The sequence below is a fragment of the Bacillus sp. Medicinal_06 genome (assembly GCF_056711665.1).
In genome coordinates, this window is sequence record NZ_JBWYHD010000004.1 from 461,374 (window position 1) to 519,044 (window position 57,671).

A 57,671-nucleotide genomic window follows, 5' to 3' on the forward strand; every position below is an offset into this window, starting at 1 on the left:
CAATCAAAATGATGGAGAAAACAAAAGAAATTAAAGTTAAATTCGAAGATATCGTTCACATTAAAATGATGGGTTTATAGAAACAAATAAATATAGAAAGGTGACAGACACTCTGCCACCTCATAGTTTTTGGGGTTTACAATAAAATTACACTCTACTAACGAAAGTGTCACGGAAACATTGAATTGCACAGAAGCATCGTAAGTCAACTGTAATACAGAAGTTAGTAGATGCTAGACCAAAGAATTCTGTTGTTAGTCTAGGAGCAACTCCTGAACCTCCTCCAGTATCTCGGAAAGTAATACCGTTTTGATATTTACAAATTAAAGCTCTTGCGATTGCTTGGAAATCAGCCTGTGTTGATGGAAGCCCTGCCACTGGTAAGAATAGTGATAATTCTCTAACGAGATCATCTAAAGCAGCAGCGGTAAGATTGGATACATCTGGTATTAATACTCTAAGAACCGCACAACAATCGCCATCTACACTTTCAACGCGTAAAAATGGAGATGGAATAGGAATAGGCAACTCAAAAGCATCAGCTGTTACAGACGCTGTATTAATAACGTTAAAGCAGCCTGCTGGTAAGAAAATGCCTCCTTTTTTATCAAATATTGCGAAAGGGCGGGTATTAGCGATTGGAGAAGTACCACCACAGTTTGCACCTAGAATCGGATTTTCGCAACCAGTCGGGCAACTATCAAGTTGTACGTCTTGTAGTTCGTTGATAAAATTCACGACGTCGCATACACAATTGACATCGGAACAGTGCTTTTTGTCATCATGGCAACTCATTCTATACACTCCTTATCATTAAGTTTTGATTTACATTAATAGAATATTGAAGAGGGGGTAAATCGGTTACTCCTCTTACAGAGTTTTTTTTATCTGGGTAGAAGTAATGAAAAGGTAGGAGAGGGAAATGTTATTTACAAGTTGGCTTGTGTTCTTTATTTTTGCATGTGCTGCCTTCCGGTTAACGCGGCTTATTGTATTTGATAAAATTACATCATTTTTACGGGCACCTTTTATTGAAGAGGTACAAATTACAGAACCTGATGGAAATATTTCTACCTATATGAAAATTAAAGGAACAGGATTGAGAAAATGGATAGGGGAATTGTTAAGTTGTTATTGGTGTACAGGGATATGGGCGAGTGCATTTTTATTGTTATGTCATAAGTGGATTCCAAAAGTAATGGAGCCGATTATATTATTATTAGCGGTTGCGGGTGTCGCAGCAATTATTGAGACGATTGTTAGTCGATTGATAGAAGAATAAGAAATAAGGGAACGAAACAGAGGGATTGTTCATATAGTAAATCGAGCGTAAAAAATAGAGGAGATGTTTGCGATGACAAATTATCAGCAACCGAATCCGAATAATAACCTTCAATATTGGTATCAAGTGCAGCAACAGATGAAGAATCAACAAGCACAACAACAACTGCAGCAGCATCAGCTATTAGAACAACAAGGATATGTGAAAAAGAAAAACTGTAATTGTAGCGGAAAGAAACAAATCTTGTCAGATCAGCAAGGTCAAGGTTAAGTAAACACTCATGTTATCGTGAGTGTTTTTGTTTTGTGCACAGCTAGTTAATGATAACTGTACTAGCAAAATTTTTTATTCTTCACATATGATGTGATGTAGTTGGAAGAGAATGAGTGAAGGAGATGAAGTTGAAAAGAGTGTTAACAACATTTTAAACGCTAAGGGACATTTGTAATGTTGTTTTTATAGGATATTCATGGAGAAGAGATTTGTACTTAAATCTTAAATATTTGGAACATGTGTCCGTGGAAGATTGTGAGTGATTAGAGAGTAGGAAATCTCAATCAGCAGTTTGGAATATATACATCACGTAAACATTGAATACCGCAGAAACAAGTTAAATCAAGAGTGATGTAAGAAGAGGTTGCATGTAATACAGCATCTGGTCTAGTTAAATATGTACAAATAGGGTTTAAATTAGCGTCTTCTCCCCGATTTGTGACAACAATCAATGGTTGAAGTACAGCGTAGCAAGAGTCGTCTATATTTTCGACGCGAAAAATGGCTGATTTACAGTTTGTAGTTATACTAGGTACATATGCTTCGAAAGGATTTCCGGATTTTGTGAACAAAACGAAAGGGCGTGTGTTTGCGGTTTTTGCCTCATAATGGGGATCGAGGAAGGGAATGTCATAATATAAGGAAGGAGTAGTTGATGCACATTCTTGTAATTCATGTATAAATGAAACAACGTTACATACACAACCTGCATCATAATCTGAATTATGTGTATTGTTACAGTTACAGCCCATATGATTCACTCCTTACTTTTTAAGTTTATTCTATATAGAATATGAGTCGAGAAGAGTCGATATTACGAGAGACAAAGCTGATTTCTTTTAGCTGGGCCCCGGTATTGTTTGGGAAAGATACAAAAAAACAGCGCCATATGATGTTAAGGCGCTGACTTCTTCGGCAAATCTTTTCGAGCAATATATAAAAATCTCGATATATCTAATTTTTTTCCTCTAAAAAATTGCGGGGAGGAAATATACAGTTCTTCTTTTGCGCGTGTGATGGCGACATACATTAACCGTCTTTCCTCTTCTAATGCTTCAGAAGTATCTGTCACACGGTCATTTGCATCTTTTAAAGAAGAAGAATGAGGCAGTATGCCATCACTTGCTCCGAGTAAAAAGACACATGGAAACTCAAGGCCCTTTGCATTATGGATAGACATAAGGGAAACAGCATCTTTCTCTTGCATTGTTTTTAATGCTTCCATTTCTTTTTGGCTTTGAATCGCCGTACTAACAAATTCTAAATAAGCAGGGATATCAGTAAATCGAGTTGCTGATTCCATAAGTTCTTCGAGCATTTCTTCTTGTATATCTTTATGCATCGTAAAGGAAGAACGATCATTACTTTGTAAGTATTCTAAGTATTTACCTTTACCCTTAATAATTTCTTTTAATGCTTTCTTTGGTTCCAATTCTTTAATAAATTTAATGAAGTCAATCCGGTCGTTTATTTTTTTGACTTGAAATGGTTTTAAACTTGGGTTGAGCAATAAAAAATGCAGGAGGGAAGGGAATCTTCCTTCGCCGTATTTCCACTGTTCACGTTCAATAAATGAAATGCATTCATCGCGGCCAATATACATGGTTGGTAATATGCTTGAGAGCGATTCGATTCGAAACGGTTCATATGCGAGGCGCAGATGATCGAGTACGGGTTTAATTAAAGAATGTTCATAGAACGATTGACTTGCGCCGTGTTTAATAAATGGAACTTTATGAATCGTCAGTTGGTCAAGTAAAGAACGGCTGACAGAATGTGTACGGTATAATAAGCAAAAGTCTTTGTATGATCGTTCGCCGCTCGCTACTTTATCTTGAATGAGTTGCAGGATTTGATTTGCCTCATCAAGAGTAGTTGCAGGCCGTGCGTAAAATGGCTGCACTCCTTCTTCATGAACAGAATATAATTCTTTTTTAAAACGTTCTTGATTCAGTTTAATGACTTCATTTCCAAGTCCAACGATAAATGGATTCGAACGATAATTTGTATTTAAAGCAATTATGGTTGTATCTTCAAACTCTTTTGGGAATGATAAGATAATTTGATGGCTTGCGCCGCGCCAGCCATAGATTGCTTGATCGTCATCGCCCGCGATAAATAAATTATTTCGCGGCGAAGCTAACAGTTTTACAATCTCATATTGTGCATAAGACGTATCTTGAAATTCATCGACTTCAATGTAGTGGAACCTATTTTGTAATTGCGTTAATAAAGGTGCGTTATTTTCAAGCATGTAGAATGTTTCTAGTAAGATATCATCAAAGTCTATATACCCATATCTTTTTTTTACATCTTCATAGCGTTCATATACTTCGCGGAACTCTTGTTCAATGGGTGTTTTTGCTTGTACATCTTTTGGTCGATTTAATTTGTTTTTTTCGAGCGAAATCATGGCGAGCATTGTTTCTGCATCGTAATCGTCTTTTAAACGCAATTCTTTCAAGATTTTCTTTATCATAATTTGTTTATGTTTTTCATTTGCTAAAATCTGCTGGTTGTATCCTTGGCTACGAAGTAATTTTAAAAAGACAGAATGGAATGTGCCTGCGACAACATATTGGCTTGCCACGCGGTTCATACCAGGTAAGCTTGCTACGCGGCTTCGAATTTCTTCAGCAGCTTTTTGTGTAAACGTAAGCAGTAAAATATTGCGTGGATGAACATTTTTTACATTGATTAAATAGCCAACACGCGTTGTTAAAACAGATGTTTTTCCGCTACCAGCTCCGGCTAGTGTAAGAACGGGACCTTCTGTTGTTCGCACTGCTTCTAATTGTTTTTCATTTAAATAAACGCCTTGCCGCTCTAAAGCACGAAAATAATTGACATCGTTATCCTTCTCTACAATTAAATTGACAGAGGTTTTCGGAATATGATAGGTTGCCTGCGGAACGCTAGCGTGTGTTAATGATTTTTGCGAAAATTTTTCTTGAGTCATACATTCACCTTCAAAACTATAGCATCAACTTTTAACTTTAGCGGAAGAAAAAGAAAATAGCAATGTAAAAAACAGGAGGGGGTTACCTCCTGTTTTGAAAATCATAACTCTTTTATCATCACAACATGCGGTATATCCGCCTCCATAAATACATCAGAAACAGTTTCATATCCGAGTTTTTTATAGAAGGATTCCGCATGTGTTTGCGCATGAAGTTTCAATTTTGGTAGCGACTCTTCTTTTGCATATGCTTCGAGCGCGTCCATAATGATTTTTCCGACTCCCTTTTTGCGATGAGAAGCGAGAACACATATACGTTCCATTTTCCCAATGCCATCCACGATGCGAAAGCGACCTGCTCCGACTGGAATATCCTCATCATATATAACAACGTGTTTGGAGATTTCTTCAAATTGATCGTATTCTTCTTCAGCGGACACATGCTGTTCTTCAACAAAGACTTGTTTACGTACAGAGAATGCATCTCTTAGTTGTTCGTCTGTTTGTACGATTTGTGCTTGCAAATTAGTTGTTCCCCTTTCCAAGATGGAATGTTTCATGTACTGTCCATGTTTCATTTTCTAATTGATATAGAAGGTGGAAACGGTCGATTGGTTGTTCATAATAAAAGTCTTTCATACGTAAGCGACCTAATACATCCGCATGCTCTGCATCTGATAAGTTTTGTCCAATTGTTAAATGTGGTACGAAAGCATACTCACGCTCTTGTGTGAAGAGTCCTTTATGCATTTCTTCGTTTAAGAATGTAAGTTCAGGTGTTTTTTCTACTTTGAAATAAATAACATTATTAACAGGTGCAAATGAGCTTACCTTTCCAACATGAAGGGTAAACGGATTTGTTTTGTTTGCGATTGTATGTAGTTCTTGTACAATCGATTCTAATTGTTCATCTGGTGCCTCAAAGGGTGTTTTTAATGTAATATGTGGTGGAACTAATGCATAATGCGGATCATAACGCTTACGCAATCCGTTCGCTTTATCTTGAATCATTTTTGATGGAAAAATTACAATGCCTAGTTTCATCTTTATATTCCTCCCTTTGTAAGTCTAGTTAGATTTTGAGAAAATAAATCTCTTTTTTTATTATATCAAAGAATTCTGAATACTGCTTCCTATTATTTCATTGATAGAATATACGAGAATGCTTTTGGTAAATCTGTTTGCCAATATTTCCACGTATGATTTCCTTCAAATTCTTCGTAATGTGTGATGAATTTTCTTTCTGTAAGTAATGCATGCAGTTCACGATTTGGCTCTACAAAGTCAGAAACTTGTCCATCCGTTCTTTTTACAGCAGTTTCTTCTGTCCCAATTACATGATAAATTTCCAATGCTTGCGGTTCTGTAAAATCTTTTGCAAGGCTAAGTACGGTTTCATCGACAAATGGAGATTGCATAACAACTTTGCCAAATGTATGCGGATACATAAGTGCTGTCATAAAGGACACTGTACCGCCTAGAGAATCACCGATTAATACACGACCTTTGCCCATTTGGTATGTTGGATAATTTTCATCGATATATGGAACGAGTTCGTGGGCAAGGAAACGAATATAGGCGCTGTTTTTCACATCGTTTGGAAAGTATTTTTCTTTACGATCATGTACATTTTTATATGGAATACCGACAATAATTGTTCGGTCAATTTCTTCATTTTCACGAAGACGTTCAATTACACGGTGCGCTTTACCAAGTTGAAAATAGTCTCTTCCGTCTTGTGCAATGACAACTGTGTGCTTATGAAGCGGCGTATAATTAACTGGTAAATAGACGAGAAGTGTAACCTCTTCTTGAAGCGATGTACTGTAAAATGAAAGTTCTTCGATTCTCCCGATTGCTTGATTCATGTGTGATCCCCCTAATAAAAATATGCTGTAGTTGCTCTGTGAGGGTGGCGCAAATAGCAAAAATGAACGGACATATCTACTACCCGTGCTTCTCATTTTATATTTTACCATAATGGTAGGAAGAATCTAAAAAATTAGTATTTATAAACCTTTCTTTTTAGGTAGGAGAAGAACTGCCAGTAAACGTCCGAGTGGTGGGGGCTAATAATCAGTGGGGGTGGGGAAAAACTATTGATTAAAGTTTTACTTTATATGTTGAAAGATTAAATTGGGTTTATATATAATGAAGTGGGGATTTTTACAGGGAGAGGGGTAAAACAACTTTGAAACAAGAAAAATCAATTGCACTACCGTTAGCAGTTTCCATTATAGCCATTTCATTTGCAGCTGTTTTTGTAAAGATGTCCTCAGCGCCATCTTCAATTTTAAGTATGTATCGGTTATGGATTATTGTAATCTTGATGCTTCCAATCGTTTGGAAAAAACGTAAAGAGTTTCGCAGAATTCAAACGCGAGATTGGTATTTTCTAATAGGATCAGGATTCTTTTTAGCACTGCATTTTCTCTTATGGTTTGCATCTTTAAAGTTTACAACTGTTGCTAGCTCCACCATTATTTTAGCGCTCCAGCCAATTGTATCGTTAGTTGGAGGTTTTTTTCTGTTTAAAGAAAGAACGACTTATTCAGCGATTGCCACAATGGGGATTGCCATCCTTGGCGTAATGTGTATTGGATGGGGAGATTTAGGGTTAAGTAAGCAGGCAGTAATTGGAGATATCTTATCCTTTTTAAGTGTAATTGCAGTTGTTGGCTATTTATTCATTGGGCAAACAACTGTAAAAAAAGTTTCGCACTGGATTTATAGTTTTACCGTGTTTGCGTTTGCGGGAATATTTATCGCTATTTATAACGTAGTCATGAGTGTGCCGTTTACAGGATATTCTACATGGGACTGGTGGATTTTTATTTTGCTTGCGATTGTACCAACTGCTTCACATATGATTAATAACTGGCTATTAAATTATGTGAATGCGACAACAATTTCAATGAGTATTTTAGGAGAGCCTGTTGGAGCGTCAATATTGGCATTCTTCTTACTAGGTGAAAAGCTGAATGGTATGCAAGTTATTGGCAGCGTTCTCGTATTATGCGGTGTGTTTATTTTCTTGTTGCAGCAGCAAAAACGTGTGCAGAAAGAACCAGTTCAAAGTGCAGCATGTACGCAAGAACTGTAGTGTGTTTATAGATGATTAGTAGGCTGTTAGGGGGAATCCTAACAGCTTTTTTCGATATAAAAACCTTTCTTTTTGGGTGGGAGAGAGGATCTGTCCGTGTATAGAAGCGGTCAGCGCCTTTTTTAGCCCCATGTCAAGTGGAATCAAAGAGAGAAAACGAGTGGAAATCTCCTTTTTGTTGAGTACAAATAAAATTGTTACATTTACAATCAAGATGTTTAAAAACGTCAGTCATGCTATTCCATTAAAGGGCCAGATTGTGGAAAATCAATTTGAAGATGATGAAAATATTTTGTTTGAATGGGAAGTATTACACTTAAACCAATAGTGCAGATTAATTGAGGAAGAATGGATTCCAGAAGATCGTCCATTAGAGTCGATTTTTTTCTTTGTCACTGTTTTAGATAAAAGAGTTACTATTTGAAGCACGTTGGAACCACATTTATAGTGATAATATTTTATGAATTGGAAAACAATAGTGCTTAGGAAAGGAAGGATTGCGAATGTCTGTGAAAAAGTGGTTAACTGGATTGGTCGTTTTGCTTGCGATGATTGTGGGTGTGACAACTTCAGGCTCACCCAGTGTATTTGCCGAATCCGGCGTCGTAACACAGTCTATTGAGTCAGAGAAAGTGATTGAGGTCGAGTTGAACGATGATTACTTTAATCCGAGAGTCATCAATATTCCGATTGGAAAAACGACAACGTTGATATTGAAGAACCAAGGTAAGAAAGAGCACACCTTCACAGTGGAAAAGCTCAGAATTGACGTCGAAGTCCAGCCGGGAAAAGAAAAAACCATTACCGTGAACCCTAAAAAACCCGGTACATATGAATTGATATGTCGGTACCATTTCCAGAAAGGAATGGATGGAAAAGTAATAGTCAAATAACAAGCAGGGCCAATCGGGCCTTGCTTGTTTAATAAGCAACGGTAGCTTACTTATTATTACTCAGACATCATTATAACATCTAACTTTCCTCAGCAAACAGAAGTTCTTATGAAAACGTAAATGCTTACTTTTTGTAAAGAAAAGAGGTAGATTTGTTCAATAAGACATAGGAATTAAGATCTTGCACAATCGGGCGCGATTGTGCAAGAACACTTAGATTTAAACAAATGTATTGTTATATTTTTAAGTGAAGTATTTCACATCAAAAATGAAATAACTTTATCATGTTACACTTTTGTTTTCATAGCATCGATTTATATGGTTTCGAAAGTTTTTATAAATTGGTATATAATGGATGTGGAGGTGGCTTTATATGTACTTTCCATCAAAAAAAGATGTGTGGTTATATCCAATTTATTTGGCGGGAGTCGCTGCTTGTTTTGCTCCATTTCTTGCAGGAAGGGATTATTTCCTTCTATTTTTCACCATTCCTATTGCCGTTCTTCTTATTTGGAGCTGGTTCACAACGGGTTACAGAATAAAAGATGAACAGCTTATCATTCGATACGGACCGAGGAAAAAAAGAATTTCAATCAAAGATATAAGAAAAATTTCAAAAACTAAAAACCCGTTAGCGGCTCCTGCACTATCTTTTGATAGACTAGAAATCCTTTACGGTTCTCAATTTGAAACAGAATTGGTTTCACCGAAAGATGAGCAACAATTTGTTTGTGTTTTAAAAAATATTCATCCACAAATTGAAGTGGAAAACCATTTAATAAATGAGTGAGAAGAGTGGTCTCTCAAGGGCCACTCTTATTTTTTGATTAGGCAAGGAAATACATAAACTGAACAAAGGAAGAAATTTTATTTCGGATTTGTGATAAAAGGTTGAACATGAACAACACATAAATCTCGAAATTTCCCTTCGGCAGTAGTGACGATGACGACAGCTCGTCCGGCGTTCTTTCCAGTTATGATTGCTTTGTTTTGATCTGTATGAATTGTTATGACGTTAGGATTCATATTTGTCCAAATGAGTTCTTGATTTGTTGCTTGAATTGGGAGAACAGAGGCTGATAATTCAGCGCTTTTCCCTACTTTTATTTTTAATTTGTCTTTTTGTATATGCACACCAATTACAGATACGACAGAAGGAGCGATTGAAATGTGAGGTGAATTTGATTGTATGTTTGGACAAGAAGCATTTGTAATAAGTGATAGTTTTTTTGAGCTTTGGTGTTGTAGTGATGCCATCATTTTAAAGTCTCCTTTCTGTATAAGTGTTGATACTAATACTATAACGAAGTAGTGTTATGATAAATTTAACGAAACATAAAGAAATTGTTAATTTCAAAGAGAAAAATGTCGAAAGGTACATAAAAAGAAAGGAACCCCCGCTTTTATGATGAAAGCGAAGGTTCCTTATTTTAAAAATATTACGCAGTTTTTTCAAATTCCTCAAACTGCTTTTCAACCTCTTTTGAAGGTTTTGTTAATAAACTAATGATAATAATTGCAAGTAAGCTTGCAGCAAATCCTGGGATCATTTCGTATAAAAAGTCTTTTAAAAACTTAAATTGTGTCCACGTAATAACAGTTACAGCCCCAGCGATCATTCCAGCTAGTGCGCCCCATTTTGTCATACGTTTCCAGTATAAGCTTAGTAAAATGACCGGGCCGAATGAAGAACCGAAGCCAGCCCAAGCGTAGCCAACAAGCGCTAGGATTGTGTCATTTTGTTTAAATGCTAATCCACAACCAATAAGTGCGATAACAAGAACAGCCATACGACCAACAAATACAAGCTCACGATCAGATGCAGAACGTTTAAAGAATGTTCTATATATGTCTTCCGTTACTGCACTTGAAGTAACAAGAAGCTGAGAAGAGATTGTACTCATAATAGCCGCTAAAATAGCTGCTAATAAAAATCCAGTAATTAATGGGTGGAATAAAATGTTACCTAGTTCAACGAAAATTGTTTCTGGGTCAGAGAGCTTTAATCCCGCTTTTGAATAGTAAGCGATACCGATAAGGCCAGTAAACATAGCTCCTACTACAGAGAAAATCATCCAGCCCATACCAATTCGACGTGCGCTTTTAATTTCTTTTACAGATGAGATAGCCATAAAGCGTACGATAATATGAGGTTGCCCAGCATAACCAAGACCCCATGCAAATAATGAAATAATACCTAATACGGATGTACCTTTAAAAATATCTAATAGTGCTGGGTCAATAGATTTAATTGTATCAAATGCTGGTCCAAGGCCGTTTACATTCATAATTGTTACGACCGGAACAAGGATAAGAGCAACTACCATGATGATACCTTGAACGAAGTCTGTCCAACTTACAGCTAAGAAGCCGCCGAATAATGTGTAAGCTACAACAACGCCTCCAACAATAAGTAGTCCAACATGATAATTCATGCCAAATGAATTTTCAAATAATACAGCACCCGAAACGAATCCTGAAGCTACATAAAATGTGAAAAAGATCATAATAACAAGTCCAGAAACGAGACGTAGCATATGAGATGCATCATGGAAACGATGCTCTAAAAATTCTGGAATAGTAATAGAGTTGTTTGCAATTTCTGAGTAGGTACGTAAGCGAGGAGCGACATAGATCCAGTTTGCGTATGCGCCAAGTGTTAGGCCAATCGCAATCCAGCTACTACTTAATCCAACGCTAAACATTGCACCGGGTAATCCCATTAACAGCCAGCCGCTCATATCGGCTGCTCCAGCACTTAATGCTGTTACTGCGGGGCCTAGTGTACGCCCGCCAAGCATATAATCTGTTAAGTTGGATGTTTGTTTATAGGCAAAATAGCCGATAATTAACATCCCGAGCATGTAAATAGAGATAGAAATTAAAATTAACATCTGCGTACTCATGTAGTTCCCCTTCCTTTTGTAATATCTTTTGATGAATTTTGCATATTTATAATCTATCATGATTATTTCAGAAAATCCATATACAAATACGAATTTTCTGAAATGTAAGCGTTTTTTGACATAGATTTATTTTTAGAATATATAATTTTCTGACAAAAAAGCTTAATTTAAATAGAGTATTTATTATATTTACATAAAAACAGGTTGTTTTGTCAATATAATATTGAATGAAGAAAAAAATAAAATTTTTAAAAAAGTATTGACTTATGAAAAAAGTAGGGACTATAATGAGTGCAACTTAAAAAAATGCAAGCGTTGATGAAGAAGAGTACATATTTTGAACATGTCAGAGAGCTGGTGGTTGGTGCGAATCAGTATGGGATTAATATGGAATGGCCTTCGGAGCTTCCAAACCGAACCGAAAGAAGTAGGCTTTGGCGACATGATCTCATCGATACAAGAGACACGTATTAACTTTTGATACGGCAAAGTGCGTTACATTTGTAACGAATTAAGGTGGCACCACGGGAGTACCCGTCCTTTCTATAGGATGAGTACTCCCTTTTTGTGTATAAAAATAAATAAATTAAATCGTTTAAGTAAGAAGAGTACGTATATTGGAGACGTTCCAGAGAGCCGGGGATAGGTGGGAGCCCGGTGCGGTGCCATATGCGGAATGGGCTTACGAGAGGTATGCTGAACCGAAAGAAGTAGGCAACCCGGGTTCCGCCGTTACAAGGATAAGGTATATATTTGTACCTGAATAAAGCGGGATGCTTCTTGCATCCAAACGAGGTGGTACCACGGTAAATTTATCGTCCTCTACATATTTCGATATGTAGGGGACTTTTTTTATTTTAAATAGTGAGGTGGCAATCATGATAACGAAAGAACAATTTAACATGCAACAAGGGAAAACATTTTTGGTCATCGATGAAGAAGAAGGAGATAGTGTGACGCCGATTGCTTTATATCGTCGTATGAAAGGTAAAAAGAAATTCTTACTCGAAAGCTCGCAGCTTCATCAAGATAAAGGACGTTATTCTTATTTAGGATGCGATCCATACGGAGAAGTCAAAAGTAATGGCGCAGCAGTAGGGATTACGATAAATGGTAGAACAGAGCAGGTAGAAGAAAATGTATTACAAGCATTGAAAAAAATCATTGCCCCAACGGGTGTCGAAAGTCCATTTCCGTTTTGCGGGGGAGCAGTTGGATATATTGGTTATGATGTGATTCGGCAATATGAAGATATTGGGGAAGAACTGTTTGACCCGGTCGATATTCCAGAAGTTCATGTATTACTGTACCGAGAATTTATGGTATACGACCATTTACGCCAAAAATTATCGTTTGTATATGTATGCAGGGAAGAGGATACGGACTCTTTTGAAGAAGTTCACGAGAGATTGCAGGCATATAAACAAAATGTCTTACAGGCAGAGGAAAAGTACGTAACAGAAATACAATCTTCTCTACCCTTTACTTCTTCTATAACAGAAGAAAAGTTTTGCGAAATGGTAGAGAAAGCAAAAGAATATATTCGAAATGGTGATATTTTTCAAGTTGTATTATCTCAGCGATTACAAAGTGAATTTATAGGCGATTCATTTGCACTTTATCGCAAACTTCGGATTGCGAATCCATCGCCATACATGTTTTATATTGATTTCCAAGATTATGTTGTACTCGGTTCTTCACCAGAAAGCTTACTTTCTGTACGAGACGATAAGGTGATGACGAATCCGATTGCAGGAACAAGACCACGCGGAAAAACAAAGCAGGAAGATGAAGAAATTGCGAAGGAGCTCTTAGCCAATGAGAAAGAGCGTGCCGAACATATGATGCTTGTAGATTTAGGGCGAAATGATATCGGCCGGGTGAGTGAAGTCAGTTCAGTTAAGTTAGATAAGTATATGAAAGTCGAAAAGTATTCACATGTGATGCATATTGTATCCGAAGTTTCCGGAACATTGCGAAAACAAACGGATTGTTTTGATGCATTAGCGTATTGTCTGCCGGCTGGTACTGTATCTGGAGCACCGAAAATTAGGTCGATGCAAATTATCAATAGATTAGAAACGGAAAAAAGAAATGTATATGCCGGAGCAGTTGGATATATAGCTTTTTCTGGAAACCTTGATATGGCGCTTGCGATTCGCACAATGGTTGTCAAAGACGAGAAAGCATATGTGCAGGCAGGAGCTGGTATCGTCTATGATTCAGATCCAACCTCTGAGTATGAGGAGACGTTAAATAAAGCGAGAGCGCTTTTGGAGGTAATGAAATGATTGTACTCATCGATAACTATGATTCATTCACTTATAACTTGTATCAATTGTTAGGGGCATATGAAGAAGAGATTGTTGTCCTGCGAAATGATAAAGTGACGATTCAAGAACTGGAAGAAATGAAACCAAAAGCAATTATTCTTTCACCAGGACCTGGAAAACCAGAAGATGCAGGAATTTGCATCCAGGTGATTCAGCATTTTTATAAACAAATTCCGATTCTTGGCATTTGTCTTGGACATCAAGCGATCGTTTCAGCGTTTGGCGGTGAAATTGTAAGAGCAGAGAATATAAAACATGGGAAAACATCACGTGTAAAACATAATGGCACATCGATATTTTCCTATGTCACGCAACCGTTAACTGCAATGCGCTATCATTCACTTGTAGCAGCGAAGCAGACGATTCCAAAGTGTTTTGATGTATTAGCAACAGCGATGGATGATGGGGAGATCATGGCAGTTCGCCATAATTATTACCCACTTTTCGGACTTCAGTTTCATCCGGAGTCCATTGCGACGGAAGAGGGCGGAAAATTAATACGTGCATTTTTATCCAATGTGAAAGAGGAGGAGCGAGTATGAACAGTTATCTTCGGAAATTAGTAGATGGACAAAACTTAACGGAACAGGAAATGTATAAAGCAGGTCTTGCACTCTTAAGTGAAGATATATTAGAAAGTGAAATTGCTGCGTTTTTAGCATTGTTAAAGGCAAAGGGTGAAACAGCCGATGAAATATATGGCCTCGTTCGTGCTCTTCGGGAAAAGGCGTTACCATTTGCAAGTCATATAAAAGGAGCGATGGATAATTGCGGAACAGGCGGAGACGGAGCCCAAACATTTAACATTAGTACAACATCTGCTTTCGTACTTGCCGGAGCTGGTGTGAAGGTAGCGAAACATGGGAATCGCGCTGTGTCTAGTAAAACGGGGAGTGCGGATCTATTAGAAGAACTTGGTGTAAATATTGCATGTACCCCAAGAGAGATTGACTATTTATTAGAAAAAGTAGGCATAGCTTTTCTATTTGCACCAGCGATGCATCCGGCACTTAAACGCATTATGAAAATAAGAAAAGAGCTGAATGTACCGACCATTTTTAATCTTATTGGTCCACTTACAAATCCGATTGATTTAGAAACGCAGTTTGTTGGTATATACAAACGAGATATGCTAATGCCAGTAGCAAAGGTATTGCAAAAGCTTGGTCGAAAACAAGCGCTCGTTGTAAATGGAAGTGGATTTTTAGATGAAGCCTCTTTGCAAGGAGAAAATCATGTGGTGATTTTAAAAGACAACAAAATTATAGAAGAGAGCATTACTCCAGAAACATATGGATTTTCTCGGGTGAGTAATGAAGAAATCCGAGGCGGAAATGCAAAAGAAAATGCGCATATTACACTGCAAATACTAGAGGGGAAAAAGAGTGTATACCGTGATACGGTTCTACTCAATGCAGGTCTTGCACTTTTTGCGAATGGAAAAGTAGAGACAATTGAAGAAGGAATTCACTTAGCAGCACATAGTATTGACTCTGGAAAGGCATTAGAGAAACTGAATGTATTAATTGCAGCTAGTAATCAAAGATTGGAGAGGGTGAACTAAATGGAAACTATTTTAGACAAGATTGTTGAGCAGAAGAAAAAAGAAGTAGAAGAGTTATACCAAACATATACACCAGTGAAAGAAAAAAGACAGGTTTACTCACTTGTGGAAGCACTGAAACAATTTACAGTTATTGCAGAAATGAAACGAGCGTCCCCATCTAAAGGCGACATCAATTTACATGTAGATGTAGCAAAACAAGTAAAGACGTATGAACAGTGCGAGGCAGGAGCTGTTTCCGTTTTAACGGATGGGAAGTTTTTTAAAGGATCCTTTCAAGATTTAGAAACGGCGAGAGCACAAAGTAATATTCCGCTTTTATGTAAAGATTTCATCATTGATACCATTCAAATTGATCGGGCGTATGAAGCGGGAGCGGATCTCATTTTACTTATCGTTGCGGCATTATCAGAAGAAAAGCTACGAAAGTTATATGCATACGTACAAAAAGTAGGATTAGAAGCAATTGTAGAAGTACACAATGAGGCAGAATTAGAGGTGGCATTAGCATTAACTCCTCATGTGATTGGAATAAACAATCGTAATTTGAAAACATTTGAAGTGGACTTAGGTACGACAGAAAAACTCGGGAAACGATTAAATGAAAAGAATATGCTTTGGATTAGTGAAAGTGGAATTCATACGAAAGAAGATATCATGCGTGTCAAGCAGGCTGGTGCAAAAGGAATTCTTGTTGGGGAAGCGCTGATGACTGCACCTTCTGTCGGAGACTTTTTTCAATCGCTGAAGGTGACAACATGAAAGTAAAGATTTGTGGCATTACTGATTTCGAGACAGCAAAACTTGCCTGTGAATATGGCGCAGATGCCATTGGATTTGTTTTTGCGAAAAGTAAAAGGAAAATTACACCTAAAAAGGCAAAACAGATTATTAGTGAGCTTCCAACTGATGTAATGAAGGTTGGCGTGTTTGTAAATGAATCGGTAGAAGTCATCCAGAAAATCGTAAATGATTGTGGTTTAACGCATGTACAACTGCATGGGGATGAGAGGAATCATCATATTAGAAGATTGAATATTCCGTCTATAAAAGCGGTTGGTGTACATTCGAGTGAAGATATCGAACAATCAACAGGCTATGAAGCAGATTTTCTCTTATTTGATAGCCCGAAAGAAAAGTTTCATGGTGGAAATGGTAAAACATTTTCATGGCAGTTACTAGAGCATATGCCAAATGAAATTCGAAAAAAGTGCATGTTAGCTGGTGGATTACACATTGAAAACATTAAAGAAGCGATTGAAATTGTTAAGCCGTATATGGTGGATGTCAGCAGTGGCGTAGAAACAGATGGCAAGAAAGATAGAGAAAAAATAAAACAATTTATTAGAAAAGCGAAGGAGTGTTAAACATGCAATATGCATATCCAGATGAAAAAGGTCACTACGGTATATACGGAGGACGTTACGTTCCAGAAACACTTATGCAGTCCGTTTTAGAATTAGAAGAGGCATATAAAGAAGCGATGCAAGATGAAGCATTTCAACAAGAATTAGAGCATTATTTACAAACGTATGTCGGAAGAGAAACACCTCTTTATTTTGCAGAGAATCTAACAAAGTATTGCGGAGGGGCAAAGATTTACTTAAAACGCGAAGATTTAAATCATACAGGAGCTCATAAAATTAACAATACAATTGGGCAAGCGCTTCTTGCGGTGCGAATGGGTAAGAAAAAGATTGTAGCTGAAACAGGAGCTGGACAACACGGAGTAGCAACAGCGACGGTATGTGCTTTACTCGGTTTAGAATGCGTCATTTTCATGGGAGAAGAGGATGTGAAACGTCAAAAGTTAAACGTCTTCAGAATGGAACTATTAGGAGCGAAAGTGGAAAGTGTTGCAGCAGGTAGTGGGACGTTAAAAGATGCAGTAAACGAAGCGCTTCGTTACTGGGTTGCACATGTGCATGATACGCACTATGTAATGGGATCTGTTCTTGGACCGCATCCATTCCCGCAAATGGTACGTGATTTTCAAAGTGTAATTGGGAAAGAAACGAAGAAGCAATATGAAGCGTTAGAAGGGAAATTGCCAGAAGCAGTTGTTGCTTGCATTGGCGGCGGGAGTAACGCGATGGGGATGTTTTATCCGTTTGTACACGATGAAGAAGTTGCTCTTTATGGCGTGGAAGCAGCAGGAAAAGGGGTTCATACAGAGAAGCACGCAGCAACATTAACACAAGGAAGCGTGGGCGTCCTTCATGGTTCAATGATGTATCTCCTTCAAAATGAAGAAGGACAAATTCAGGAAGCACACTCTATTTCAGCAGGTCTAGATTATCCGGGGGTTGGGCCAGAGCATAGTCTGCTAAAAGATATTGGCCGTGTTTCTTATCACGCAATTACAGATGAAGAAGCGTTGGCTGCATTCCAGTTATTAACGAAAAAAGAAGGAATTATCCCAGCATTAGAAAGCTCACATGCAGTGGCATATGCATTAAAACTCGCGCCTACAATGAAGCAAGATGAAGGACTTGTCATTTGTTTATCGGGCCGCGGTGATAAAGATGTTGAAAGTATAAAACGTTATATGGAAGAGGTGTAAACGATGGGGGTAGAAAGAATTACAGCAGCGTTTCAAAATGGAAAAAAAGCATTTATCCCGTATGTAATGGGAGGAGATGGCGGTTTACAAAAGTTACAAGAGCAAATTCGTTTTCTAGATGAAGCAGGAGCGAGCATTGTTGAAATTGGTATTCCTTTTTCTGACCCAGTTGCAGATGGACCTACAATTCAAAGGGCGGGAAAACGAGCATTAGACAGTGGAACAACGCTCGGGGGAATCTTTCAGGCATTAGCGGAAGTAAGACAAGAAGTAAATATTCCATTTGTACTTATGACCTATTTAAACCCGATTTTAGTATTTGGAAAAGAACGCTTTATCGGAAGTTGTCTAGAGGCTGGTGTAGATGGTATTATCGTTCCAGACTTGCCTTATGAAGAACAAGATATCATTGCGCCACTTCTTCGTGATGTGAATATCGCCTTGATTCCACTTGTTACAGTAACGAGCCCAGTTGAACGGATTGAAAAGATTACGAGGGAATCACAAGGTTTCGTTTATGCGGTAACAGTAGCAGGTGTTACGGGAGCTAGACAGAACTTTAAACAAGAGATTCATAGCTACTTAGAAAAAGTAAAAGCACATGTCCATCTCCCGGTAGTTGCTGGATTTGGAATCTCAACGACTGAGCACATTGAGGAAATGATTACTGTGTGTGATGGGGTTGTTGTGGGGAGTAAAGTAATTGAGTTATTAGAAACAGGAAAACAGAATGAAATTTGTGAGTTAATTGCTGTGGTGAAATAATAAATGTGGGCGATAGGAGATAGTAAGCGAAATTATATCGGCGTAAATTAAAATATATCGGCGATTCGACAAGGGATATCGACTAACAGACAAATAACGACAAAAGAGGCTACCTGTAAAGGAGCCTCTTTTATTATTAACCTAATGGATTTTCACCAAATCGTTTCCAAAGTTTTGGAAAACGTTTTGCTAATCCTTCTTCATCATCTTCATCCCAATCGAATTCAATATCAGGAATAGATGAATCATGTCCCTTTTCATCTAATAAAGAATCAAGTTTATCCCAAATATCATCGTCCCATTCTATATCTCCCGTTTCTTTTAAAGAAAAAGCTTCAAGGCCTATATTTAACATTTCTTCAAATTCTGGAATAATTTCTTCCTCTTCATAAAAAGAAGGAATTAAGTTTGCTAGATTATCAGGATTTTGCAGAGCGGCTTCAAACACTTCTTGTCCGCATGCAATGAGCCAGCCTCTGAAATAATCAAATGAATCATCAGAGCATCCACCTAGAATAATATACGCAGCTGCCCATAGAGAAGATGTATAAGATTCTTTGAAAGCAGTCTGAAAGTGGATTTCATAATCGGCAATTTCACTTGCGGATCGTGAAGCTAATTGTTCAACTAGCCATTCGCTCGTTTCGTCTTTTGTGTTCATTTCAGAAATGAGTTGCCAAAATTGTTCTTTATTCATTGTTAGCACTCCTTTTAAAACGGTATTTGTTTGTAGTGTAACATTTTTTCAATCCTTCACTTGATAAAGAATAGGAAAAAACTGTTGTGAAATGAATTGAATATTATGACATCTGTTATATAATAGTTACAATTGTATCTTATAAGAAATGAGATGATGGTATGGCTGTACTGTTAGCCCTTATTCCAATCATGATGATTTTTATTTGTTTATTTATTTTTAAACAAACATCGCTGAAAGCATCGCTAATTTCCTATGCAGTATGCGGTGGAATCGTTTTACTAACACCAATGTTTCGACTGCAAATAGGAGAGATCATGCATGCAACTATTAAGGGCTGGTTAATTTGTTTTATTGTTGGCTATGTTCTGTTTTTTGGTATTCTTTTATTTCACCTCATGAACAAAATGGGGTATATCGACCAAGTTGCACGTTTTATCGAACAAGTTACACATGATCGATTATTACAAATGCTCTTAATGTGTTTTGGGATTTGTCCACTTATTGAATCCGTGAGCGGATTCGGAATTGGTTTTATGGTTGCTGCCCCTATTTTTCTCTCGCTTGGCTATAAACCGTTTCAAGCAGTTTTATTATCGTTTATCGGTTTATTGGCAAGTTCATGGGGGGCAATGGCTACAGGAACGATTATCGGTTCACAACTTATCAATATGCCATTAGTAAACTTAGGAACTAGTACAGCGTTACTCAGTATTCCTTTTTTTGCATACTTTATTTTCCTTTCTTTGTATGTAGTTGGAGGTGGGCAAGCAATTAAGCAAAAGTGGAAAGAAGGAATGGGCTTTTTTCTTTTATTTTCTATATCAATCTACCTTTCTAACGCATACGTAAGTGTTGAGTTAGCAGGGATTTTAAGTTCCATTGTAACAATTACATTTGGTTTTCTTATCATTAAAATGACAACGAAACAAGGGGAGGAGTTTGTATCAGAGCATGCTGCAACGACGCAGCGAGAAGTTTCTATCGTGAAAATTATAAGCCCGTATTTATTTTTAACTGTTTGTATCTTGCTTTCTCGTCTCATTCCATCGCTACATAATATGCTTGGGTCTTATGCTGTTCTTGATTTGCCAGCGTACTCTTACAAACTAGCATTATTATATTCACCTGGATTTTGGCTTGGGGTTACATGTTTATTTACTATCATTTTTTTTCGCATTCCTTCTACTATTATAAAACAATCTTTATCGCAAACGATCAAACAATGGATACCGTTTGCGATTACAACGACAATGTTCATTGCCATTTCAGAACTAATGGGCGCCGCTGGTATGCACACATTGTTAGCAGAAGCAGCGGGAAATACATTTGGAACGTTATTTGTCTTTGTTGCTCCGTTCATTGGTGCAATTGGTGGTTTTTTAACGGGAAGTAACGCAGGATCAAATGCAATGTTTATTAAACTACAAATGCAAACAGCACAGAATGTAGGGCTTCCGTGGCAATATGTGACAACGCTGCAAAATACAGCATCATCGGTAGCGACAATCGCATGTCCATCACGGATTACACTCGGGGCCTATTTATGTAATATCCCGTTTCGTGAGAATGAACTACTAAAGAAGACAACGCTTATAATCTTTGGAGCGGTGTTGATTGTAGTAGTGGAAGTTGCCGGATGGTATGTATTGCAATGAAATCCTCTGTTTAAGGAGGATTTTTGTTTGTCAGTGGATAATGTATAAAAGAACAAACGTTTCTATTATGTGAAGAGGAGATGATCCCCGTGCCCTTAAAAAACTACGGTGTTCTAAAAGGTATAGCAGTACAATCTATGAGTGGAAAAGGGAAAACCCCTCATTACCAAGTCCGTTTACAAGACGAAGATAGAGTGGACTATCGCATTGCTATTAATGTGAAATCACAAAGTTATCCATCTGAGGTTTTATATTTTGCAAGTAAAAATATAAAATCAGAGGCGATTACGATTTTACCAACAATACCTTTTGGTTTTACTGAAATTAAAAATAATAAGCCGGAGATTGCACTAGATTACGTGAGGGGAAATTTATTTGATTCAAACCAGATGATTCCATTGCCACCTGAAAAGCCAGGCCAAAATAATGATTTAAATGAAAAAATCGAACATTATATAAAGCGTGCAATAGAGGAAAAGGCAATTATTTATGCATTTGGAGAACGATGGGGTCCAGAACATAATACACCTGATCGATATTTTCATTTTAAACCTGGTAACGGCATACATGATATTCATATGAACCAAGGAAATGTGGAGAACTGGAAGAATGATGATGGCGTGTGGCAAGATGGCGGCATATTCATCCACTTTGAGAAAGAGGAAAAGTGGATTGGAATTTTCCTTGCATTTCAGTCGCAGTCTTGGTGTACGGATGAAGAGGGGCATGCACGGGTTCCTGTGGAGCAGTGTAATTATAAAGGGGGAAATTAAGCAAAACAGCTAGTTCATCTCGAACTAGCTGTTTTAATTTTGTAGAAAATAAAACTGATGAATGCAGCGATACATGAAAATAGTATCGCTATGCTCGAAAAAGCAAGTACATACATATTATATTTCACTACACTACCTATCAACTGATTACTATCATAATGAAACAACGCTGCTACCGTATTGAATAAGAATAAGACGATAAATATCGTAATCACACCATCTAATGAACCTTCTATATCTGGTTTACTTAATGCGATGTGTGCAGAAATGCAAATCGCGATAAAAAGAAAAATCCAAAAGGAAGGAGTAGAAAGGTTACTAATCGTAAAAAGACTTTTTAATAGGAGGATCGATGATACAAAAATATTTTGCAGCATATCGATATTAATAGAAGTAACTTGCGTATTTGTTTCAAGAGCACGCATAAAGACCGAATAAGATTGTGGTACAAAATAATACATCAAAAGGATTAAGACGGTCATTCCTGAAAAAATAGGAGCAATTCCGATGAAGAAATTTCCTATTCTTTGATAGATACTTCTTTGATTATATTGGTGTCTTACATAACCTAAATAACCGTTACTTGTATCGGTTGGAAAGAGCTGCATTGCGACAATTTGATGTCTGAATACGACACACATAACAGCATGACCAAGTTCATGGATAGGGACACCAATCCAAGCTGATAAAAGGAAGCCTTTCTTGCCAAAAGCTCTCGTCCAATACGCCCGTGTAAGAGATTCTAAATACCCTAATAAAAAACCAACTAAAATGATGACACCTAGTAATGAGAATAATTGTATCAAGCTTGTAAGGAATATATGAAAAATTGAGTATGCTAATTCCATATTCTTCATCCAATCTATGTATTTTATGAAATTCTTTTTAATATTGTTTATCATACCACTTTGTTAGTAGATTACTAGAATAAATACGATGGAAATGTATAGAATAGATAGCTTTTTCTTGTAGGCATGTTTTCTCTCCTTATACATATATTGAATTTGTAGCAACTTAGAAGATACATGCTAAGGGGGAGATGATAGGATGACGTGTCCAAAATGTAACACCGAGCATACAAGCGAAGCTAAATTTTGTGGGAATTGCGGGCATGCACTGACAGAACAAGCCGCGGGACATCGTGCAGAACAGGGAGAACAGCAGTTGCCCCAGTCAGCAGGCACGAATGAAAAGGTAGAGCAAGCAAAGCAATTTGCGAGTGGCTATTTCCAGTTTTTTAAGAATGCATTGAAAGCTCCGTCAGCAATTATGAAAAGTGGACATATTGAGGTAAGGAATGGGATCACAAGTCTTGTTCTTATTTGTTTTTTATTTGCTTGTCTGTTTTATCGAATGATGAGTCAGGCTACGTCGGTGGCGACGAGATTCGCACCTGAAGTGCCTGCGCCTTCATTTTTTGGAGAATCTGTTAAAGTCTTTCTCTTTTTATTAATTTTAGTTCTTTTTGCTGGGTTTATTGTTTTTGTAAGTGGAAAGTTGATGAAATCATCTTTTTCTTTTTTGGAAACATTAGGTATTTGGGGAACAGTATCGACACCAGTTGTCGCTGTGCTTGTTATCGCACTTTTATTTAGCTTTTTAACAATTTTTCTAGCAGCTTTCTTTTTAGGGATTGCTATATCGTGGATGAGCGTATGTATGATTGTTTCAATCGTAAAGTTAGACCGAGGTGGATTAGATCCAGTGTACACACTAATCATTGCAAATATTTTGATTTCAATTGCGATCTGGATTATCCTTTGGTCTTATATCCAAACAATCATTAATACCTTAACAGGAAGTTTCTCGGGCTTCTATTAAAAAGATGGCTGAACGGATGAGCGTGTGTACAAAATGCGGTTCGCAATTAATGGATGGCGTGCAATTTTGTCAAAGCTGTGGAACGAGAAGAGCTGAATATGAACGGAGAGGAAACGAAGAGGCATCCCATATGCGAAGGAAGATGAGTACAGGAAAGAAAATATGGATTGGGGTTATCATTCTTGTTATTCTCAGCTTTGGCGGGGTATACATGTATGGGGCAAAGTATTATTCTGCAGAAGCGCAAATTGATAGAATGGTTACGATCTTACAAGAAAGAAATGCAGAGAAATTCATTGATATTGTGATAACAGATGATCCGCAATTTGTAGTCGATAAAGAGAGCATAGCCCCGTTGTTTTCTTATATAAAAGAATCCCCTTCTTATGTGAATGATTTAAAAGCTTCTATACAACAGCAAAGGAAGAAGCAAAGTGATGTAGAAAAAGTAGACTTTGTATTAACGAAGGATGGAAAATACTTGTTTCTATTTGATCGATATAAATTGAAAGCAAAAACGTATTACGCATCGCTTCTTACAAATGAAAAAGATGCGTTGTTAAAAATAAATGGAAAAGAGTTAGATAAGGCGACTGATAAAATGTTTGAAAAGCAATATGGACCATTTTTTCCAGGGATTCAAACGTTTCAATCAGAGTTTAAAAATGATTATGTGAAGTTAAAGCGTGAAGAAAAGGTCGTACTTATGAAGCAAAATCAAAATAATATAACAGTTGATCTTTCATTAAAAGGCCATTACATCACGATTCAAACAAATGTAGCGGGAGCGACATTATATGCCAATCAGAAACCAATTACGACTCTCACAGGGGAAGAATTTAAGTGGGGACCAGTAGCTACGGATGGGAGCGTCTCGATTTATTTAGAAAAAGAGAGCGCAAGCGGAAAAGAGAGAACAAAGGTGGAACCTATATCAACAAATCAATACTATACATTATCGTTTCAAAAAAAATCTGAAGAACAACCGAAATCTTCTTATTCACCATCAGTAACAACGAAGTATGTATATAACGGATTTTTCTTTCCTGATAGTCATATTCGGAAGTTAACAAGTGCAGAGTTAAATTTCTTAACAAAAGAACAATTACGGATTGCGAGAAATGAAATATACGCTCGGCATGGGTATATTTTTCAAACGAAAGATATGCAGGCATACTTTTTAAGGCAGTCTTGGTATCGGGAAAATCCGTATTATACAGGAGAGTTGAATGATGTCGAGACGTATAATGTTGAGCTTATAAAGTCAAAGGAATAGGTAGAAGAATTCACTTTCTATGTTGTAAAAATGAAAGGTACATCATCAATAATGGTGATGTACCTTTTATTTATCTATTATGGTAATTATGACATGATTCCTATTGGGAAATACGGAGTAATTGAGTAGTAAGGTACCTTTTTTGTTATTTTTGTAGTGGGATAAGGGCAGCTTTAGCTGGTTCGCGTGAAAAATAGAGATGAAAGAGAAAGTTGACCCTACTCGATTTTCCAGTTGTACTAGCTTGGACATCGGATAAAGCACTGGAAGAAAGTATGGCTTCTGAATTCGGTGGAACTGTAATCTCGAGTCTACTGTTTAATCCTTCTGATGCGACAACTTTTACTGCATCGTAAGAGAGGTTGATAATCTTAAGAATACCGAGTGGATAGACCGCCTCATTAGGCTGTGAGGTAGATGCAAATAGGGTGGATTTCCAAATTTCTTGAAAAAAGGTATCGCTATCAACTGCCCAAGCCTCTGCATCGTAGATTGTTGCACTAATACTGAATTCTTGTTCAAGTGGTTGAGCAATTTTGGATTCAGCAGGAGTAGAAATAAAATTACTACACATTGAGTCTGTTCACCTACTTTCCATTGTGACTGTTATAGCATATTAATAATCAGATTTATGAGACACGACGTTTTACCTATAATGTTCAAAGGATGTTTAAGGTATAAAATCATCCTTTTGAGTGGGAGAGAGCATCCAGCCATGCATAGAAGTGGTCAGGTCCTTTTTTATTATTTTAACCGAGAAGACCCCCTTCTCTAAACGAAGTGAAGGTGGAGGATGAATCGGTTTTTTCTTTTTAAAGAAAACGTCTCTTTTTTTCAGAACGTATGTTTGTTTTGGCGTATAATGATCTTATCAAATAAAAAGAGGTGAGAACAGGTGAAGAAAGCGTATTTTTCGAAACGGATCTACAAGATAGATTTACCGCATGAAATGGTAGATGCATTGGCAGAGACAGTCGAAACATTTAATCATGCAAAACGTTTTGCATTTCAAACGATTGTTCGTGAAAAGCGTTGGAACCGTAAGTTGTATAGGGACAGTCTTCATCTTGTTCTCAAGCGGAAATATCAATTGAATGACTATTATGCAAACAGTGCGGGGCAAGAAGCAAAGGCGTTGTTTACAGGTTTAATGGCGTTACAAAAACGATATGAGAAGCAAACGCAAGAGAAGCTTAAGAAAAAGTTGAAACAAGAACGGACAAAACTAACAAATCTTCGTAAAATTAAACAAAGTTGTGTGAAAGGAAAGCTAACGTTTCCGAAAAACACTCGCTTCGCGAAGCACAACAACCTCATCTCCTTATCTCGTAAAAAAGACACCTTAATTTGGCTGAGTGAATATCTGTTTGAACACCAATACTTAGATGTTCAAATCAAAAGAATTCAGGCGAAAATCGGTCATCTCACTTACAGAGAATCCCGTTTAACGCAAAAACTTTCATCTGATCAAACGAATATTCCAAGCGTAGTATTTGGAAGCAAAAAACTGTTTCGGTCGCAATTTACCATCCGTGAGTTTGTACGTAACCATGACAAATGGAGAACATTATTTTCTCGTGCTCGAAATAAACAACTGATCCTATCTAGACGGAAAGATGCCAAACATGGCAATTTTGTATTTCAGTATGTGCCTGAGACAAAAGAATTGTGGATGACGACAAGTTCTGGGAAAACACTTATATTTCCAGCTGTTACGTTCCCGTATGGGCAAGAAATGATTGAAGAAGTAATCACAACTCAATTACAGTGTAAGAATAAGAAAAAGGATGGCAAACCGATTGCGTGGTCTGTGGAAGACTATGGTTTTTATTATATTGTGAAATGTTTAGTCGATGTACCGGAAAATCCACACACGAATTACAGCACATCAGATGGTGTGATCGGTGTAGATTGTAATCTTGAGCATGTTGCTTGGGCAAATGTAACGAAGGATGGGAATTATAAAGGAAGTGGCTCCCTTCATTTTTCTATTATGGGTAAATCTACAGGACAAATCACAAAAATCATCGAAGTGGAAGTGATTCGCTTAGTGGACTTAGCGGAGCGGTATAACAAACCAATTGTACTAGAGAAATTAGATACGACCCAATCGAAAACAGGAGATCGATACGGAAATAAACAAGCAAATCGAATGAAGAGTATGTTTGCGTATGAGAAGATGACAAGTGCGATCCGCAGTCGTGCAGATAAAAGAGGTGTGGCTGTCTTTCAAGTGAATCCCGCTTACACTTCAATCTCTGGAAAAATGAAATACATGCGGAAATTCGGTATCTCTATTCATCAATCCGCGGCCTTTACAATTGGTCGCCGGGGATTAGGATATAAAGAAAAAGTACCTCGGGTGCTTCAGCTTTATATTCCAAAGAAAGGCGTACACCACTGGAGTCATTGGCATCAATTAAACAATCAATTGGATATTCGCACGCATCATTTCTATCAGTTATACGATGTGAATCAGCCGCAAGAGGCATTACAAATCGAGCGATTACACTTGTTTGAAAATGAAAAGAAAAAACTAGCAAAACTATCTGTATGATAAAGAAGAACACTTTGTCCCAGATTTTTACGCTTATTACCAGAGCAGATAACAAGTCTAGGAACTGGATGCATGACAAAGTGTTCTAGCCTCGATATAAGAAAAAGTAGTTGTACCTATTTTGTTTGCCTTACGTCGGAAGATAGAATAGGTCGTCTTACATTACATACAGACACTACCGAACTCTATATCGTTGTATTCTCTTTGTTGAACGAGAGGAACTGTTTTTGTGAGTACAGAGACAGGAGAATCCCCCACCTCAAGCTCTTGTAGAGGTAGGTGGGGGTAGTTCAATCCTATGTTATATGAAATCAGAAGAAGAAAATGAGCGTAAGATTCTTTTTGTTTTCGAAGTCGAGATTAGCATGTTGGAAAACCAAAATGGATATATATGAAATGGTGTACGTTGTTATGTTTGGACGGAAGGGGATTCAGTTGTAAACAAAAGGAAGAAGGTATTATACTTTGTATATGATATTTATAGAGTATTTATGGGGAATTTGGAAAATGTAAACGATAGAGACTGTCAAAGGAGTGGTTTGGTGAACTATGTAATTATTGGCGGGGATGCAGCTGGCATGAGTGCTGCTATGCAAATTGTTAGAAACGATAAAGAAGCAAAAGTCGTTACGTTAGAAAAAGGTGAGATATATTCATATGCACAGTGTGGACTTCCATATGTGATTAGCGGCGTGATTCCTTCTACTGAAAAATTAATTGCCAGAGATGTGAAGACATTTCGTGATAAGTATGGAATTAATGCGAAAACAAATCATGAAGTAACAAAAATTGATATTGAAAATAAAACTGTACATGGTATACATACAAAGGAAAAAACAGAATTTCAATATAAATATGATCGCTTGTTAATTGCGACGGGAGTTAGACCTGTTATGCCGGATTGGGAAGGTAAGGATTTGAAAGGGATTCATCTTCTAAAAACAATTCCGGATGCTCATAAAATATTGGAGACACTGCAGCAACAAAATGTTGAGCAAGTAACAATTATCGGCGGCGGTGCAATTGGTCTTGAAATGGCTGAAACATTTGTGGAACTTGGGAAGCGTGTACGAATGATTGAAAGAAATGATCACATTGGAACAATTTATGATGCTGATATGGCAGCGTATATACATGAAGAAGCGGCGAAACATCATATTGAAATTTTAACAAATGAAAATGTAAAAGCATTTAAGGGAAATGAGAAAGTAGAATATATTGAAACAGATAAGGGAACGTATAAAACGGATCTTGTCTTAGTCTCAGTTGGCGTGCAACCAAATACGGAATTTTTGAATGGAACTGAAATCCGGACAAACAACAAAGGAGCAATAGAAGTAAATGCTTATATGCAAACGAGTGTGGAAGATATTTATGCAGCAGGAGACTGCGCAACCCATTACCATATCATAAAAGAAACGCATGATCATATTCCAATTGGTACAACTGCAAACAAACAAGGTCGTCTTGCGGGACTAAATATGATTGATAAACGAAGAGCTTTTAAAGGAACTCTCGGTACGGGTATTATTAAATTTATGGGACTTACATTAGCTAGAACAGGTTTAAATGAAAAAGAAGCGGGCGGATTAAAGCTCCCATATAAAACAGTAACGGTAGATTCAACAAGTATGGCTGGTTATTATCCAAGTGCCACACCACTTTATGTGAAATTGTTGTATCGAGCTGATACAAAACAATTACTTGGTGGACAAGTAATCGGAGAAGAAGGCGTGGATAAACGAATTGATGTCATTGCGATGGCCTTATTTCATAAAATGAGTATCCACGATTTAGAGGATGTCGATTTAAGCTATGCTCCGCCATACAACAGTGTTTGGGATCCGATTCAACAAGCAGCGAGGCGAGCAGAATAGCACTTCTTATAGGGGTGCTATTTTTTATACTGAAAAATTTATGATATAATATTCACTCTTGAAAAATAGATGCCGCAAATATCGGAAGACAAATCTTATTATGATGTAAATACATATGAGCTAGTAATGAACGACGCTGGAGGATAAGAAATGGCAATAAATATGAGAACAGTAGAAGAGTGGATTGCAGAGTCAAATGCAAGGTATGAAGAGGACTTTGGAGAAATTGTCCAAGAAGTAAAGGAACTATGCGTTGCGATTGATAATGCTACTTTAATTTACCCGAAGCATGTATTTTTTGCAAAGCCCAATTTGTTAGTCTAGTATGTACTGTATTCATAATGCATAGCATCGATGATCCGATAGAACCTCTAGGGTTTTTAGCTTGTTCGATTAATTTTTGTAATACACTCAACTGTATCGCTCCTTATATATCAGTTTCCTAAATTTGTATATTCTCTTCAGACAGTTTACATCCCTTTAAAAAAATTCGCCCTTTGCTAGACGCAGAGGGCGGATCTTTTAGCTATGCAAATATCCTTTAAGCCAAGTGCGAGGTCGATAGAAACCAATCGGAATTTGAATGAGGGACGTTTTTTGCGTCCTATCAATTCCATACAGTTTGTCACATGAGTTTGCATCAAAACCTAAGAGTGGATGTCCACCCATATCCATAGCTGAGGCTGCTAAGACGAGCCTTTGTACGAGTATGCCAGCTTCCATTTGTTGAATCCGGTATCCCCTATAACCGAAATGTTTTTTTAAATAATCCTTATTTCCGATTACGTGTAAACAGAGTGGGACTTGAAAGAGGTTTACATTGTCCATTGTCATACCGGATTGTAAAGAATGGCGTAGGTCCCCAGATTGAATTTCTTCTAATGCATGAGCAGTGCTGTCATAGGAATATGCCCCATTTGCCAAACCTTCTACGTTATAAAAGCATCCGCAGAGTGAGACGCGTGCTTTAGGGTTGATATGTTCTCCGTCTAAATCATTTTGATAAGGAAAGGAAAGAGTTGCCTCTTGAAGTAAGGTAGCGAGCTGCGTTTCATTTATTTTTTTTAAGACAAAGTCTAGATCTGGTGAATAGCGTTTTTGACAAACGGATGCAAAATCGTACGATAATCGCTGCGCTTCTGGGAGCGTTAAAGTTTGCGTGTGATGTGAAGCAGCTGCGTCTTCTCGTACAGTTTGAAATTGATCGGTTGATTCTAGCATAGAAGCTCTGTTCATTTTGGTTATCATCGGATACTCTATCACATTTTGTGAGCGAATAAAGTAATCATGCTGCAGAAGAGGGAGTTCTTGAGATAGTTCATGAGATGAGATGTTTTTTTCTAATGTATCCTCATGGCAAAACCATTCTGCTGTAGGTTTACTAGATAATGGAATAACCGCGTATACACTTTCTTCTTGCTCAGATAATCCGAGTAAGTGATTCATGGCTCGATCAAGAAATTGAAAATATACACCAGACGTATAGCCGAATTGTTTCGTAACTTCTAGTAATTGACCGATGAGTACGCCGGTATCTAGACCTTGGAGCCGATAAGAAAAATTATTATATTTAAAGAAATTTTTCCAAAACATAGTTGATACGAAAGTAGTGCCGAAACAAGCAGATATATCACAGCGATTCCCGAGTGCCTGCGTCAAATAAGAGTCAAAATTTCCTTCCCGTAGCAAAATCAAACGATGATGGGCTACGTCGTAATGGTAGATGCCATATGGGATCGTTTCTATTCTCAAATATACATACAATTCATTTGGGTACAAAGCTCCTCCTGAAGGAATAAACCTTCGATATATATTCCTTGTTTTCTCTTGATCGAAATGGAAAGAGGGTTGGCAAATTTGGGTCAGGCCGAATGTATACCAAAGAAAATGTCCTATTTTTTCTAGATTGGGTTCAATAGGTACATTTTGATTTCGAAATGTTAGCGGCACCTCAAGAGAAAGAGGGATAATAGGTAAACCACGATATAGTTTATAAGGAAGCGGTGCATCTTCCCAGTTAACATTCTCATTTGTGGGCATAATTTCATCGATAGAAAAATGTAAATTGTGTAGAAATGCCTCTAATTCCATGAAATTTCCTCCTTACAAAGCGGATTACGGAAATGGATGGGGATGCGGATTTAGTTCTTCAAACGCTAGCGGATTAGCCATATAACCAAGTTCCATCGGTACGTTTCGTACTCTTTGTAGCCCTGATGTGCGAGTAAGATGGTGACCAAATGTCATTGGTAGCATGCCAGGAATGAAGACTTTTACACAATGTAAGCCGTTTTTTCGGATAGCAGGAGCCGTTTGATCAACAACGATTACTTCAAGTCCTAAGTGAGCAAATCTGTCTAGAAGGTGCTTGAGGTCTACAGTTAAGTCGGTATCATTAGATGGAAGGTGATTCATTTGGTCAAATGTTTGTAAAGGATGATCATTATTTAATAAAAATTGAAGACGCTCTTCTGCTTCTGGTAAACCGTATAACATACTATGATCTTCCATTTGTGTTACAAGATATGGATCATGTAAAAATTGTTCATATTTTTGCCGGTTTTCTTCAAATTTTTCATCCATTATAAGGAGCATACCAGCTAGCTCATGAATGGCATTTTTTACAGCTCGCACTGGTTCCATATGAGCTCCCCCAGCGCAGATAAGGTTCATTCCGGTCTGTTTTGTATTTTTAGCAATTGCCCACACACTCGGAATTCCATGTTCCATCGTTGCATCAAAAACATGTAAATCATAGCCTGTAATGGTGCGCATTCGTTCAATCATTAATTGTAATTCTGTATCGCACGCAGAAGCTAAATCAAGGCGAGAGAGTGGTAATTGTGCATACCAAGTTAGTAAAAAGGCATCGCGTTCTACTATTTCTAAAATCCCATGAAAAATCGCTTCTTCTAAACTTCCTCCAATGGCGCAGCCGTTAGAAGTTTCATAGACAAATCCGTCTTTATGCCCTAAGCTGTAATAGGCAACGGATTCTGGTATTAATACTGGGCGATTTTGTAATAAAGAATAGCCCCATACCCAATTTTGCGGATCATCAGGATGAAATGGCTTAAACGGGAAATTAGGCTGGTTATAATGTTCACTCGTATGTAAACCAAGTGTAACGGGATTAATCGCCTTGTCTTCTAACTCGTGATAACTCCCATGAATTTTTGTCCGTTTCCCGCGAGGAGCAATTCCGCAATATCGTTCCAATCCTTCTAAAATCGCTGTCGATTCGCTAATTGTATAAGAATGTGTTCGGCCTGCAACTCCTTCGTTTCCCATAAGTAAGGGCATATTTACAATGACGTCAGCGAATGGTAAACGGGAATTTTGCATTTTTCCGTTTAAAAGTCCGGTTCGATAGTCTAAATAATCTTGCGTTAAAAAAGTATTTAATTCATCTATGGAACGACAACGATAGCTGTCACTGCTCGTTTTGAAGCAAGGCTGTAGTGATAAATGAGCAGCTGATTCAGTATCATCAGGTAATGAGCTACACATCGGGCATAGAGGATCAGGGAGAAATGAATGGCGTGAACATTGAAATGTTTGCATGTTAAATAAAAGGAGCTCTTCTTGTAAAGTTGCATGATGCTTTGTTAATATTTTCTCTGTTTCTGCATAAATGAGGTGGCTCATTTGTAAAATGCCGTTTTGTGTTGCATATATATCCCGCTCTACACTGTCATCGCGTTCCGTTAAAAGTCTTCGCTGCAGTTCCCACATTTCTTTTCGATCATAACCAGCTACGAGTCGCCTTGCATCAGCGCAATGGGAGCACCCTGGTTGATCGGGCCTAATGTAAGGACCGATGATACCTTCGCCAAATGAAATAAAGCCCCTAAGCCAAGGGATATTAGCGGATCGAAATATTTCTTCCGCTTTATGGTGAATAGAAGGGGAGCAACCATCGTGTAATATGAGAGCAAGGTGAATATTTTCAGGAAGCGTTTCTTCAAGATTGTTTTGACGAATGACAGAATAGTGAACGGATAATTGTTGATCTACATAATCAGCGAGGAGACCTTTTCCTACAAGCAATATATTTGTATCCATCAGTTTTCCTCCTCTTTTATTAGCACGCCAACTACACTGCCCAAACCTTCTTGTAAAAAGGGTTCGATGGCTAAATCAAAAACGACGGGATAAAGATTATTTTCTTTTAAATTTAGTAAGGCTGCTTGTAAGGTTTCTAATTGAGGGACCTCTTCTTCGCTTTGTATTTCAACTCTAAATGAGTCTGTGTCCTGCACGAAAATAGCTGAATCTAATAATACATAGGAGTTAAGAGGGAGCTGTTGATTTTGCGCGTGCAGTAGTGCTTGCTGTAATGAGTTTCTTAACGCTAATGTTATATTTAAATCGGTACTACCATACCACTGATTGTGCATGCGGGTCCAAACAACAGGGAACCCTAACACTTCTTCACCAATTCCAATTTGGGGTGTTTCGTACATTGTTGAGAGTGCATTGAAATAAAATTGGCAGTGTGTGTCGTTGATTTCGGTTACTTGCAAGGGAGAAATTTCTTCTGTTTGGAGGAATTGTCGTTTCTGCAAGGTAGCTGTTAAATAGTGTTGTAATCCGCGATACACACCTTCTAGCATTGTTTCTCCAGCTCCAATTCCCATGCATTCGTCTTGTTCTCTACTGAATGAAGGGGAAATAAGGAAATCAACCATTTGTGATACATATGTCTCGATTCCGGTTAATCCTGCTTCTCGTCGTGCTTCATCATGGGTTAAACCTCCGCAAATGATATCAGGTAGGAGCTCAGCTGGTCCTTCGGATAATGGATTGGCAACTTGAATACGGCATTGGGATAAAGGTAATTGTGTTAAATCCTGTTCTTCCCATGTGTGAAAGATTCCAGATTTATTTGAAGTTAACTGGTCGAAAAAGTGAAATAACTCATTGGAACGATTTTGATTAGAGTGTTGATCGAGTACTTCACCGAGATTGTGGATGATGTCTCTGTACAAGTTTTCAGTCGTGATAAGTGGATGTTGAATGAAAGAATGCCATTCGCCTTCTAGTGTTTCGGAATCTAGTAAAAAGAATTGGTTCTGTTGTTCTCGTTTGGTAACTCCTGTAACGTTTTTGAATAACTCAAAAACAGCGATGTTTGCTAACATAGCTCCGGCAATTGGCGAGAAAGGCTCTAGCGGACCATCTTTTTGCAGAACTGGCTCATGGATACGTCGCCAAGCTGATTCCCAGCATACGTTAGAATCTGAAGTAACGACAGGGCCCACTAATCCTACTTGTTGTAAAGAAAGAGCTGGAAGAAAGTTTTTCTTTTCTTCTCTACAAATCTCATGGAGCATTTTTAATTTTTCAATATTACCACTTTCAGATACATATAGAATCCAATCAAATGATTGGAAAATCTCTCGTAAAGGCCAATCTACCGTTGTATCTATTTTTTGAACAAGTACATTTTGATCGGCAGTATAGGCCTTTTGTACAAGCTCAACAAGTCGCGCATCATCTGTTGCTGCGGGATCCGTAATAAGGCAATGGAACTCTGGTAAGCCAGATTCAAGCAAGGAAGAAACTAATGAAGTAAAGAAAGATCCAGATCCAATTGCTAACACTTTAGCTTGTCGATACATTTGAAATTGCAGGGGCCCCAATTGGGAGGTGTTTTCTAGAAATTCGATTTGTGATGCATATCTCTCAAGTAATGCATTCTCTAATTGATGGGGAGCACCTTGGCTCACATCTCGAACAAAACCATTTTGGTGCAAGATCTCGCCAATTTCAAATACCCTATTTTGATAAGGAAGGGAGAGCCCATTTGTTAATTCTTCTAACGTGTGTTCTCCGTTAAACATAGGCATCAATTTTTCAATCCATTGGTAGATATCACTTCCTTGCATCCGGAATGAACTGGAGTTGTTTCTAAAATAAACACCTCCGTCTGGATCGGGAATGAAAAATGTATCTTTGTTCATCTTTAGCTTTGTGGAAGTCCGCAGATTACTCATTTTATTCCTCCTTATCAGTCAGTTCGTTTTAAGCGCACATTATCAGTGTATGTACTTTGATTTGTCCCTTATGATAAGTTAGAAAAGGTTGCCTCTACAGTGGATGTTGCAGAGGCAATCTTTTTTCTTTAAGTAACTATGCTGCTTAGTGGTTTTATCGGCCACCACCGCCGCAATTGTGTCCGCCGCAATTGTGTCCGCCGCAATTGTGTCCACCGCAATTGTGTCCACCACAGTGGTGTCCGTTCCAGCAGTGATGTCCACCGCAGTGGTGTCCATTCCAGCAGTGATGTCCGCCACAGTGATGCCCGCCGCAGTGATGTCCACCGCAGTGATGCCCACCGCAGTGATGCCCACCGCAGTGATGCCCACCACAGTTTTGCCCACCACAGTTTTGTGGGCGCGTAATGTAATAGGACTGAGTTTGAGGGTCCCAAACAGTGACCTCACCTGTTTGAAAATCATTCAAGCCTAACGATTGAATTTCATTTTGGAAATGATACATGTTAAACCTCCTAGTCATAGATAGGGCTATTTAAAAGTGAAAAAGAGTGGAAGAAATTGTATTTTTCTGTGCGCTCTCCACATCAACCTATGAATTCCGCCCTGCGGATGTTACTGATTGTAATGCCTATTTAAGTACAGAAAGTGTTTTTCATTCATGAATAGAGGAAGCGTAGGAGCTGATTGATTATAACGGAAGTAGGAGAGAAGGGGGGAATATAGTTTTATTTTTATCCTGCTATTTTAGGGGGAGTAAGACTCCTACCTTAAAATTCAGCATAGGTGGGGGGAGACGAGCTGCCCGTAAAAGCCCGATTGGTGAAGGGGAATAATCAGTGGGGATGAAGAAAAATCTCATTGATTCAAGTTTCACGTTATAAAAAAAGCTGTAGAAAGATCGAATGTATCGATTCTTTCTACAGCCTTGTATAGTTAGAAGGTTAATCAACCTTCTAATAATAATGATTTTGGATCTTCCAGCATTTCTTTAACAGCAACAAGGAAGCTAACTGCTTCTTTACCATCGACGATGCGGTGGTCGTAAGATAGAGCAATGTACATCATCGGACGGTTTTCCATACGTTCTGCATCGATTGCAACTGGTCTTACTTGAATTTTATGCATTCCAAGAATACCTACTTGTGGGCTGTTTAGGATTGGTGTTGACATAAGGGAGCCGAACACACCACCGTTTGTAATTGTAAATGTACCACCTTGTAGTTCTTTTAATGTAAGTTTGTTATCACGTGCTTTTTTACCTAGTTCACGAATTTCGCTTTCAATTTCAGCGAAGTTCAATTGGTTTGCATCGCGTACAACTGGAACAACTAAGCCATCTGGAGCGGCTACAGCGATTCCGATATCATAGAATTTTTTAATGATAAGCTCGTCACCTTGGATTTCAGCATTTAACAATGGGAATTGTTTTAATGCTGCAACAACTGCTTTTGTAAAGAATGACATAAAGCCAAGACGAACATCATGTTTTTTCTCAAATGCGTCTTTACGTTCTTTACGTAATTCCATGATTGCAGTCATATCAACTTCGTTAAATGTTGTTAACATTGCAGATGTTTGTTGAACTTCTACAAGACGTTTTGCAATTGTTTGACGGCGGCGGGACATTTTTACGCGTTCAACTGGTTTTTCAAATTCAGTCACTGCAGCTGGTTTTGGACTTGTTTTTTCTTGTTTAGGCTCAGCTTTTGGTGCAGCAGCATGCGCTTGTACATCGTGTGGTCTTACGCGGCCAAGTGGATCAGTGCTACGTACTTCATTTAAGTCAATGCCTAATTCACGTGCCATTTTTCTAGCAGCAGGTGATGCGATAGGACGGTCTGTATTTGGAAGACCTTGTAAAGCTGTTTTATTTGGCGTAGCACTTGGAGCCTCAGCTTTTGGTGCTTCAGTAACTTCTTGTTTAGGTTGTTCTGGTGCCGCTGGAGCAGGTGTACTGACTGCAGCGCCGTTTGCATCTAAAATTGCAATGATGTCACCAACTTCAACTGTATCCCCAGGCTCTCCTAATAGCTTCGATACAATACCTGAATCTTCCGCAATGATTTCTACATTGACTTTATCAGTCTCAAGCTCAACAACGCTGCCACCTTTCTCAACTTTGTCGCCTACGTTGATAAGCCATTGTGAGATAGTTCCTTCTGAAATAGATTCTGCAAGCTCAGGTACTTTAATTTCGATCATTTTAAATGTCCTCCCCTTATTTGCCTAACGGTGTGTTTTGTCTTCTTTTTTCTTCGGTAATCTCCATCTTTTCCAGCTTAATTGGGCAGAAATTCTCTACAACCTAGTAGTTAAGGAAATCTGCCCAAATGAGCTAGAGTAAAACGATTTTTTAGTTGCTATAAACTTCTATTTCTTGTTTGTCTTGACGGAAGTTATACTTTGTATCTAATGCATGAGCCACGATAAGTTCTTGTTCTGCTCGGTGCGCATGTGGATCGCCACCTGAAGGACTTGAACGGTCTGGGCGTCCAATATAACCTGTTTTTACTTTATCGCCAGCAAGTTCAAACAGAATTGGAGCCATGTAATGCCATGCGCCCATATTTCTTGGTTCTTCTTGTACCCAAATGATTTCTTCTAAGTTTTTAAAGCGTTTCATAATAGATTGAACTTTTTCAGCAGGGAATGGGTACAATTGCTCAATGCGAACAATATGAACTTCATCTAAATTGTACTCATGTTTACCAGATTCGATTTCTGCTGCTAAGTCAATTGCCATTTTACCAGTTGTTAAAACAAGGCGTTTTACTTTCGTTGGTTTCGTACCAAGGTTTTCTTGTTCTAAAGCAGGTTGGAAGCGTCCTTCACTTAGCTTGTCACCTGATGAAGCTGTAAGTGGGTGACGTAATAAGCTTTTTGGCGTCATAATAACTAATGGACGAACAGCTTCTGTACCAAGGATTGATGCTTGACGGCGCAAGATATGGAAGTATTGTGCCGCACTTGTTAAGTTTGCAACAGTCCAGTTGTTTTCAGCAGCTAGTTGCAAGAAACGTTCTGGACGTGCACTAGAGTGCTCTGGTCCTTGACCTTCATAACCATGAGGCAATAGAAGAACTAGACCTGATTTTTGACCCCATTTTGCTCTTCCTGCTGAAACATATTGATCAAATAATGCTTGTGCAGTATTTGAGAAGTCACCGTACTGCGCTTCCCACATAACAAGAGTTTCTGGAGCGAACACGTTATAACCGTACTCATAACCGACAACTGCAGCTTCAGATAACGGACTGTTATGAACTGAGAACGATGCATTGATATTTGGTAATCGGTGCAACGGTGAATATGTTTCGTTTGTTTCTGTATCATGTAATACGATATGACGGTGTGCGAACGTACCGCGCTGTGAATCTTGACCAGTTAAACGAATTGGCGTACCTTCTTGTAAAATAGAGGCGAATGCTAAAGATTCGGCAAGTGCCCATTCAATTTTACCGTTCTCTTCAAGAGCATCTTTGCGGCGCTCAAGAATCTTCTTCACTTTCGGATATACGTTAAAGCCTTCTGGCCAAGTTAAAAGTCCTTCGTTAATTGCGCGAAGTGTTTCAAGCGGAAGACCAGTATCAATCGGTTGAATACCTCTTGCAACTACGTCTGGAACTTTCACGTGTATAGCTGCTTCACTCGTATCAGCAGGTGGTACTTGTGCATACTCAGCTTTTAATTGTTCTTGCGTAAACTGTGTAATTGTTTCGACTTCTTCAGCATTTAAAACACCTGCAGCTTGTAGTTGCTCTGCATAGATTGCTCTAACAGTAGGGTGCTTTTTAATTTTCTTATAAACTTGTGGTTGCGTAACTGCTGGGTCATCCATTTCGTTATGTCCGTAACGACGGTAACCGATTAAATCGATTAAGAAGTCTTTTTTGAACAGCGTACGATATTGAATTGCCAGATTAGCAGCTGCAAGACAAGCTTCTGGATCGTCAGCATTTACATGGACGATTGGAATATCGAAACCTTTTGCAAGGTCACTTGAATATTTTGTAGAACGAGAATCATAGCTATCTGTTGTAAAGCCAACCGAGTTATTTGCAATAATGTGAATCGTTCCACCTGTTTGGTATGCATTCAGTCTGCTTAAGTTTAAAGTCTCAGATACGATACCTTGACCAGGGAATGCAGCGTCACCGTGAACTAAAATTACGAATGATTTCGAAGCATCTTGTTCAGGATAACCAGCTTTTTTACGATTTTCTTGAGCTGCACGTGCATAACCTTCAACAACTGGGTTAACAAACTCAAGGTGACTCGGGTTATTTGCTAATGTAACGCGTGTGCTAGCTTCTTCAGAGCCAACGACTTGTTCTCTACCTAAATGGTATTTCACATCGCCAGTCCAGCCAGCATTACTATTTACACCTTCTATTGTTGCATGTTTAAACTCAGCAAACATGTGACTATATGGTTTTTCTAATACATGAGCGAGTACGCTAAGACGGCCGCGGTGAGCCATACCGATCATAACGTCATTTACGCCGCCCTTAGCACCTTCTGAAATAATTTCATCCAGTACAGGTACAAGCATATCAACACCTTCTATAGAGAAACGTTTTTGACCTACAAACGTTTTATGCAAAAATTGCTCGAAACTTTCAACTGCTGTTAACCGTTTTAAAAGAGCAGTTCGTTTTTTATTTGGTAGTGGTTGACGCAATGAATTTGATTCCACCATTTGATGCAACCACGCACGTTCTTCACTATCTTGTATATGAGAAAATTCATAGGCTAAAGATTTTGTATAAACATCTTTTAATCTATTAATTACATCAAGAGCTGTGTGAATACCATTTGGTGCATCTGGCCATACTGTTTTTGCTGGAATCGCTTTCAAATCTTCATCGCTCAAGTCCTGCATTGCTGCATGAATAAGGGATTGTCCATCAGTAGGATCTTCCATCGGATTAATATGAGCGGATAGATGCCCGAATGAACGGATACTTTCTACAACTTGCACCACTTTAAGAATTTTTTCAATGTTTCCTGTACCTTGAGGAGAAAAATTTGTTTCTTTGTTGTCCCCTGTTACGACATCAGCTTGGAATGAAGGAGCTCCAAAAGTTTCAAAAAGCTCTTGTAATTCCGGATCAATAGAACCTTCATTAGTCACGTAACGATCATACTGTTCAATAACATAGCCAAGGTTCGGACCATGGAATTTGGCCCAAGGGTTTGTCGCTGTATTCTTCCTCGTCATTTGTTTAAACCTCCCAATGCATATATTCCTTTTTTCGTGTGAAAAGGATGCATTTCACTCTTTTCATAATTGATGAACCAGTAATGAATGTAAATGTTATCTTTACTCTTATGTTATTACAATAATTTACATAATACCAAACATTATTACTTATCCGTTTTGTAAAAAAACATTCACAATTACTTATCACCTAAGTTAATCTTTCATGTTATAAAGTAACTTTAGGGAAAAAATAGGTGATTTCATTTGATACATCCATCATTGGAAAAGATTATCCCGATGAAAGTCTAAGGGTAATTGTTAGAATTTTTCGTTAAAAACTCATTTGAATTATGTATATTAAAATAATAAGCGCTTTCAAGAATATTATACAACAATATAACAGAATATAGTATAAAAAATAAAAAATTATGAATTTATCGTAAACTTTATTTCGGTAGTGTTAAATATTGAAAGGAAAAAAGAAAAATTTGCTTATAAGTGATGATTATGATTTAAAAATGGCTTATAAATCGTTAGTTTTTGCAAATATAGCAGAAAACTGCTCAAAAACGATAGCTCATTTCATACAAATAGGAAGAAAATTTGTATATGTAAAAAAAATAACGTGCATATAGCTATATTAATTTTTTAAATTAGAGGAGGATTAATATAACGAAAACTTCCCACCTGAAAAAGTATAAAACCGTCCTTGTCAAGCGAGAGAGAATTTGTCCATGCCTAGAAGCGGTCAGAGCCTCTTTCTGCCTCATGCTAAGTGAAAATAAAGAGAACGGGGGGCAGGAATAAGTAGGAAACCTAATATTTTGGTTATATTCATTTGTTATACTTTCCCACTTTGGTTATAAAAATAGTCATGATAAAGAGGACATTCCAGTAAATACGGAATCTAACTTTGGAGTAGAGTGCAAAAGATTTACTCATATAAACTGCATCTTATGTAAAGGATACTTGACGTAAAGTTTCCTTTACTTTTATACTATATGTAAGTAAGGAGGGATAAATTTCTTGGAAAATAAAATGGTAGAATACCGAAAGAAATTTGGATTCTCTCAAGAGAAGTTAGCTGAAAAGCTTGGCGTGTCTAGGCAAACGATTATTTCAATTGAAAAAGGAAAATACGATCCATCGCTTCCTTTAGCATTTGAAATTGCGAAAACATTCCAGACAACCATTGAGAATGTATTTCTTTATGAGGAGAAAGAACAGGGATGATAGAGAAGGGGGAATAGTAATGAATTATTCACAGAAGTACTTTTTGATTATTGGCATGTTCTTTTTAATCATGAGCGGATTCATGATGTTGGCAGGGGTTATGACACATTCTGCACCACCCACTCCGACTTATACATTAGTATCGATAATGATTATGTGCTTTTGCTTAAGTTATTTACATCCGCAATTTAAAGAAAAAGATGAACGAATGAAGTTGATTCGTCAAAAAGGAATGTTTTATTCTTTCTTTGCATTATTAATATATTTTATTGTTTTTTCAATTGGCTTACATTTAGAAATCATTATATTGACCGCTGGAGAACTACTTAATATTTTAGCTGCATTAACAATTAGTACAGTCTTTATTTCGTTTGTTGTTTTATCTAAAAGATGTTAAGTGGAAAATAATAAATAGGTCTTATATAGGAAGGAGAAAAAATGCAACTTCTTTATGCATTTGGTATCAGTATTATTTTAGTTCTATTCATGTATTTCTTCGTTCGTAAAGATATTACGAAAGATAATACGCTCACAAAGAGAGGTTTTTATAAACTAATTGGATGTTTAGCGGTGATGTTTATAGGAATTATTGTGATGATTGTTTTGGTGATTCAGAAATTCTAGAGATGGTGTAGGGCAGAATAGGCATTGACCTAGAGTTTTAAGGTTTGTAGAAAAGGATAGATGGACTTTCGCAAGTTCATCTATCCTTTTCTAATTTCTTGTAGGTGACTGAGATTATGCAGTTGCCTTTTTGTTTTTTTCAATTTAAATATAAAAATAAAATAAGTCTAGTATGCACTAAGTTTAAATCTGGATTTCATTCTATTTAAATTTCATTACAATTGTGTTACTACTCTTAAACTTACCTTGGAAATAGCTATACTTATACATAGTACATATGTTTAGTCAATGATAAAATTTAGGAAAAGGAAGGAATTTATGAGAAAACAAATTATAGCACTTACTTTAGCTGCGGCTCTAGGACTCGGTTTCCAACCGAATAGTAGTTTAGCAGAAACATCAAATACGATAACACAAGCGGCTCCTCAGCAAAATGGATGGAAATCACAAAATGGGAAATGGTTTTATTATCAAAATGGTAGTAAAAAAACAGGATGGATTTCAGTAAATAATCAATGGTACTATCTAGATGCAGCGTCCGGTGGAGCGATGAAGACGGGCTGGTTGAAATACGGAGGTAGTTGGTATTACTTAGATGGAGCAGCCGGCGGAGCAATGAAGACGGGCTGGTTAAAAACAGGAGGTAGTTGGTACTACTTAGATGGAGCAGCCGGCGGAGCAATGAAGACAGGCTGGTTAAAAACAGGAGGTAGTTGGTACTACTTAGATGGAGCAGCCGGCGGAGCAATGAAGACAGGCTGGTTAAAAACAGGAGGTAGTTGGTACTACTTAGATGGAGCAGCCGGTGGAGTAATGAAGACGGGCTGGTTAAACCAATGGGGTAGTTGGTACTACTTGGATGGAGCAACTGGTGGAGCAATGAAAACAGGATGGTTGAACGAATGGGGTAGTTGGTATTACTTAGATGCAGCGTCCGGTGGAACGATGAAAACAGGTTGGAATAAGATTGATACAAAAATGAATTATTTCAAAAATAGTGGACAATGGGTAAATACACGTGAGTTAACAGTTAGATCAACAGCATACTCAAACGATCCAGCAGAAAATGGTGTGAAACCTGGTCAACATGTTTACACGAAAATGGGGGATGATTTAACAGCCAATCCACATTTAAAAGTGATTGCTGTCGACCCTAAAGTTATTCCACTTGGATCAAATGTATATGTAGAAGGGTATGGTCCAGCTGGAGCGAGGGATACTGGTGGAGCTATTAAAGGGAATAAAATAGATGTATTCATTCCTTCCAAGCAAGATGTTTGGAACTGGGGAGTTAGAACAGTAAAGGTATATGTATTACCTTAAAACTGATTGTAGTTTATGTACATATTGCTATATTGATAGTTTTTAGTAAAAAGAGCTTCTTTAAGTATAGACTTGGAGGAGCTCTTTTGTTTTATGTAAATACAATTATTTTATTTTCTCTAAAAGCAGAATATTCTTGAGAAATAAATATATATACTTTTTGTTTATTGGAATTTTGGTATTGTTTAGTATAGGGAGCTTTTATAGAAAAAAGAAGAGGGAGGGTTATTTATGAACGTTCAAACAAAAGGGAATGAACAAATTACACTATTATTAAATCAATGGTATTTAGAGATTCGCTCTAGACATTTAGAAAAAGCTACCGAATTAAAAAAGGAAGTAGATACAAAAGTTAATGAGATGAAAGAAAACAAGGAGCTATTTCAGCATTATTTACTCCTGAATTTTCGATATGATTTTTTGATGGATAATTTGGGGGTATCTAAAGATAGTTTTGATGAAATTGATTCTTTAGGTGTACCGACAAATCAGTCACTAGCTTACTATTATCATTTTTTTAAAGCGATTCACTCAAATGCAATTGGTGAATATAATTTGGCAAAAGAGCACTATGAGAAGGCTGAATCACTTCTAAAATATATTTCTGATGAACTTGAACATGCTGAGTTTTATTATAAACTAGCGACTTTCCATTATCATATTTATCAATCACTGTTAGGGATTACTTATGTAACGAAAGCTAAAGAGATATTTTCTAAACATAGTGGTAATGAATTAAACTTGGCTTTTTGTAGTAATCTTTATGGATTAGCGTGTATTCATTTAAAAGAATGGGAATTAGCTGAGGAGTATTTGACTTCTGCAATGAATACTTTTCAGAAGATAGATGAAAAGAAGTTTATTACGATGGTGAAACATAATCTTGGTTTAATGTATGGAAGTCAAGATCATTCAGCTGTAGCTATTCGTTATCTTTCTGAGGTGATTGAAAACTCACCGAATCATTATAAAGCTATTTTTATTAAAGCTAGAGAACATTTTAAACTAGGTGAAACAAATGTAGCTGCAGAGCTAATTGAAAAAGGTTTGAGTATTTGTATGAACTTAGAGAATGAACAATACAAATATCGTTTTGTAATTCTGAGAGAAATGAATAAAAAAGTTTCTGCTCAGGAATTAGAAAAAGCAGTTTTAGCAGGAATAGATTACTTTAAAAGAGAACAACTATGGGAGTATATTCAAGAATATACTGAAGCCGTAGCCGTTCATTATCATATTGAGGGCAATTTTGAACAAGGAAGCAAGTATTTTTATTTGAGTTATGAAGCTAAAAAGGAGATTCACAAGAAGGAGGCACTAAAATGAAGAAGGTAATACTTAGTTTAATGGGAATTGTAACGATTTTTACTTTAACACTTGGCGTAGATACTTCGGTAGATAAAGAGCAAGCTATTACTCTAGTGAAAAGCATGGCAGATGGAGATACTGGTGGTTGATCTTTTAAATTAAAAGACGAACAGGAGCAAGGAGAAATCCTTGCTTTATTTTTTTGTGCAGAAATATGAAGTAATGTAGCGGAGAATATGCAGGAAAGAAAATTATAAAATCTTTTCTCTATTAATCTAGACCGTGAAAAAAGCTGCTTCTGAGTCATTGGAGTAGCAGATTGGAAGTAGCCTTTTTGTAACTCGTGATGCCTTACTTTGAGCGACTTAGTTTTAGGTTTTAAGAATAGTTTCATCATTTCATGTAGTATTGGGAATTCTTTTTAACCAATATTTTCTTAAAAACCCCTTCTAAAAGAACGTAAGTTCGTATATAATAAGAACAAACGTTCTATATTTTAGGGGTGATTATTTTGTACGAATATTCTCTTTTGCCTAATCGAATCATCCTATGCGTCGATTTACAAAGCTTTTACGCATCAGTCAGTTGTATCAAAAGAGGACTAGATCCAAGATATACAAAACTTGCGGTAGTGGGTGATGTAAATCGAAGTGGATCGATAGTACTAGCAGCGACACCTCCGCTAAAAGCTTTGGGTGTTAAAAAAATGACAAGGTTATACGAAATACCTAAACGACCAGATATACTTATCGTTAATCCAATTATGCATACGTATATGAAATGCTCGAATTACATAAAGAAACTAGCGCTACAATACGTGGCACCGGAAGACTTTCACCAGTATTCAATAGACGAATTTTTCATGGACATGACGGCTAGTATTCATTTGTTTGCAGCTAGTCCGTACGAATTTGCACTAAATTTTAAGCGTGAAGTCTACGACCGTACGCGTATTATATGCACAATCGGCATTGGTCCCAATTTATTAATGAGTAAGGTAGCACTGGATAGTGAGGCAAAGCGGAACAAAACCGGGATTACACAATGGACGTACGACGATATACCCGAGAAGTTATGGAGCATAAGGCCGCTTAGTAAATTTTGGGGTATATCGTACAAAACAGAAGCGAAGTTAAACCGAAAAGGAATTTATACAATCGGTGATCTAGCGAACTATCCACTGAAATATTTAAAACAAAACTTCGGGGTACTCGGAGAAGAATTACACTTACATAGTAACGGTATAGATTTCAGTCGTATATCGGAAAAACATATCCAGGCAGAAAAATCTATCGCTAAGAGCCAGATGTTATTACGTGATTATATGATAGATGAGATTCCGATCATTTTGCTCGAGCATACAGAAGAAGTGTGCTATCGATTACGCATGCAAAAGAAACTCGCTCGAACAATCCAACTTTCGATAGGTAGCAGTAAAGGGTACGGTGGTGGCTTTAGAAAAACGCACACGTTCAGCCGGCCGACCAATTTAACGATGGATGTGTATCACGTTTGTACATATTATTTACACACACTATACACTGGTGAGCCAATTCGAACGGTTCGTATATCACTAACGAATCTAGTCGCAGAAGGTGAAGAACAGATGTCGTTATTTGATAACGTAATACAACGAGAAAAAGAAATGAGACTTACGCAGGTCATGGATGAAATTAGAACACGTTTCGGAAAAAATAGCATTTTACGAGGCGTTTCCTATACAGAAAATGCAACTGCGAAATATCGAAACACACTACTAGGGGGACACAAATCATGAATAACGCAAATATGCCAAAAGGAAGAGGTATGGTAAAATGGCAGCCGTTTGCAAGTATGCCGGAACAATTTGCCGGTATAAGAAGAATCATTAGAGAAAATGCAAAAGTGTCACGACCAATCGTAACGCAAGACTCCCAGGAACGAATTGAGAATCGTCTACTAATGTCGTTATTAACCGAAGAAGAAATATTAATTACATACTATGAGGATGGTTACGTACTTACTAGTTATATGACCGTTGTCGATATTGATCCTTTAAAAAAAGAAGTAATATGTACGGATGCATTTCATTATAAGAAGAGGTTTACATTTATCGATGTAATTGATATTGAATAAGGGATATTGAAATGACATGAAGCTTCATACTTGCTGTACACTAGGTGAATTAGAAGAAACTCGTTTTGTGCCTTTCTTCTATTAGCCGACGCCTTCACGACGGATGTGCCTCAAAAACTTCAGGTCTACAAAATGAACATTTTACAGGATGTAAAACGCGTTGAATGTATTTGTATTACTTCGAATATACGTACTCAATTTCGCTGATAAATCTCTAGGGAAAACGACTATAAAATAGGAAATAATAGGTTTAAAGCGTAAAAGAAAACTGCCTGTAAGGGCGGTCTTTTTTTACGCTTCTATATCTTTTTCCGCTGCTACCACTTTATCTCTCCACAACACTAGTAGTTTTCTAAACTCAGGGGTCTCAATTTTACATTGGTTATTTGGGGGACTCATAAAAAAGTTAATAGCACTTGTATAATTAGGTTCGATGTAGACAGCTGCCACGTTCCCCTCTATTTCATATTGCGGGAATTTTTTATCTACTACATTATCTAAAATCTGTATATATTCATCTGCCTCATCATCTAAAATATCTTCTAGAAAATGAGAAATAATAGGAATTTCTTTTGGCAAGCGTATTCTTAATCCACCAAGCCCATCACGATAAAATTCATATGTGTATTTCATTTTTTCCCTCCTTGTATAAACAGGATATGCGGTTATTATCTCATTATTTTTTATAATCATTTCTACTCTATCCCATTCTTTAGGGAAAATAAAGAATGAGTTGTTTTTGTTCCGCCAGGCGTTTGAAAAATCCGCGCAAAATTTAAAACTTCGGGTCTAATTTACGAGATAATACGCTAGGTTTTATGATATGTAAGCCGTTTTGAATGCATTTGTATTGCATAGGGTTTACATACTTAATTTCGTTGGGAATTCTCTGGGGAAAACGACTTTAAAACATAAGATAATGGGGGGAATGTGAAATAATAGCTAGAGCTGACTTCTATAAGAAGTCAGCTCTAGCTATTATTTCAATTCTTTATTTTTCTCTTTTTTAAATTCTTTTTGTTTATCTAGCCAAATATGAATTAAATCTACTAATTCAATCGTTTCTATCTCACAAAAATCTCCCTTACCATCTTCAGCCAAATTGTCTAGGACAGTAGTTGTATCTTTCCGAATTTCTAAACCGCAAATGTTTCCATTTACTACTACGTAATTTTCTTTCCCATTTAAAACACTATGTATTTCTTCTAAAATCCAATCTCCAAACACAGAAACTTCAACGCCTAAAAAAGTCTCAATAAGTTTAATTTCTTGAGGAAGCCTCATAACTAATTTTCCGTTGGTAAGTACTTCAAAGCTATATGGATATTTCATTACTATTGTACTCCTTTATACTAAAAATAAAATTTATTCCGATGGGAAAGCAGAGATGATTTTCCCATTTCCATCTATATACATGCTAATCTTTATACCATCTGAACCTATTCCAGAATATGTGTTACCAAATTCATAAGTTCTATTATTATATGCTTCATTTTATAGTTTTGATTGTCGCGATTTTTAAATTTTAATAGTTTTTTTATGTTTTTATAAAGTAAATAAAAAAGTTCAAACCCTTGGTATGGTTGGGTTTGAACTTCATAAAAAGATATGATCCCGGAGAGGATCGAACTCACGACCTCCACCCTGTCAAAATAGCGTTTGGTATTAATTATATGTGATGGAATGGGAGAGAAGTGCATGAAATCAAGGTTTTACTTCTCTTCCCAAACATCTGTTTTTACTCTAATTTACTCTATTTTATATAAGTGTGTGGTCAAAAATGTGGTCATTGTGGTCAATGCGTGGCATCGTTTTTCTTTTGTTTCATTGCCTGTTCGAAGTTATTCGCCGCGTTCTCTTGCATATCAGGTAGCACATGACTATAAATGTCCAATGTAATATCAACACGACTATGTCCAAGACGCTCAGAAACGACTTTAGGATTTTCACCAAGTAATAATAAAATCGTTGCATGGGTATGTCTTAAATCATGAAAGCGAAGCTCTGGAACATTGGTCTCTTTTTTCATCCTTGCAAAATGTCGCAAAAGATTTCGTGGGTCAATGGGTTTCCCATCCTCTGTACAAACTATGAGGTCATTATCGATATAACCAGGGCCAAGTAATAGTTTGTATTTATTTTGTTCAGAGCGGTGCTTTTTTAACGCTGAAATGACTTCTTCAGTAATTGTAATCCGCCGCTTAGATCCTTTTGTTTTTGGCTCTTGGAAAACTAGTTTTCCATCCACTCGCGCTAATGTTTGTCGAATACTTACTTTAGCTTGTTCCAAGTCACAATCCCTCCAACGTAGCCCTAGAATCTCACCGCGACGCATTCCAGTATAAATAGCTAAAACATAAGCGATATGAAGACGCTCATTCTCGGTATGTTGAAGAAATTGATTGGCTTCTTCTAATGACCAAGTTTGAATATCTTTTGTTTCGATACGAGGAGGGTTGCACAAGCTCCATGGTGTTTTGACTGATTAGTTTCCAAATGACAGCTTGTTTAAAAACTTTTCGTAATACACTGTGCATTGTTCGTACATAATCAGGGCTTAATCCCTCACCTTGTACCATATCCTTATAGAACTTTTGTATAATCTCAGGGGGTATTTTGTTCAGCTTGTAATGTCCTATAGCTGGAATAATACGCTTTTCAATTAAATCTTTTCGATTATGAAAAGTAGAAGGGCGGAGGGATTGGCTAGCGATAAGGTCAAGCCAATCCATGAGAAGATCAGCCACTGTTTTTTCAGTAGGTTCAATGTAAGTCCCTTTATTGAGTTGGTTAATTAATTCATTACAAGATTTTTCAGCCTCTTTTTTTGTTTTGAAACCTGACATCGTTTTTTGTTTACGTTTCCCGGTAGGATCTTTTCCTAAATCAACAGTAAAAGACCATTTGGTACCGCGCTTTCGAAAATATCCTTTCATTTCTAACGCCTCCTAAGTTTCACTGTGCAATTAAACACATTTTTGAAAATATATCCTGCAGGCGACTAGCTAATAATTGATTTTCATAATGTAAGAAACGTTGCTTTGCAATTTTAAATGAAACATTAAAAGTTTGTGCGATTAGACATATCGTCTCTATTTGTGTTTCAGGAAAATCCAGTTTTCTCAACATAAAAGTAGGAATGCAGAAATGTAACATGAAACTTTTAGCTTTAGCTTCTTAATAGTCTAAAAACATTTTCGGCACATGTAACTGATTTCCTACATGAAATAGAACATGACATAGTTCGTGGCTAAAATCTTCCCAACGATGGTAAATATCCTTTCGACTATCGATAATAATACTAGGTAAATCATCTCTACAAATAGCACGACTTCTGAATGGTGCGAAATGCAACCAAATATTTAATTTTTGAGCAATCGTTATCATATCAATTTGTTCAGGAACAAAGATAGATAGTGAGTGGTACAATTTCTCAATATAGTCTTCGATTTGTGTTGTGTAGTAGGATTGTGTTTTATGCATATTGTTTCACTCCATTACTAATTACACAAACATATGTTCCTATTATAACAAAAAAGAAAAGCCACGAAGTGACTTTTTTGTAAAAACATCCTATATATTTAGCTAATCTTCCCAGCTATTTCATCTGCAAATGCAGTATTACAATTAATAATTTAAAACTAGAGTGAAATTCATCAACTATAGTCAATGAGTAGACCTAAAAAAATATGCATTGAAAAGTGCATTTATATATACCCTATTCAATTAATGTTGTTTCTCCCCAGGCTTACGGTTTTTCTCCTTAGCTTTAATGAACTCCCAAAATTGTTTAAGTTCTTCCTGTTTTTCAGGAGAAGCATCTTTGATGTCTTTGAACCAAAGACCTAAATTTGGATCTGTTAAAGGATTATCAATAGTAGCATTCTTATCGGTATTTTTTACTGAATCTCGTCCTAGGAGATAATCAGCTGAAACCTCGAAAAAATCTGCAAATTTATTTAAGGTGTCATAATCAGGTTTTCTGTTTCCATTCTCATATCCAGATATTGTGGATTCTGCAAGATTTAATTTTTGACCTAATTCTTTCATAGTTAGTTTGTTTGTTTTTCTTAACTTTCGTAAACGTTCTCCAATCATAGGAATCCTCCTATTCATCTTCTAAGTTTAATTATACTTTGCAAAGTGCAAAATTTAAAATGAATTAATAAAAACTTTGCAAAATGCGTTGGCACTTTGTGTTATGCGTAGTATATTTTGTTTAACAACACAAATTGCAAAGTTTAGGTGGTGATAAAAGTGAACGGACCAAAAGAGATGCGTATGAAATTGGGAATTAGTATTGAAGAAGCTGCAAAGAAACTTGGCATTTCGGGTGGATATTTATCGCAAATTGAAAAGGGCCAACGTCAAGTAAGTACTGAACGAGCAGATCAAATTGCAAAACTATATGGGAAGAAAAAAGAAGAGATTTTTTTACCTACACGCTATTCAGTTTGCAAAGTTTCAGAATGATAAATAGGAGGTAGAAGATAATGTCAAACAAAACAATCAATGATTATCCATTAGTTCTTACAGCAGTTCATGTTTCGGAAATTCTTGGAATTTCTAAACGTGTTGCGTACGAAATTATGGAATACAAGGATTTTCCACTGGTTCGTGTCGGACGTCAGAAAAGGGTAGGGCGCGATGCATTTTTCAATTGGTTAGAATCACGTTCTCAGCAAGCTATATAAATATTGTAATGGATATATTTGTAACAAACAAATACCGATTTAGGTACAAAAAGGGTGAGGGAAATGTATATAGGAAAAGAAATAGCGTCGGTACGAAAACGAAAAGGTTATACGCAGGAAGAACTTTCATCTAGTATTCCAGCTAGTCGTGAGTCACTAGCGAAATATGAAACAGAAAATCGCATTTTACCGAAAGATATGCAAAAGCATCTTTCAGAAGCACTCGATGATCCACAATTCTTTTTCCAAGTGTGGGGAGAAGCGGCTGGAACAGTTAGTATTCCATATTTAGACGGAGAATATATAGATCAGCATCCTACTAGCATGAAGTACATGGTTCAAAAAGAAACGGCGGAGGCTCTTGAACAACTAGAAACAGTTTGTTGGTTTAAACCTCCTCAAGCTTTATCAGATTTAGAAAAACAAGAAATGAATAAAGTTATGCATGAAATTTTAGATGCGGCGGCATCGATGACAAATTTAGTAGCTGTTCTTTGTGAGCGGCATGATTTTTCAATGAAAGAGGTTTTTAAATATTGGAGGTTGTCCTTAAGGGCAAGGCGGTATACAGAAAATTAATTGAATGATTTTTGTATAGAAGGACTGAGGCGAAAGGAGAATACAAATGACAGTAGATTACAAAAATCCAAGTTTAAAAGAGTACAAGGAACTTATTCGTTATGATGCAAAGCTAACTGGTGAGATGAAAATTGCTAAAACATTTGCTGATAATAGAAAGTTTGAAGAGTTAAATCAAGAGAAGAAGTTAGTGGGTATTCGTATCAAAATTATCGAAGCGTCCTTCACTTTAAAGCATAAATGGGCAAAAGAAAAAGCTACCGCCTAGACAACAGTAGCTCGCAATAAATTCGATAAAGCAATTATAACATTTTATTATTTGTTTGGACAAGCACTGTGCTTGTCGTTATGACTAGAAAGGGATTGTTACCCCCATCCCCTTAAAAATGATTCTCCTTTCTGGTTGTAACGATGCGTACAGCATCAGTTTAAAAAGAAATGAGGTGTAATCTATGACAGCGAAATACAATCGCCTTCATGATCTTGTTCTTCCAGGAGATTTTTCATTTGCGAATAAACTTCACGACTGTATGATTGCATGCATTAATAACATGTTTAATGCGAAATCAGTTGAAGAATCAAATCGTTGGGAAGATGAACTTAATCGATGCGCTGAAGAATTTAAAATGCTTCGTGATGCAAAAGAAGAACATGAGGTATCGAAAAGCTATCGAGTAATAATCAAAGGTCTTCAAGCAAAGGGAGTTAATGTCTCCTTAGTAACTCGCAGAAAATAAAAAAATCTATCGCTTTGCCGAGCGATAGAAGAAAGTTACTTTTCAAATTTAACTTAGGTTAATTATACCAAACTGATGTTGGTATAACAATGGAGGGTGCTACATGCTTTTGGACAAATCATTACATAAAGTGTTGCTGAATCCAAAATTACTTCAGCAATCGACATCAGAGCAGCACCTTATTTATTTAGTAGAACAATATTTAAAAAAGCTTATAAAAATTATCGCTTATTACGTATAGAAGACGGATTTGCGATATGTAAACGGGAGGATGAATAACATGGCAATTTTCAGACCAGTACAAGTTTCATTTTGGCAGGATGCAAAAGTTATTGAAGAGATGACTCCGGAAGATAAATTATTTAATCTGTATCTTCTTACAAATCCATGTACTACACAAATCGGAGTGTACCAAATCACCAAAAAGCAAATGGCTTTTGATTTAGGTTACTCCATGGAAAGTGTTAATTCACTCTTAGATCGTTTTGAAAATCACCATAAATTAGTTAAATATAATCCAGAAACACGCGAACTAGCGATTATCAACTGGGGGAAATACAACCTTAATAGAGGAGGTAAACCAATTGAGGATTGTGTTCGCAAAGAACTGGATGGGGTAGTTGATATTAGTCTTGTTAGTTTAGTCGCTCCAAAAGTTAAAAATGATAAAATCCGTGCTATTTTTGAAGAATTCCTTGCTAACGACGATACGTCAACGACAGGTGGGCAAGAAAAAGAAGAAGAAAAAGAAGAAGAACAACAACAAGAAGAAAAATGCGCGAACGCGGAAGAAGTTGTTGAAGTTAATCCAATTTCTTTTTATGAACAAAACTTCGGAGTTATTTCTCCTTTCATCGCAGAAGGAATTCTTGCATGGGTTGATGATTTAAATGCAGAGCTAGTTATTAAGGCAATGGAAATCGCTTTAGAAAAAAATACAAGAAACATGTCTTATGTAAATTCAATTTTGAGAGATTGGCATGTTAAGGGCTTTAAAACAGTAACGGATGTTGAAGTAGCCGACAAAGAGTTTCGTGCTAAACGAACAACACAAGTAAACCAACAACCAGCACAACAACCTGTCGCTATGTCTGAATCTACTAAGCAAGTATTACAACAACAAGAATCATGGCAACGAAACATTCCTACAGACGAAGAACTTGCAGTACTTAATCAACAGAATGGATGGATGCAATAATGAGTAACGACATCATTCGTAATGTAGAGGCGGAACAAAGCGTTTTAGGGAGCATTATTGTTGAAGGAGATTTAATTAAAGATTGTCAGTTAAATCCAAATCAATTTTCTCTTCCAACGCATCAAGTTATTTTTAAGACGATGAAAGAACTTGATGATGCTGAAAGTCCTATAGATCTTGTAACTGTAGTTGAAAAATTAGATAGCTTTTTGGACCAAATTGGTGGTATTCAGTTTTTAGTTAATTTAGCCGAAGGCGTTTCGACAACAAAAAACTTTTCATATCACGAAGGGCTCGTAATAGAAGCATAGAAAATGCGACATGCTCAAGAGGTTGCTGGTGATTTATATAACCGTCTTCAGAAAGACAAGGATATTAGTGCAATCAGCAATACAATCGATGAACTAAATGCGATAGAGGAAACGGGTTATTCAGGTGAGTTTGATTTAAAAGAAACGCTTGTTGGGCTATATAAGAAGATGCAAATCGATGTTGGCGATTTAACAGGTATAAACACTGGATATAACGATTTTAATCGAATGACTTCCGGATTACAGACAGGAGACTTAATTATTGTTGGCGCACGTCCAGCAATGGGAAAAACGGCGTTTGTACTAAACGTTGCTTATCATGCTGCAAGTTCGGATACAGCAGTTGGAGTCTTTTCACTAGAGATGGGAGAAGAACAATTGCTCAAGCGAATGATTTCTAGTGCTGGTAATGTTGAGGCAACCAAAATGAAAAACCCTAAGAAGCTTTGCAATATCAAAGATTGGGAAAATATTAGTCAAGCGATGGGGCTGATAAATAATTTACCGCTGGAAATATACGATAAAGCAAATGTAACAATGCAAGAAATTTATGCAAAGACCAGAAAACTAAAACGTAAACATCCAGATAAAAAGGTATTAATAGCGATTGATTATTTACAGCTTATTGTTGGTGATCCAAAGCATCGAGGAAATCGTATGCAAGAGATTGGTGAGATTAGTCGTAAGTTGAAATTGATGGCCAGAGAATTAGATGTATGTGTAGTTGCTTTATCACAATTAAGTCGTGCTGTTGAGAGCAGACAAGATAAACGTCCTCTGTTATCCGACTTACGTGAGACAGGGCAAATTGAGCAAGATGCTGACTTGATTGCATTTTTATATCGTGAAGATTATTACGATGCTGAAACAGCGAATAAAAGCATAACTGAAATTATTCTGGCCAAGCAGAGAAATGGGCCTGTCGGTACAGTAGAGCTGGCATTCATTAAAAAATTTAGTAAGTTTGTTAACTTAGAACGTAAATTTAATGAGCAGCAGGAGGCCAGATGATGTTATTACGACGGGAAGTTGAAAGAAGAAAATTGTTTATTATTCGTAAATTACTAGACTTAGGATTATCTGAAATAAACGGACAAACATTAGACCAATTAACGTTAACGCAGCTTGAAGGGATTTTAGCAGCAAGCTTGCAAGTGCTGGAGGGAACAAAAAATGATTCTAACAAGAAATTGGCGTAATGGAGATACGATTCATCTCAAACGTAAAAAATTTAATGATATCCTACATGTCGTACAGGATTTAGAAAAAAGAGGATATTCATGTGTTCATCCGATTAGATCGTTAGTGCAGCGGCTGAGGGAATTCATTCATAAGCGAACGAACGGAAAGATTAGTACAGCTAATTATAGTTTTAAACAAACGGATGCTGATACTTGCTATGTTGTGATGATGAAAAAAGAAAAGAGTGAAGATTATGAAGCAGCTAACGATTTTTGATGTTGAGCCTGTTGTTTCATTTGATCTTAATAAAGCGAATGTTCATCGATTGAATTCAAAATTACGTTTTGTTGATGTAGTCGTGCAAATACCTCGTCAAGCCAAAGCAATTGATGAATTGAAACCAACGACAGCACCAGATGATCGTTATGAATTATTTGAAGAGTACGCAATTGGGTTTGGCGTTATAAACGAGCTGAGGATAAACAATTTGAGTGGGAAGAAGCGGAAGAAATGTGTAGGCGAGCAAGGGATAGTAAAAAGCCAATTTCGATACGGCTTCACTTATCTATTGAACAACCGTTCATTCCAGAGAATGTTGTGCAATATTTATAGGCAAATAAAAAAGCCGGGATTACTCCCGACATAATTATTCGACAAAGTAATTATAACACAAATAGGAGTGGTTCCGGTGGCAATTATTAAGGAAAACATTGCAGAAATGAAGGCTGAAATTTCATTAGCGGAAAATATGATTTATGTTGTGAAAGATGGACAAGTTCATCCAATAGAGCCACCCACAAGTGGTCACGGGGAACAGTCCTTTGTATATAAAAGTGGAAAAGTAACTCGTATGGATGAACGGAAAACGCAGTTGATTTAATACCAAATTTGAATTTTGTATAAAAATTAAAGAAGCCTATACTTCAATATAGTATAGGCCGAGTGACTAAAATTAATCGGTTATTAATTTCGAATAAATATTTAAATCGATAAGCTTCCCAGCTGATTTTTCGCTTTTTCTTAGAGTCCCTTCAAAAGTGAATTGTGATTTTTGTAATACTTTTATGGAGTTCACATTTTCAGGTTCAACTTTTGCTTCGACACGATTTAGTTTCAGATGTGTAAAAGCGTAATCTAATAGAGCAGAAATCGCTTCAGGGGCATAACCTTTGCCCCAAAATGTTTTCGAAATATCATAACCAATCTCTGTTTTTGAGTTTTCGAAATCCAAGGAATTATAGCCACATGAACCGATAATTTGATTAGATTCTTTTTCAATAATAGTAAAACGGAGAGATTTGTTATTTTGAGCAAGTTCATTGAGAAAATGAATCATATCTTTCGCTTGGTTTTCATCAGTGAAATTACTTATATTCATGAATTTTGTAACGTCAGGATCAGACCATATTTTAAACATGCTTAATGAATCAGATTCCTTCATTTGTCTTAAATGTAATCTTTGTGTCTGTAATTCTGTAATCAATACTTTTACCTCCATTATGTTGTTGTGATGGGTAGATTAAAAATATTGATATCTGCGCATAATTCAGTCCCTTCTGGATTAGTTAACTTCTATTATATAAGAAATTACTAAATTGAACAAAAGCGTTATTTTAATCGAAATGGGGGATGCGGAGATGAAATAAGACCGCTCCTTTTATGAGAACGGTCCTGAAAGAAGCATTTGTTGGAGGTCGCTACGAATAGCTAACAATGTCTTCACCAATAAGTATGGACAATATTTTTACGTCTATACACAAAAAAGGCAGGCAACAATTAAGTTACCCGCCTGTTCTTAAACGACACGGAGGAGAGAGCTCCGTTTTGAAAGAGTACAGCCGTAGGGAAGCCGGCTCAGAGGT

General features: G+C 37.0%; 59 protein-coding genes, 8 pseudogenes and 2 other annotated features (1 of these 69 running past the window's edge). Of the genes and pseudogenes, 41 read left to right on the forward strand and 26 right to left on the reverse strand.

Features of this window, described 5'->3' with window-relative positions; genetic code table 11:
- Window positions 1–80, forward strand: the 3' end of a protein-coding gene (locus AC1M36_RS12460; RefSeq protein WP_336453967.1) for a CotO family spore coat protein. It extends 751 nt beyond the left edge of the window; 80 of the gene's 831 nt are visible here — the last part of the coding sequence; its start codon lies off the left edge, out of view; it ends in the stop codon at window positions 78–80.
- A 67-nt stretch (window positions 81–147) separates the two neighbouring features.
- On the opposite strand, the gene AC1M36_RS12465 is transcribed toward AC1M36_RS12460, so the two are convergent.
- Entirely contained in the window at window positions 148–795 is a 648-nt protein-coding gene (locus AC1M36_RS12465; RefSeq protein WP_336453968.1) for a CotY/CotZ family spore coat protein, read from the reverse strand.
- A gap of 127 nt (window positions 796–922) precedes the next feature.
- Here AC1M36_RS12465 and AC1M36_RS12470 point away from each other — a divergent pair, with 127 nt between their 5' ends.
- Both AC1M36_RS12470 and AC1M36_RS12475 read left to right on the forward strand, forming a co-directional pair.
- A complete protein-coding gene (locus AC1M36_RS12470; protein WP_336453969.1) occupies window positions 923–1,282 on the forward strand; it encodes a DUF1360 domain-containing protein in 360 nt (119 codons plus the stop codon).
- 63 nt (window positions 1,283–1,345) lie between these two features.
- A complete protein-coding gene (locus tag AC1M36_RS12475) occupies window positions 1,346–1,552 on the forward strand; it encodes a cytochrome C oxidase subunit III (RefSeq protein WP_336453970.1) in 207 nt (68 codons plus the stop codon).
- A gap of 287 nt (window positions 1,553–1,839) precedes the next feature.
- Here the strand turns inward: AC1M36_RS12475 and AC1M36_RS12480 are convergent, their stop codons facing one another.
- The 5 genes from AC1M36_RS12480 to AC1M36_RS12500 all read right to left on the reverse strand — a co-directional run bounded on the left by AC1M36_RS12480 (window position 1,840) and on the right by AC1M36_RS12500 (window position 6,382).
- Entirely contained in the window at window positions 1,840–2,307 is a 468-nt protein-coding gene (locus AC1M36_RS12480) for a CotY/CotZ family spore coat protein (RefSeq protein ID WP_336453971.1), read from the reverse strand.
- 143 nt (window positions 2,308–2,450) lie between these two features.
- Window positions 2,451–4,514, reverse strand: coding sequence for an ATP-dependent helicase (locus tag AC1M36_RS12485; RefSeq protein ID WP_336453972.1), 2,064 nt, complete (start codon window positions 4,512–4,514; stop codon window positions 2,451–2,453).
- Between the two features lie 101 nt (window positions 4,515–4,615).
- On the reverse strand, window positions 4,616–5,038 hold the full coding sequence (locus AC1M36_RS12490) for a GNAT family N-acetyltransferase (RefSeq protein WP_479845916.1): 423 nt from the start codon (window positions 5,036–5,038) through the stop codon (window positions 4,616–4,618).
- Between the two features lies 1 nt (window position 5,039).
- Window positions 5,040–5,558, reverse strand: a complete 519-nt coding sequence (locus AC1M36_RS12495) for a YjcG family protein (RefSeq protein WP_336453974.1) — start codon at window positions 5,556–5,558, stop codon at window positions 5,040–5,042.
- A 92-nt stretch (window positions 5,559–5,650) separates the two neighbouring features.
- On the reverse strand, window positions 5,651–6,382 hold the full coding sequence (locus AC1M36_RS12500) for an alpha/beta hydrolase (RefSeq protein WP_336453975.1): 732 nt from the start codon (window positions 6,380–6,382) through the stop codon (window positions 5,651–5,653).
- Window positions 6,383–6,705: 323 nt separating this feature from the next.
- Here AC1M36_RS12500 and AC1M36_RS12505 point away from each other — a divergent pair, with 323 nt between their 5' ends.
- The 4 genes from AC1M36_RS12505 (at window position 6,706) to AC1M36_RS12520 (ending at window position 9,300) form a co-directional block, all read left to right on the forward strand.
- Entirely contained in the window at window positions 6,706–7,617 is a 912-nt protein-coding gene (locus AC1M36_RS12505; protein WP_431613316.1) for a DMT family transporter, read from the forward strand.
- A gap of 160 nt (window positions 7,618–7,777) precedes the next feature.
- Window positions 7,778–7,945, forward strand: coding sequence for a hypothetical protein (locus AC1M36_RS12510; protein ID WP_336453977.1), 168 nt, complete (start codon window positions 7,778–7,780; stop codon window positions 7,943–7,945).
- 175 nt (window positions 7,946–8,120) lie between these two features.
- Window positions 8,121–8,510 (forward strand): cupredoxin domain-containing protein, encoded by a 390-nt coding sequence (locus AC1M36_RS12515; protein ID WP_336453978.1) that lies wholly within the window; start codon window positions 8,121–8,123, stop codon window positions 8,508–8,510.
- A gap of 373 nt (window positions 8,511–8,883) precedes the next feature.
- Window positions 8,884–9,300: a PH domain-containing protein gene (locus tag AC1M36_RS12520; protein WP_336453979.1), complete on the forward strand. Its 417-nt coding sequence runs from the start codon at window positions 8,884–8,886 to the stop codon at window positions 9,298–9,300.
- A 77-nt stretch (window positions 9,301–9,377) separates the two neighbouring features.
- On the opposite strand, the gene AC1M36_RS12525 is transcribed toward AC1M36_RS12520, so the two are convergent.
- Window positions 9,378–9,770: an Ig-like domain-containing protein gene (locus AC1M36_RS12525; RefSeq protein ID WP_336453980.1), complete on the reverse strand. Its 393-nt coding sequence runs from the start codon at window positions 9,768–9,770 to the stop codon at window positions 9,378–9,380.
- A 179-nt stretch (window positions 9,771–9,949) separates the two neighbouring features.
- Entirely contained in the window at window positions 9,950–11,416 is a 1,467-nt protein-coding gene (putP, locus tag AC1M36_RS12530; protein WP_336453981.1) for a sodium/proline symporter PutP, read from the reverse strand.
- A 306-nt stretch (window positions 11,417–11,722) separates the two neighbouring features.
- Window positions 11,723–11,961 (forward strand) — a binding site (T-box leader).
- A 40-nt stretch (window positions 11,962–12,001) separates the two neighbouring features.
- Window positions 12,002–12,242, forward strand: a binding site (T-box leader).
- Window positions 12,243–12,294: 52 nt separating this feature from the next.
- Here putP and trpE point away from each other — a divergent pair.
- From trpE to trpA, 7 genes are read left to right on the forward strand one after another with little or no spacing between them, the layout of a single operon-like run.
- Window positions 12,295–13,707, forward strand: coding sequence for an anthranilate synthase component I (gene trpE / locus AC1M36_RS12535; protein ID WP_479845917.1), 1,413 nt, complete (start codon window positions 12,295–12,297; stop codon window positions 13,705–13,707).
- Window positions 13,704–14,291, forward strand: coding sequence for an aminodeoxychorismate/anthranilate synthase component II (locus tag AC1M36_RS12540; protein ID WP_336453983.1), 588 nt, complete (start codon window positions 13,704–13,706; stop codon window positions 14,289–14,291). Before trpE ends, AC1M36_RS12540 begins: the two co-directional genes overlap by 4 nt.
- Window positions 14,288–15,313 carry an anthranilate phosphoribosyltransferase gene (gene trpD / locus AC1M36_RS12545; RefSeq protein WP_336453984.1) on the forward strand — a complete coding sequence of 342 codons (1,026 nt, stop codon included), beginning with the start codon at window positions 14,288–14,290 and terminating at the stop codon, window positions 15,311–15,313. Before AC1M36_RS12540 ends, trpD begins: the two co-directional genes overlap by 4 nt.
- Window positions 15,314–16,075 (forward strand): indole-3-glycerol phosphate synthase TrpC, encoded by a 762-nt coding sequence (gene trpC / locus AC1M36_RS12550; protein ID WP_336453985.1) that lies wholly within the window; start codon window positions 15,314–15,316, stop codon window positions 16,073–16,075. It abuts the gene before it with no gap.
- On the forward strand, window positions 16,072–16,680 hold the full coding sequence (locus AC1M36_RS12555; RefSeq protein WP_336453986.1) for a phosphoribosylanthranilate isomerase: 609 nt from the start codon (window positions 16,072–16,074) through the stop codon (window positions 16,678–16,680). The genes trpC and AC1M36_RS12555 overlap by 4 nt, the downstream gene beginning before the upstream one ends.
- 2 nt (window positions 16,681–16,682) lie before the next feature.
- On the forward strand, window positions 16,683–17,876 hold the full coding sequence (gene trpB / locus AC1M36_RS12560) for a tryptophan synthase subunit beta (RefSeq protein ID WP_336453987.1): 1,194 nt from the start codon (window positions 16,683–16,685) through the stop codon (window positions 17,874–17,876).
- 3 nt (window positions 17,877–17,879) lie between these two features.
- Window positions 17,880–18,641 (forward strand): tryptophan synthase subunit alpha, encoded by a 762-nt coding sequence (gene trpA / locus AC1M36_RS12565; RefSeq protein WP_431613315.1) that lies wholly within the window; start codon window positions 17,880–17,882, stop codon window positions 18,639–18,641.
- Between the two features lie 136 nt (window positions 18,642–18,777).
- On the opposite strand, the gene AC1M36_RS12570 is transcribed toward trpA, so the two are convergent.
- Window positions 18,778–19,338, reverse strand: a complete 561-nt coding sequence (locus AC1M36_RS12570; RefSeq protein ID WP_336453989.1) for a DUF4240 domain-containing protein — start codon at window positions 19,336–19,338, stop codon at window positions 18,778–18,780.
- Between the two features lie 161 nt (window positions 19,339–19,499).
- On the opposite strand from AC1M36_RS12570, the gene AC1M36_RS12575 reads away from it, so the two are divergent.
- Window positions 19,500–20,996 (forward strand): L-lactate permease, encoded by a 1,497-nt coding sequence (locus AC1M36_RS12575; RefSeq protein WP_336453990.1) that lies wholly within the window; start codon window positions 19,500–19,502, stop codon window positions 20,994–20,996.
- An 89-nt stretch (window positions 20,997–21,085) separates the two neighbouring features.
- Entirely contained in the window at window positions 21,086–21,769 is a 684-nt protein-coding gene (locus AC1M36_RS12580) for a DUF2278 family protein (protein ID WP_479845918.1), read from the forward strand.
- 14 nt (window positions 21,770–21,783) lie between these two features.
- Here AC1M36_RS12580 and AC1M36_RS12585 read toward each other — a convergent pair whose 3' ends face one another.
- The gene (locus AC1M36_RS12585) at window positions 21,784–22,617 is read right to left on the reverse strand and encodes a hypothetical protein (protein ID WP_336453992.1); all 834 of its coding nucleotides are present in this window, start codon (window positions 22,615–22,617) and stop codon (window positions 21,784–21,786) included.
- A 199-nt stretch (window positions 22,618–22,816) separates the two neighbouring features.
- Between AC1M36_RS12585 and AC1M36_RS12590 the strand changes: the two genes are divergently transcribed.
- The gene (locus AC1M36_RS12590) at window positions 22,817–23,590 is read left to right on the forward strand and encodes a zinc-ribbon domain-containing protein (protein WP_479845919.1); all 774 of its coding nucleotides are present in this window, start codon (window positions 22,817–22,819) and stop codon (window positions 23,588–23,590) included.
- 16 nt (window positions 23,591–23,606) lie between these two features.
- Window positions 23,607–24,866, forward strand: coding sequence for a TcaA 3rd/4th domain-containing protein (locus AC1M36_RS12595; protein WP_479845920.1), 1,260 nt, complete (start codon window positions 23,607–23,609; stop codon window positions 24,864–24,866).
- A gap of 145 nt (window positions 24,867–25,011) precedes the next feature.
- Here the strand turns inward: AC1M36_RS12595 and AC1M36_RS12600 are convergent, their stop codons facing one another.
- The gene (locus tag AC1M36_RS12600) at window positions 25,012–25,440 is read right to left on the reverse strand and encodes a hypothetical protein (protein WP_336453995.1); all 429 of its coding nucleotides are present in this window, start codon (window positions 25,438–25,440) and stop codon (window positions 25,012–25,014) included.
- A gap of 321 nt (window positions 25,441–25,761) precedes the next feature.
- On the opposite strand from AC1M36_RS12600, the gene AC1M36_RS12605 reads away from it, so the two are divergent.
- The 3 genes and pseudogenes from AC1M36_RS12605 to AC1M36_RS12615 all read left to right on the forward strand — a co-directional run.
- The gene (locus AC1M36_RS12605; RefSeq protein ID WP_479845921.1) at window positions 25,762–27,423 is read left to right on the forward strand and encodes an IS200/IS605 family accessory protein TnpB-related protein; all 1,662 of its coding nucleotides are present in this window, start codon (window positions 25,762–25,764) and stop codon (window positions 27,421–27,423) included.
- A 542-nt stretch (window positions 27,424–27,965) separates the two neighbouring features.
- Window positions 27,966–29,300 carry an FAD-dependent oxidoreductase gene (locus AC1M36_RS12610; protein ID WP_336452857.1) on the forward strand — a complete coding sequence of 445 codons (1,335 nt, stop codon included), beginning with the start codon at window positions 27,966–27,968 and terminating at the stop codon, window positions 29,298–29,300.
- 150 nt (window positions 29,301–29,450) lie between these two features.
- A pseudogene (locus tag AC1M36_RS12615) lies at window positions 29,451–29,597 on the forward strand (DUF3908 family protein); the annotation flags it as partial.
- Here the strand turns inward: AC1M36_RS12615 and AC1M36_RS12620 are convergent.
- From AC1M36_RS12620 to AC1M36_RS12655, 8 genes and pseudogenes are all read right to left on the reverse strand, one after another.
- Window positions 29,590–29,715, reverse strand: a pseudogene (locus AC1M36_RS12620) (SAM-dependent methyltransferase); the annotation flags it as partial. The pseudogenes AC1M36_RS12615 and AC1M36_RS12620 sit on opposite strands and share 8 nt — an antisense overlap.
- Before the next feature lie 107 nt (window positions 29,716–29,822).
- A complete protein-coding gene (locus tag AC1M36_RS12625) occupies window positions 29,823–31,391 on the reverse strand; it encodes a SagB family peptide dehydrogenase (protein ID WP_479845922.1) in 1,569 nt (522 codons plus the stop codon).
- A 24-nt stretch (window positions 31,392–31,415) separates the two neighbouring features.
- Entirely contained in the window at window positions 31,416–33,365 is a 1,950-nt protein-coding gene (locus AC1M36_RS12630; RefSeq protein ID WP_479845923.1) for a TOMM precursor leader peptide-binding protein, read from the reverse strand.
- Window positions 33,365–35,299: a putative thiazole-containing bacteriocin maturation protein gene (locus AC1M36_RS12635; protein WP_479845924.1), complete on the reverse strand. Its 1,935-nt coding sequence runs from the start codon at window positions 35,297–35,299 to the stop codon at window positions 33,365–33,367. Before AC1M36_RS12635 ends, AC1M36_RS12630 begins: the two co-directional genes overlap by 1 nt.
- Before the next feature lie 128 nt (window positions 35,300–35,427).
- Window positions 35,428–35,691, reverse strand: a complete 264-nt coding sequence (locus AC1M36_RS12640) for a pentapeptide repeat-containing protein (protein WP_479845939.1) — start codon at window positions 35,689–35,691, stop codon at window positions 35,428–35,430.
- A pseudogene (locus AC1M36_RS12645) lies at window positions 35,607–35,822 on the reverse strand (heterocycloanthracin/sonorensin family bacteriocin); the annotation flags it as partial. The gene AC1M36_RS12640 and the pseudogene AC1M36_RS12645, both read right to left, overlap by 85 nt.
- Before the next feature lie 425 nt (window positions 35,823–36,247).
- On the reverse strand, window positions 36,248–37,504 hold the full coding sequence (gene odhB, locus AC1M36_RS12650; RefSeq protein ID WP_336452852.1) for a 2-oxoglutarate dehydrogenase complex dihydrolipoyllysine-residue succinyltransferase: 1,257 nt from the start codon (window positions 37,502–37,504) through the stop codon (window positions 36,248–36,250).
- A gap of 151 nt (window positions 37,505–37,655) precedes the next feature.
- Window positions 37,656–40,523, reverse strand: a complete 2,868-nt coding sequence (locus AC1M36_RS12655) for a 2-oxoglutarate dehydrogenase E1 component (protein ID WP_479845925.1) — start codon at window positions 40,521–40,523, stop codon at window positions 37,656–37,658.
- Window positions 40,524–41,531: 1,008 nt separating this feature from the next.
- On the opposite strand from AC1M36_RS12655, the gene AC1M36_RS12660 reads away from it, so the two are divergent.
- The 8 genes from AC1M36_RS12660 to AC1M36_RS12695 all read left to right on the forward strand — a co-directional run bounded on the left by AC1M36_RS12660 (window position 41,532) and on the right by AC1M36_RS12695 (window position 47,108).
- A complete protein-coding gene (locus AC1M36_RS12660) occupies window positions 41,532–41,738 on the forward strand; it encodes a helix-turn-helix transcriptional regulator (protein ID WP_336452850.1) in 207 nt (68 codons plus the stop codon).
- A gap of 19 nt (window positions 41,739–41,757) precedes the next feature.
- On the forward strand, window positions 41,758–42,135 hold the full coding sequence (locus AC1M36_RS12665; protein ID WP_479845926.1) for a permease: 378 nt from the start codon (window positions 41,758–41,760) through the stop codon (window positions 42,133–42,135).
- Between the two features lie 41 nt (window positions 42,136–42,176).
- A complete protein-coding gene (locus AC1M36_RS12670) occupies window positions 42,177–42,362 on the forward strand; it encodes a DUF3976 domain-containing protein (protein ID WP_336452848.1) in 186 nt (61 codons plus the stop codon).
- A 318-nt stretch (window positions 42,363–42,680) separates the two neighbouring features.
- Window positions 42,681–43,685, forward strand: coding sequence for a 3D domain-containing protein (locus AC1M36_RS12675; RefSeq protein WP_479845927.1), 1,005 nt, complete (start codon window positions 42,681–42,683; stop codon window positions 43,683–43,685).
- 231 nt (window positions 43,686–43,916) lie between these two features.
- The gene (locus tag AC1M36_RS12680) at window positions 43,917–45,011 is read left to right on the forward strand and encodes a response regulator aspartate phosphatase (RefSeq protein ID WP_336452846.1); all 1,095 of its coding nucleotides are present in this window, start codon (window positions 43,917–43,919) and stop codon (window positions 45,009–45,011) included.
- On the forward strand, window positions 45,008–45,142 hold the full coding sequence (locus AC1M36_RS12685; RefSeq protein WP_336452845.1) for a hypothetical protein: 135 nt from the start codon (window positions 45,008–45,010) through the stop codon (window positions 45,140–45,142). Before AC1M36_RS12680 ends, AC1M36_RS12685 begins: the two co-directional genes overlap by 4 nt.
- Before the next feature lie 362 nt (window positions 45,143–45,504).
- Complete coding sequence (locus AC1M36_RS12690; RefSeq protein WP_479845928.1) at window positions 45,505–46,770, forward strand: Y-family DNA polymerase; 1,266 nt, start codon at window positions 45,505–45,507, stop codon at window positions 46,768–46,770.
- Window positions 46,767–47,108 carry a YolD-like family protein gene (locus tag AC1M36_RS12695; protein WP_336452843.1) on the forward strand — a complete coding sequence of 114 codons (342 nt, stop codon included), beginning with the start codon at window positions 46,767–46,769 and terminating at the stop codon, window positions 47,106–47,108. The genes AC1M36_RS12690 and AC1M36_RS12695 overlap by 4 nt, the downstream gene beginning before the upstream one ends.
- A 291-nt stretch (window positions 47,109–47,399) precedes the next feature.
- On the opposite strand, the gene AC1M36_RS12700 is transcribed toward AC1M36_RS12695, so the two are convergent.
- The 6 genes and pseudogenes from AC1M36_RS12700 to AC1M36_RS12725 all read right to left on the reverse strand — a co-directional run bounded on the left by AC1M36_RS12700 (window position 47,400) and on the right by AC1M36_RS12725 (window position 51,206).
- Window positions 47,400–47,741, reverse strand: a complete 342-nt coding sequence (locus tag AC1M36_RS12700) for a hypothetical protein (protein WP_336452842.1) — start codon at window positions 47,739–47,741, stop codon at window positions 47,400–47,402.
- Between the two features lie 345 nt (window positions 47,742–48,086).
- Window positions 48,087–48,440, reverse strand: coding sequence for a type II toxin-antitoxin system toxin (locus AC1M36_RS12705; protein ID WP_336452841.1), 354 nt, complete (start codon window positions 48,438–48,440; stop codon window positions 48,087–48,089).
- 33 nt (window positions 48,441–48,473) lie between these two features.
- Window positions 48,474–48,602, reverse strand: a pseudogene (locus AC1M36_RS12710) (EndoU domain-containing protein); the annotation flags it as partial.
- A 301-nt stretch (window positions 48,603–48,903) separates the two neighbouring features.
- Window positions 48,904–50,044 (reverse strand): annotated as a pseudogene (locus AC1M36_RS12715) (site-specific integrase).
- 19 nt (window positions 50,045–50,063) lie between these two features.
- Window positions 50,064–50,591, reverse strand: a pseudogene (locus AC1M36_RS12720) (ImmA/IrrE family metallo-endopeptidase).
- Between the two features lie 243 nt (window positions 50,592–50,834).
- Entirely contained in the window at window positions 50,835–51,206 is a 372-nt protein-coding gene (locus AC1M36_RS12725; protein ID WP_336452837.1) for a helix-turn-helix domain-containing protein, read from the reverse strand.
- A gap of 159 nt (window positions 51,207–51,365) precedes the next feature.
- Between AC1M36_RS12725 and AC1M36_RS12730 the strand changes: the two genes are divergently transcribed.
- From AC1M36_RS12730 to AC1M36_RS12785, 12 genes and pseudogenes are all read left to right on the forward strand, one after another.
- Window positions 51,366–51,581, forward strand: coding sequence for a helix-turn-helix domain-containing protein (locus AC1M36_RS12730; protein WP_336452836.1), 216 nt, complete (start codon window positions 51,366–51,368; stop codon window positions 51,579–51,581).
- A 20-nt stretch (window positions 51,582–51,601) separates the two neighbouring features.
- Entirely contained in the window at window positions 51,602–51,802 is a 201-nt protein-coding gene (locus tag AC1M36_RS12735; RefSeq protein ID WP_336452835.1) for a helix-turn-helix domain-containing protein, read from the forward strand.
- A gap of 63 nt (window positions 51,803–51,865) precedes the next feature.
- Window positions 51,866–52,381: a helix-turn-helix domain-containing protein gene (locus AC1M36_RS12740; protein WP_336452834.1), complete on the forward strand. Its 516-nt coding sequence runs from the start codon at window positions 51,866–51,868 to the stop codon at window positions 52,379–52,381.
- Window positions 52,382–52,427: 46 nt separating this feature from the next.
- Window positions 52,428–52,649: an RNA polymerase subunit sigma gene (locus AC1M36_RS12745; RefSeq protein WP_336452833.1), complete on the forward strand. Its 222-nt coding sequence runs from the start codon at window positions 52,428–52,430 to the stop codon at window positions 52,647–52,649.
- 184 nt (window positions 52,650–52,833) lie between these two features.
- Entirely contained in the window at window positions 52,834–53,118 is a 285-nt protein-coding gene (locus AC1M36_RS12750) for a hypothetical protein (protein WP_018764090.1), read from the forward strand.
- Window positions 53,119–53,221: 103 nt separating this feature from the next.
- Window positions 53,222–53,359, forward strand: coding sequence for a hypothetical protein (locus AC1M36_RS12755; protein ID WP_336452864.1), 138 nt, complete (start codon window positions 53,222–53,224; stop codon window positions 53,357–53,359).
- 39 nt (window positions 53,360–53,398) lie between these two features.
- The gene (locus tag AC1M36_RS12760) at window positions 53,399–54,316 is read left to right on the forward strand and encodes a DnaD domain-containing protein (RefSeq protein WP_431613200.1); all 918 of its coding nucleotides are present in this window, start codon (window positions 53,399–53,401) and stop codon (window positions 54,314–54,316) included.
- A pseudogene (dnaB, locus tag AC1M36_RS12765) lies at window positions 54,316–55,638 on the forward strand (replicative DNA helicase). The gene AC1M36_RS12760 and the pseudogene dnaB overlap by 1 nt, the downstream one beginning before the upstream one ends.
- Complete coding sequence (locus AC1M36_RS12770; protein WP_098100898.1) at window positions 55,638–55,826, forward strand: hypothetical protein; 189 nt, start codon at window positions 55,638–55,640, stop codon at window positions 55,824–55,826. Before dnaB ends, AC1M36_RS12770 begins: the two are co-directional and overlap by 1 nt.
- Entirely contained in the window at window positions 55,801–56,085 is a 285-nt protein-coding gene (locus tag AC1M36_RS12775) for a hypothetical protein (RefSeq protein ID WP_479845929.1), read from the forward strand. The genes AC1M36_RS12770 and AC1M36_RS12775 overlap by 26 nt, the downstream gene beginning before the upstream one ends.
- Window positions 56,060–56,421: pseudogene (locus AC1M36_RS12780) on the forward strand (cell division protein SepF). Before AC1M36_RS12775 ends, AC1M36_RS12780 begins: the two are co-directional and overlap by 26 nt.
- Window positions 56,422–56,497: 76 nt before the next feature.
- Window positions 56,498–56,689, forward strand: coding sequence for a DUF3954 domain-containing protein (locus AC1M36_RS12785; protein ID WP_174101889.1), 192 nt, complete (start codon window positions 56,498–56,500; stop codon window positions 56,687–56,689).
- A gap of 72 nt (window positions 56,690–56,761) precedes the next feature.
- Here the strand turns inward: AC1M36_RS12785 and AC1M36_RS12790 are convergent, their stop codons facing one another.
- Window positions 56,762–57,292, reverse strand: a complete 531-nt coding sequence (locus tag AC1M36_RS12790; protein WP_336452829.1) for a GNAT family N-acetyltransferase — start codon at window positions 57,290–57,292, stop codon at window positions 56,762–56,764.
- Window positions 57,293–57,671: the final 379 nt, after the last annotated feature.

Coding starts and splice junctions, on each gene's coding strand:
- AC1M36_RS12775 (WP_479845929.1), top strand. CDS start 55,801: ATGATTCTAACAAGAAATTGGCGTAATGGAGATACGATTCATCTCAAA.
- AC1M36_RS12755 (WP_336452864.1), top strand. CDS start 53,222: ATGCTTTTGGACAAATCATTACATAAAGTGTTGCTGAATCCAAAATTA.
- AC1M36_RS12735 (WP_336452835.1), top strand. CDS start 51,602: ATGTCAAACAAAACAATCAATGATTATCCATTAGTTCTTACAGCAGTT.
- AC1M36_RS12485 (WP_336453972.1), bottom strand. CDS start 4,514: ATGACTCAAGAAAAATTTTCGCAAAAATCATTAACACACGCTAGCGTT.
- trpE (WP_479845917.1), top strand. CDS start 12,295: ATGATAACGAAAGAACAATTTAACATGCAACAAGGGAAAACATTTTTG.
- AC1M36_RS12655 (WP_479845925.1), bottom strand. CDS start 40,523: ATGACGAGGAAGAATACAGCGACAAACCCTTGGGCCAAATTCCATGGT.
- AC1M36_RS12525 (WP_336453980.1), bottom strand. CDS start 9,770: ATGATGGCATCACTACAACACCAAAGCTCAAAAAAACTATCACTTATT.
- AC1M36_RS12740 (WP_336452834.1), top strand. CDS start 51,866: ATGTATATAGGAAAAGAAATAGCGTCGGTACGAAAACGAAAAGGTTAT.
- AC1M36_RS12630 (WP_479845923.1), bottom strand. CDS start 33,365: ATGGATACAAATATATTGCTTGTAGGAAAAGGTCTCCTCGCTGATTAT.
- AC1M36_RS12575 (WP_336453990.1), top strand. CDS start 19,500: ATGGCTGTACTGTTAGCCCTTATTCCAATCATGATGATTTTTATTTGT.
- AC1M36_RS12685 (WP_336452845.1), top strand. CDS start 45,008: ATGAAGAAGGTAATACTTAGTTTAATGGGAATTGTAACGATTTTTACT.
- AC1M36_RS12725 (WP_336452837.1), bottom strand. CDS start 51,206: ATGATTGGAGAACGTTTACGAAAGTTAAGAAAAACAAACAAACTAACT.
- AC1M36_RS12585 (WP_336453992.1), bottom strand. CDS start 22,617: ATGGAATTAGCATACTCAATTTTTCATATATTCCTTACAAGCTTGATA.
- AC1M36_RS12495 (WP_336453974.1), bottom strand. CDS start 5,558: ATGAAACTAGGCATTGTAATTTTTCCATCAAAAATGATTCAAGATAAA.
- AC1M36_RS12480 (WP_336453971.1), bottom strand. CDS start 2,307: ATGGGCTGTAACTGTAACAATACACATAATTCAGATTATGATGCAGGT.
- AC1M36_RS12600 (WP_336453995.1), bottom strand. CDS start 25,440: ATGTGTAGTAATTTTATTTCTACTCCTGCTGAATCCAAAATTGCTCAA.
- AC1M36_RS12625 (WP_479845922.1), bottom strand. CDS start 31,391: ATGGAATTAGAGGCATTTCTACACAATTTACATTTTTCTATCGATGAA.
- AC1M36_RS12475 (WP_336453970.1), top strand. CDS start 1,346: ATGTTTGCGATGACAAATTATCAGCAACCGAATCCGAATAATAACCTT.
- AC1M36_RS12590 (WP_479845919.1), top strand. CDS start 22,817: ATGACGTGTCCAAAATGTAACACCGAGCATACAAGCGAAGCTAAATTT.
- AC1M36_RS12705 (WP_336452841.1), bottom strand. CDS start 48,440: ATGAAATATCCATATAGCTTTGAAGTACTTACCAACGGAAAATTAGTT.
- AC1M36_RS12770 (WP_098100898.1), top strand. CDS start 55,638: ATGTTATTACGACGGGAAGTTGAAAGAAGAAAATTGTTTATTATTCGT.
- AC1M36_RS12760 (WP_431613200.1), top strand. CDS start 53,399: ATGGCAATTTTCAGACCAGTACAAGTTTCATTTTGGCAGGATGCAAAA.
- AC1M36_RS12665 (WP_479845926.1), top strand. CDS start 41,758: ATGAATTATTCACAGAAGTACTTTTTGATTATTGGCATGTTCTTTTTA.
- trpC (WP_336453985.1), top strand. CDS start 15,314: ATGGAAACTATTTTAGACAAGATTGTTGAGCAGAAGAAAAAAGAAGTA.
- AC1M36_RS12700 (WP_336452842.1), bottom strand. CDS start 47,741: ATGAAATACACATATGAATTTTATCGTGATGGGCTTGGTGGATTAAGA.
- AC1M36_RS12670 (WP_336452848.1), top strand. CDS start 42,177: ATGCAACTTCTTTATGCATTTGGTATCAGTATTATTTTAGTTCTATTC.
- AC1M36_RS12540 (WP_336453983.1), top strand. CDS start 13,704: ATGATTGTACTCATCGATAACTATGATTCATTCACTTATAACTTGTAT.
- trpB (WP_336453987.1), top strand. CDS start 16,683: ATGCAATATGCATATCCAGATGAAAAAGGTCACTACGGTATATACGGA.
- AC1M36_RS12465 (WP_336453968.1), bottom strand. CDS start 795: ATGAGTTGCCATGATGACAAAAAGCACTGTTCCGATGTCAATTGTGTA.
- odhB (WP_336452852.1), bottom strand. CDS start 37,504: ATGATCGAAATTAAAGTACCTGAGCTTGCAGAATCTATTTCAGAAGGA.
- AC1M36_RS12695 (WP_336452843.1), top strand. CDS start 46,767: ATGAATAACGCAAATATGCCAAAAGGAAGAGGTATGGTAAAATGGCAG.
- putP (WP_336453981.1), bottom strand. CDS start 11,416: ATGAGTACGCAGATGTTAATTTTAATTTCTATCTCTATTTACATGCTC.
- AC1M36_RS12750 (WP_018764090.1), top strand. CDS start 52,834: ATGACAGCGAAATACAATCGCCTTCATGATCTTGTTCTTCCAGGAGAT.
- AC1M36_RS12595 (WP_479845920.1), top strand. CDS start 23,607: ATGAGCGTGTGTACAAAATGCGGTTCGCAATTAATGGATGGCGTGCAA.
- trpD (WP_336453984.1), top strand. CDS start 14,288: ATGAACAGTTATCTTCGGAAATTAGTAGATGGACAAAACTTAACGGAA.
- AC1M36_RS12520 (WP_336453979.1), top strand. CDS start 8,884: ATGTACTTTCCATCAAAAAAAGATGTGTGGTTATATCCAATTTATTTG.
- AC1M36_RS12635 (WP_479845924.1), bottom strand. CDS start 35,299: ATGAGTAATCTGCGGACTTCCACAAAGCTAAAGATGAACAAAGATACA.
- trpA (WP_431613315.1), top strand. CDS start 17,880: ATGGGGGTAGAAAGAATTACAGCAGCGTTTCAAAATGGAAAAAAAGCA.
- AC1M36_RS12570 (WP_336453989.1), bottom strand. CDS start 19,338: ATGAATAAAGAACAATTTTGGCAACTCATTTCTGAAATGAACACAAAA.
- AC1M36_RS12745 (WP_336452833.1), top strand. CDS start 52,428: ATGACAGTAGATTACAAAAATCCAAGTTTAAAAGAGTACAAGGAACTT.
- AC1M36_RS12500 (WP_336453975.1), bottom strand. CDS start 6,382: ATGAATCAAGCAATCGGGAGAATCGAAGAACTTTCATTTTACAGTACA.
- AC1M36_RS12515 (WP_336453978.1), top strand. CDS start 8,121: ATGTCTGTGAAAAAGTGGTTAACTGGATTGGTCGTTTTGCTTGCGATG.
- AC1M36_RS12680 (WP_336452846.1), top strand. CDS start 43,917: ATGAACGTTCAAACAAAAGGGAATGAACAAATTACACTATTATTAAAT.
- AC1M36_RS12470 (WP_336453969.1), top strand. CDS start 923: ATGTTATTTACAAGTTGGCTTGTGTTCTTTATTTTTGCATGTGCTGCC.
- AC1M36_RS12675 (WP_479845927.1), top strand. CDS start 42,681: ATGAGAAAACAAATTATAGCACTTACTTTAGCTGCGGCTCTAGGACTC.
- AC1M36_RS12555 (WP_336453986.1), top strand. CDS start 16,072: ATGAAAGTAAAGATTTGTGGCATTACTGATTTCGAGACAGCAAAACTT.